The sequence below is a fragment of the Streptomyces hundungensis genome, from assembly GCF_003627815.1.
Classification (GTDB): Bacteria; Actinomycetota; Actinomycetes; order Streptomycetales; family Streptomycetaceae; genus Streptomyces; species Streptomyces hundungensis_A.
Genome location: NZ_CP032698.1, coordinates 4119744 through 4177414, shown reverse-complemented (window position 1 = coordinate 4177414; position 57671 = coordinate 4119744). Strand labels below are relative to the sequence as shown.

Here is a 57671-nt window from a genome sequence, read left to right as displayed (position 1 = left end):
CTCAGGACCCCGCTCGCGGGCGTCCTGTTCCACTCGGCCAACGGCACCCTCGACGTACAGCCGCCGCTCGCCTGGCGCGACGACGCGGCCGTCACCGTGGTCATCGCCTCGCACAACTACCCCGCGACCCCGCGCACCGGCGACCCCATCGAGGGCTTGGCGGACGTCGCGGCGCAGGACGAGCCCACCGCGTACGTCCTGCACGCCGGGACCCGGCGGGACGGCGACGCCGTGGTCAGCGCGGGCGGCCGGGTCCTGTCGGTCACCGCGACCGGCGAGGACCTCGCCCAGGCCCGGGAGCGCGCGTACGCGGCGGTCGGCCGGATCCGGCTCGACGGCTCGCAGCACCGCACCGACATCGCCCGCGAGGCGGCCCGCACGCAGGGCTGACCCGCACCACGCTTCCCGGGGCCCCGGCCGCACGCGCGCCGGGGCCCTCGCGTTCTCCCCGCCCGCCCCGAACGAGCCAAGCCCCCTGCCCGGAACCCGCGAAGCCACCAGCCCCGGCCCGGCGAGGGCACCCGGCCCCCGGCCCGGCGTGCGCGCCGGCCGCCCGACCCCGCGAGCGCACCCGGCCCCCGGCCCCGCGTGCGCACCCGCAACCCGCACCGGAACACCCGCACCTTTGCCCAAAGCCATTCCATCGAGTGACGGCTGGCCCATCCGGATGACTCTCGCCCAAGCCCCAACTAGGGTGCGGCGGAGGCGTTCCGGCACTTGGCCCACCGGCATTGCGATGTCAGTGGCGGGTGCCACAGTGGGGGAGTGAGCAACGCCGCCGCAGGGCAGAGGGGGTGAAGTCCGGCCGTGTCCGGTACCGGAATGGGTGGAGAGGCGGGCGCGCTGCACGCGCGCTCGCGGGCTCTCGCCGTGCTGCGCATCCGTAGCAGGGCGCTGGCCGTGGCTCTGCTGCCGGCGGCTGTCGCCGTCGTGCTGATCGTCGCCGCCGCGCAGGGCCGTATCGAAGGCAGTGCCTGGCACACCGCGCGCTGGTCGGTCACCGCCGCCGCGCTGCTCGTGCTGCTGCTCGCGGCCGCCGTCGCGGCCGTCATCGCCCGGGCCAGACCGGCCCTTTCCCCGACGGTGGACCTCGCCGAGTCGGCCGCCCCCGATCTGTACCGCCTGGTCAGGGACCTGGCGGAGCGGCTCGATGTGCCCCCGCCCTCGGCGATAGCCCTCACTCCCGACTGCGACAGCTGGCTGGAGGACCGTACGCATCCGGCGCACACCGCCGGCCGCGGGGCGCTGCCCGCGCGCTTCATACGCCGCGCGGGCGCGGGGACGGCTCGCGCCCGGCGGGTATCGACCGCTCCGGTCCTGGTCATCGGCTCGCCCTTCATGTGGTGGATGCGCGTCGGAGAGCTGCGCGCGATCCTCGCCCCGGTCGTCGCCGGTACGGGCCCTTCCGCGCACCCGGACATAGCGGCCGCCCGCCGCTTCGTCCGGGGTCTGGACGCGGCGGTCGGCGTGGCCGCACGCCCCGGCCTCGACCCGGTGCGGCGGCTCGCGCTCGGCTTCGTCGGATCGATCGCCCGGCTGCTCCTGCGCGGGTGCCGGGTGCATGCCGCCGAGATGGAGCGCGGGGTCGCGGTCGCCGCGTCCGAGCGCGCCCAGGCGGTGGACTACGGGGTACGCATCGTCGCGCAGGAACAGGTCGGGCTCGCCTACGCGGGCTGGGACCGGCTGCTGACCCGGGTCGCGCTTCCCGCCTGGCGGATGGGGCGCTGGCCCTCCCGGCTGGACGCGGGAGTGGTCTCGGCGCTCACCGAGCTGTCCCGGCGCGACCGGCTGGCCGAGGGGTTCACCACGCGGCTCGGCGAGCGGCCGGCCTGCGACCTCCTGGAGGAGCCCGGGATCGCCGACGAGGCGACGTCGCTGCTCGCCGCCCGGCTGTTCCACGGCGGCCCCGCCGAGCCCGGCCCCGACTGGGCGCCGGTGGACTGGGCCGCGTATCCGGAGGAAGTCGTCGACCGCAAGTGGCGCACCGAGGCGGCCCGGCTGCACCGGGTCCTGGACGCGCTGGAGGAGGGGGGCGGCGCGGAGTCCGCGGCGCCCACCCTGGCCCGGGTCATCGACCACCTCACCGCGTCGGACGGCGAGGCCGCGGAGCGGCTGTCCGCCCGGATCGCGGCGGAGGTGGCCGACGAGGAGGCCGCGTCCGCGCCGCTCCCGCCCGGGCCCGAGTCCTGGGGTGACGGGGTGCCGCTCTTCCCGCTCCAGCCGCCGCGCACCGGCAGGGAACTGCTCGCCGACCATGTGACGGCGATGGTGTGCTGCGCCGCGGTCGACACGGCGGGGGCGCTGCCCGGGCTGGACTGGCTGGACGGCCCCTCGCTGCTCGTCGACGAGGTCCGCCGTTCGGATTTGGCGTCGCCGGTGCTTGCGCTGGTCGAGGACGGGGATGCGGACGGTCTGCGTGGCTGGTTGGCGGCGGTGGGCGTCCGCCCCGAAAAGCCCCTACGCCTGGTCTAACCGGCCCCGCCCCACTCCGACGTGCCGGGCCCCCGGCTCCGGCGTGCCGGGCCCACCCCGCTCCGGCGCGGCCGACCGACCCGCTCCGGCCGAGCCGGCCGACCTTCGTCTGCGGACCGTGCCCGCGTTTTGCGCAGTTCCCCGCGCCCCTAAACCCTCTCGAATCTGCGGGTCGTGGTCGCTTCTCGCGCAGTTCCCCGCGCCCCTGGCAGAACCGGTGCGGCCCCGGACGGGGCAGGTTGCGCAGTTCCCCGCGCCCCCAAAAACCGTTTTCGTCTGCGGGCCGCAGGTGGCTGGTCGCGCAGTTCCCCGCGCCCCTTAGCTACTCGGTGCTGGCCAGCACCTCAGCCTGTCCGGCGATTGAGGACGAGCGCCCTTAAGGCGCGAACGGGGTCTGGGGCGGAGCCCCAGGGGCCTGGGCTGTCCAACCCCCGTCACGGGCGGGTGGGTGGGCAAAGCGGCTCGGGGTCTGGGGCGGAGCCCCAGGGCCGGGGCCATCCAACCCCCTGCACGGGCGGGTGGGTGGGCAAAGGGGCCGGGGCCGCCCCCCGACCCACCCGGAACGGTGAATTCCCGTTAACGTCAATTCGCGACGAACGGTGACGGAGTGCGTGCGTTATGTGATGTGCTGGGGACCGGTCGCGGACAGACCGCGCACCACGGTCGCGTCATCTGTTGTCACGGGGGATCGAGGGAGGGCAGTGACATGGGGGTGGAACGGTCGGAACACATCCGGCGCTGGGAGTCCGGTGCCCTCGCGCACGCCGTCTCGGACCCCTTCGGCCAGGGCCCGCTGCCCTGGCTGCGCGGCAGTGAGCACTACTTCGACGACACCGGCCACGTGGTGCCCTGGTACGTGGACCACGTCCCGGCCCAGCGCGACACCCCCCGCACCACCGCCCGCACCACCGCCCACGTCACCGGCCCGCGCACCGCGGACGACGTGGGTCAGCAGATCAAGGGGTTCGCCTCCAGCGGAGGCGTCGCGCCCGGCGAGGCGATCGACTTCCACATCACCGTGGACCCCCCGCAGCAGTTCACCGTCGACGTCTACCGGATCGGGCACTACGGCGGCGACGGAGCCGCGAAGATCGCCACCAGCCCCCGCCTCTCCGGCATCGTCCAGCCGCCGCCGCTGACCGCCGACCGGACCGTCTCCTGCCACCACTGGTGGCAGTCCTGGCGCTACCAGGTCCCCGCGCACGCCTCGATCGGCGCCCATGTCGCCGTGCTCACCACCGCCGACGGCTACCGTTCGCACATCCCCTTCACGGTCCGCGACGACCATCCGGCCGATCTGCTCCTGCTGCTGCCCGACATCACCTGGCAGGCGTACAACCTCTACCCGGAGGACGGCCGCACCGGCGCGAGCCTCTACCACGCCTGGGACGAGGAGGGCCGGCTGCTCGGCGAGGAGGACGCGGCGATCACCGTCTCCTTCGACCGGCCGTACGCGGGCGCGGGCCTGCCGCTTCATGTGGGCCACGCCTATGACTTCATCCGCTGGGCCGAGCGCTACGGCTACGACCTCGCCTACGCCGACGCCCGCGATCTGCACGCCGGCCGCATCGACCCCACCCGCTACCGGGGCCTGGTCTTCCCCGGTCACGACGAGTACTGGTCGGCCCCCATGCGCCGCGCGGTCGAGCTGGCCCGCGACGGCGGCACCTCGCTGGTCTTCCTGTCCGCCAACTCCCTTTACTGGCAAGTGGAGTTGGGGCCCTCGCCGTCCGGTGTGCCGGACCGCCTGCTGACCTGCCGCAAGCGGCGCGGGCCCGGCCGGCCGGCCCTGTGGCGCGAGGTGGCCCGGCCCGAGCAGCAGCTCCTGGGCATCCAGTACGCGGGCCGCGTCCCCGAGCCGCACCCCCTGGTCGTACGCAACGCGGACCACTGGCTGTGGGAGGCGACCGGGGCCAGTGACGGCGAGGAGATCGAGGGCCTGGTCGCAGGCGAGGCGGACCGCTACTACCCGCGTACCGCCCTGCCCGAGCACCAGGACCGCATCCTGCTCGCCCACTCCCCGTACCGGGACGGCGAGCAGAACCTCCGCCACCAGGAGACGTCCCTGTACCGGGCGCCGTCGGGCGCGCTCGTCTTCGCCTCGGGCACCTTCGCCTGGTCCCCGGCGCTGGACCGGCCCGGCCATGTGGACCCCCGCGTCCAGCGGGCCACGGCCAACCTCCTCGACCGCATCTGCAAACGCGACTGACCCCGCCCCCGCCGACCGGGCCATGCCCGCCCCGCCGCACCCCGTCGGCGCACCGGCAGGCCCCCGCCCGACCCGCGACCGCCGTACCCGGCCGGATGCGAGAGAATCGGAACGCTCCTGGATCAACCTACGCGGAGGAACCGTGTCCGGATTCGTAGAAAAGCCCGAGCCGCTTGAGGTGCCGGGCCTGACCCACCTCCACACGGGCAAGGTGCGTGACCTCTATCAGAACGAGGCCGGCGACCTGGTCATGGTCGCCAGCGACCGGCTGTCCGCGTACGACTGGGTGCTGCCCACCGAGATCCCCGACAAGGGCCGGGTGCTGACCCAGCTCTCCCTGTGGTGGTTCGACCTGCTCGCCGACCTCGTCCCCCATCACGTCATCTCCAGCGAGGTCCCGGCCGGCGCCCCCGCCGACTGGGCGGGCCGCACCCTGGTGTGCAAGTCCCTGGCGATGGTCCCGGTGGAGTGCGTGGCCCGGGGCTACCTCGCGGGCTCCGGCCTCGTCGAGTACAACGCCTCCCGTACGGTGTGCGGCCTCGCGCTGCCCGAGGGGCTCGACAACGGCTCCGAGCTGCCCGCGCCGATCTTCACCCCCGCCACCAAGGCCGCCGTCGGCGACCACGACGAGAACGTCAGCTACGAGGAGGTGGCCCGCCAGGTCGGCGCGGAGACCGCCGCGCTGCTGCGCCAGACCACCCTCGCCGTGTACGGCAGGGCCCGTGACATCGCGCGCGAGCGGGGCATCATCCTCGCGGACACCAAGTTCGAGTTCGGCTTCGCGGGCGAGGAGCTCGTCATCGCCGACGAGGTGCTCACCCCCGACTCGTCGCGCTTCTGGCCGGCCGACAGCTGGGAGCCGGGCCGCGACCAGCCGTCCTACGACAAGCAGTACGTCCGTGACTGGCTGACCTCGCCCGAGTCCGGCTGGGACCGCACGAGCGAGCAGCCCCCGCCGGCGCTGCCGCAGCACGTGGTGGACGCGACCCGGGCCAAGTACGTCGAGGCGTACGAGCAGCTCACCGGCGTCCGCTGGGCCTGAGCCCGCCCTCGCCCCCGTCCGGGGGCCGCGCGTCCCTCACCCGGGCCGCGCGGGCCCCGGCCGCGGTAACGCCCGCCGTGGCCGCGACGACGACACGAAGAAGCCCCCGGCCGATGACCGGGGGCTTCCTCCGTTGAGCGAACGACGAGGTTCGAACTCGCGACATCCACCTTGGCAAGGTGGTGCTCTACCAGCTGAGCTACGTTCGCATGCGCCGTGGCGCGGACACCACTATACCCAACCGCGCTCGCGGGCGAGACGGACCGCCGTGTGACGGTTGCCCGCACCCAGCTTGGCGGCGGCCGACGACAGGTAGTTGCGGACCGTCCCCTGGGACAGCGCGGCCCGCTCGGCGATCTCCGCGACGGGCGCCCCGTCGGCCGCGAACCCGAGCACCTCGGCCTCCCGGGCGGTCAGCGGCGAGTCCCCGGCCGAGATCGCGTCGGCCGCCAACTCCGGGTCCACATAACGGTTTCCGGCGTGTACGGTCCGGATGATCTCGGCGAGCCGCTGGGCGCTCACCGTCTTGGGCACGAAGCCGCGCACCCCCGCCGAGAGCGCCCGTTTGAGGTGGCCGGGGCGGCCGTGCCCGGTCACGATCATGGTCCGGCAGGAGGGCAGTTCGGTCCGCAGGGTTGTGGCCACCGTCACACCGTCCGCGCCCGGCATCTCCAGATCGAGGACCGCCACATCGGGCCGGTGGGCCCGCGCCATGGCGAGCGCCTCGGGGCCGGACGCGGCCTCGGCGACCACCTCCAGGTCGTCCTCCAGACCGAGCAGGGCGGCGAGCGCGCCCCGGATCAGGTGCTCGTCGTCGGCGAGCAGCACCCGTACGCGGTTCACCGGGGCACCTCCGCGGTCAGCCGGAACAGTCCGTCTCCCACCGGGCCGGCCTCCAGGGTCCCGCCGAGCGCGGCCAGCCGCTCGCGCAGGCCCGCGAGGCCGGAGCCGGGGGCGCCGTGGGGCCGCTCCGGTACGCCGTCGTTCTCGACGACCAGGGTCGCGGTGGCCTCGGCGACCGCGAGGGTGATCGCCACACTGCGGGCGTCCCCGTGCCGCAGCACGTTGGTGGTGGCCTCGCGCACCACCCAGCCGAGCGCCGACTGCGCCTCGACGGTGAGCGCGTCGTCCGGGCCCGCGTACCGGCAGCCGATCCCGGCCGCCCGCAACACCCCTCGGGCGCCCTCGATCTCGACGCCGAGGTCCGCCTCGCGATAGCCGCGCACCACGTCCCGTACCTCTTTCTGTGATTCCTGGGCGATGCGCTGCACCTCCACCATCTGGGCCACCGCCTCGGGCCGGCCGCGCTGGGCGAGCTGGACGGCGAGTTCGGCCTTGAGCGCGATGACGGCGAGGTTGCGGCCGAGCACGTCGTGCATGTCCCGTCCGAAGCGCAGCCGTTCCTCGGCGACGGCCAGGCGCGCCTCGGTCTCGCGGGCCCGGTCGGACTCCCACATCACCGACAGCGTCCAGGCGCCGCAGCGCGCCATCAGCAGGATGTACGTGCCGGAGAGGGCGACCACGAGCGCCAGGGCGAGCAGGTGGCCGCCGCGCACCCCGACCGCCGCGAACACGGCCACGGTCGGCAGTGCGAGCAGGGCGAACCGCCACAGGAACGGCCACGGCGGGGTGAGGGTGCTGTACGTCATCCCGAACGGCATCACGACGTAGAGCACGATCAGGACGAGGTCGGTGAGCTTCAGGCCGTGCGCGGCGTACAGCGCGGCGACCAGGGCGAGGGAGGTCAGGCACAGCGCGCAGGACACCAGGAGCGGGCCGCGCGGCGCATCGCCGCGCCCCAAGTACTGGTCCAGCGCGCCCCGGTGCGAGCGGATGCCCTGGAAGGCCTGGGCCGCGCCCGTGGCGAGGGCCGCGACGGCCAGGGCGAGCGGCAGGGGCGCGTGCCGCAACCCCTGCACGACGAACGGCACTTCCCAGCTGAGGAAGAAGAACCACGTCGTGCACTGCCAGATCAACCGGCTCTGCACTTCGACCTTCTCGACCCTGCTGCGGTCCCGCCAGTGGCGTTGATGCCACGCCCGTATCCGGCCCATCACGCCGTCGCCCCCTCGTCTCAGCGCCGCGGCTCCCACCGGAAGCGCTTGCGCACGACCAGCACCGCGATGAGCGTCCAGACAACCATGACGAGCAGCTCGCGCAGCACCTCCCCGGCGCCGGCGCCGCCGGTCCAGCCGTCCCTGATCAGGCCGATGACCGGGGTCAGCGGCAGCAGTTCGCAGACGGAGGCGAGGCGGTCGGGCAGCACGTCGAGCGGGACGACCATGCCCGAGCCGAGGATGGACAGCATCATCAGCGGCAACACCGCGACCTGGGCGGCCTCCGCGGACTTGGTGAGCGCCGCGGTCGCCGCGGCGAGTGCGCCCATCAGGCCCATGCCGAGCAGCAGCCCGACGGCCGCGAGCCACACCGTGCCCGGCACCGGGACGTCCATCAGGACCGAGCAGCCCACCGCGAGCAGCAGGGACTGCCCGAGCCCGATGAGGACCATGGGCAGCGCGGCCCCCGCCAGGATCTCCAGGTCCCGCAGTTCCCCGGTGCGCAGCCGCTTGAGGACGAGTTCCTCACGGCGTACGACGTAGACGGCGCTCAGCGTCGAGTACACCGCGAACAGCAGCACATAGCCGAGCGCGCCGGGCAGCAGCAGCGTTCCGACGGTGAGCCCGGCGTGCTCCAGGTCCATGCCCCGGACGGCGGGGCGCATGGAGCAGGTGAGCATGGTCGGCAGCACGAACATGGTGAACAGGGCGGACTTGTTGCGGCCGAGCAGGGTCAGTTCGGCGCGCGCCAGCGCCTTCATGCGGTCCGCCGAGGAGGTGAGTGCGCGCTCCTTGGCCCGGGCCGGGCCGCGTACGGCGTCCAGTGTGGTGCTCATCGAACCGTCTCCGCTTCCCCGTGCTGCTCCTGCGCGATCTTCAAGAAGGCCTCTTCGAGCGAGGCCGAGCGCACATCGAGCCCCCGCAGCTCGACGTCGCTGTCCCTGGCCCACAACAGCAGCCCGGTGGCGGCGAGTTGGAGCTTGTCGGTCTTCAGCCGTACGGTCCGCCCGGCCGTCTCGTGGCCGACGACGCCGAGCCGGTCGAGCGGCGGCAGGTCGCCCAGGTGGTAGCCGTCGGGCAGATCGAAGGAGATGTGCGAGGGCTGGGCGGCGACGACTTCATCGACACGGCCGCTCGCCGCGATCCGTCCCTCGTGCAGGATCGCGAGCCGTTCGGCGAGCGCCTCGGCCTCCTCCAGGTAGTGGGTGGTCAGCAGGACGGTGGTGCCGCCGTCGCGCAGCGCCCGCACCAACTCCCAGGTGGCGCGCCGCCCTTCGGCGTCCAGGCCGGTGGTCGGCTCGTCGAGGAAGAGCACCTCGGGCCGGGCGAGCAGGGCGAGCGCCAGGTCGAGCCGGCGCTTCTCGCCGCCGGAGAGCTGCTTGACCCGCACCTGGGAACGCCGGGCGAGGTCGACCAGTTCGAGCGCCTCGGCGACCGGGCGGGCCCCGCTGGTGCACCCCGCCCACATCCGGACGGTCTCGGCGACGGTCAGCTCGGCGGGGAAGCCGCCCTCCTGGAGCATCACGCCGGTACGGGGGCGGACGGCGGCCCGTTCGGTGTACGGGTCGTGCCCGAGCACCCGGACGGTGCCGCCGCTGGGCGGGGCGAGACCTTCGAGGAGTTCGACGGTGGAGGTCTTGCCCGCGCCGTTGGTGCCGAGCAGCGCGAAGAGTTCGCCGCGCGCCACGGAGAAGGAGATTCCGGAAACGGCCTCGAAGCCCCCGGCGTAGGTCCGCCGCAGCTCCTCGACCTCGATCACATCTGCTGTTCCTGCCATGACGTCAGCGTTCCGCGGGAACGGCGGCCGGGGCAGTGCGCGCTGTCATCGCCGGCCATGACAAATGTCAGTTGGTCCGGGGCGAGCGGCCGGGCACATGACGAAGGCCCCGGTTCGATGAACCGGGGCCTTCGTGCTTCCTGAGCGGACGACGAGATTCGAACTCGCGACCCTCACCTTGGCAAGGTGATGCTCTACCAACTGAGCCACGTCCGCATGCCTCCGACCAGCTCTCACTGGGCGGCGCGAGCATCACTCTACCTGATCCACAAGAGGGACCGGTAGGCGATGCAGAGCGGGTGACAGGAATTGCACACTGCGCCTCCCCCCTGGAAGGGGGGTGTTCTACTACTGAACTACACCCGCACGCTCCGGTGGACCGGGCCTTTCGGCCTTGCCCCTCGGCGTGCTCCAGACTCTAGCTGATCAGCGGGGGGGTCGTGCAACTCCGGTGTCCGGGGCGGGCGCAGGGCCGCCCCGGACACCGGGTCAGCTCGCCTCGGCGAAGGCCTCGTAGACCTTCTTCGGGATCCGGCCCCTGGCGGGTACGTCCATCTTGTTGGAGCGTGCCCAGGCGCGGACGGCCGCCGGGTCGGGGGCGACGGCGGTGTGCCGGTAGGTCCTGCCGGACTTCGTGTGCTTGCGGCCCGCCGTCACGTAAGGCGCGAGCGCCTTGCGCAGTTTCTTTGCATTGGCGGGATTGAGGTCGATCTCGTAGACCTTTCCGTCCAGGCCGAACGTGACCGTTTCCGCCGCTTCTCCGCCGTCGATGTCATCGGAGAGTGTGACCACTACGCGCTGAGCCACGGATATCGGTTCCTTCCTGAGGTGTCGCCGCCCTCACATGCCTGACGTGCGGCGATACCGGCCTTGCGGCTGTTATGGAGCAATGTTGTTTTCGCTGGGATTCCTTTGTACAGCGGTACCCATTGCAATGTGAAGCCCAGCCAATTGCATCAGCGTGTCTCCACGCAATGACTTCGTCGACTTTTTCTCGGGATTTTTCCCACGTGTTGTCGTCGCCGAAACCGGAACGTGATCAGGCGTTACCGATATCTACCCGCGTAGATTTTTCGGGCGGGTACTCTGAGGGAACCGCCTTCGCACCACACCACACCGGGAGTGCCAGTGGCACGCGTCGTAGTCGACGTCATGCTCAAGCCGGAAATCCTCGACCCGCAGGGACAGGCGGTGCAGCGCGCACTGCCCCGTCTCGGCTTCGAGGGGATCGGCGACGTACGTCAGGGAAAGCGTTTCGAGCTGGAAGTGGACGGGCCGGTCGATGAGGCCGCCCTCGCCCGTATCCACGAGATGGCCGAGACCTTCCTCGCCAACACCGTCATCGAAGACTTCACCGTCAAGGTCGAGGAGCAGTCCAAGTGACTGCCCTCCCGTCTCCCACCGCCGCCCTGCCCGAAGGCCCTTCGGGCCTGCGCAACATCCGAATCGGCGTTGTCACCTTCCCCGGCACGCTCGACGACCGGGACAGTCTGCGGGCCGTGCGCATCGCGGGGGCCGAGCCGGTCTCCCTGTGGCACCGCGACAAGGACCTCCACCAGGTCGACGCGATCGTCCTCGCCGGCGGGTTCTCCTACGGCGACTACCTGCGGGCCGGGGCCATCTCCCGGTTCTCGCCGGTGATGGAGACGGTCATCGAGCAGGCCAGGGCCGGTATGCCGGTCCTCGGGATCTGCAACGGCTTCCAGATCCTCACCGAGTCGCACCTGCTGCCGGGCGCCATGCTCCGCAACAACCACCTGCACTTCATCTGCCGTGAGCAGAGGCTGCGGGTGGAGAACGCGGAGACCGCCTGGACCGCCGACTACGAGACGGGCCAGGAGATCCGGGTCCCGCTCAAGAACATGGACGGCCGTTACGTCGCCGACGAGCGCACGCTGGACGAGCTGGAGGCCGAGGGCCGGGTCGCGTTCCGCTACCTCGACGGCAACCCCAACGGCTCGCTCCGTGACATCGCCGGCATCACCAATGCCGCCGGCAACGTCGTCGGTCTGATGCCGCACCCCGAGCACGCCGTGGAGCCGCTGATCGGTACGGGCCGTACCGACGGCCTCGGATTCTTCACCTCGATCCTGAAGAAGCTGGTCAACGCATGACTCTCGACACTGTTGCGCACGCCGCCGAGACCCCGGACGTCGAGCAGCCCTGGAAGGAGCTCGGCCTCAAGGAGGACGAGTACGCGCGGATCCGGGAGATCCTCGGCCGCCGCCCGACCGGCGCCGAGCTCGCCATGTACTCGGTCATGTGGTCCGAGCACTGCTCGTACAAGAGCAGCAAGGTCCACCTGGCGCAGTTCGGCGAGAAGGCCCCCGAGAACGACGCGATGCTCGTCGGCATCGGCGAGAACGCGGGCGTCGTCGACGTCGGCCAGGGGTACGCGGTCACCTTCAAGGTCGAGTCGCACAACCACCCCAGCTACATCGAGCCCTACCAGGGCGCGGCCACCGGCATCGGCGGCATCGTCCGCGACATCCTCGCCATGGGCGCCCGCCCGGTCGCCGTCGTGGACCCGCTGCGCTTCGGCGCGGCCGACCACCCCGACACCCGGCGCGTCCTGCCGGGCGTCGTCGCGGGCATCGGCGGCTACGGCAACTGCCTCGGGCTGCCCAACATCGGCGGCGAGGTGGTCTTCGACGCCTGCTACCAGGGCAACCCGCTGGTCAACGCCGGCTGCATCGGCGTGATGAAGCACGAGGACATCCACCTCGCCCAGGCCTCGGGCCCGGGCAACAAGGTCATCCTGTACGGCGCCCGCACGGGTGGCGACGGCATCGGCGGTGTTTCGGTGCTGGCCTCGGAGACCTTCGAGTCGACCGGCCCGGCCAAGCGCCCCGCCGTCCAGGTCGGTGACCCGTTCCAGGAGAAGCTCCTCATCGAGTGCACCCTGGAGATCTTCAAGGAGAAGCTCGTCGCGGGCATCCAGGACCTCGGTGGCGCGGGCCTGTCGTGTGCCACCTCCGAGCTGGCCAGTGCCGGTTCGGGCGGCATGCGCGTCGAGCTGGACACCGTGCCGCTGCGCGACTCCTCGCTCTCGCCCGAGGAGATCCTCATGAGCGAGTCGCAGGAACGCATGTGCGCGGTCGTCGAGCCGCAGCACGTCGACCGCTTCCTGGAGATCTGCGAGAAGTGGGACGTCATCGCCACCGTCATCGGTGAGGTGACCGAGGGCTCCCAGCTGGAGATCTTCTGGCACGGCGAGCAGATCGTCGACGTGCCGCCGCGCACCGTCGCCCACGAGGGCCCGGTCTACCACCGCCCGTTCGCCCGCCCCTCCTGGCAGGACGCGCTCCAGGCCGACGACGCGGGCAAGCTGCCGCGTCCGCAGTCCGGCGCCGAGCTCAAGGACCAGGTCCTGAAGCTGGTCGCCTCCCCGAACCAGGCCTCCAAGGCGTGGATCACCGACCAGTACGACCGTTTCGTGCAGGGCAACACGGTGCTCGCGATGCCCGAGGACGCCGGCATGGTCCGGATCGACGAGGAGTCGAACCTGGGCGTGGCCATGGCGACCGACGGCAATGGCCGCTACGCCAAGCTCGACCCCTACACCGGGGCCCAGCTCGCGCTCGCCGAGGCGTACCGCAATGTGGCGGCCTCCGGCGCGAAGCCCCTGGCCATCTCGGACTGCCTGAACTTCGGCTCCCCCGAGGACCCGGACGTGATGTGGCAGTTCGCCGAGGCCACCCGTGGTCTGGCGGACGGCTGCCTCCAGCTCGGCACCCCGGTGACCGGCGGCAACGTCTCGCTCTACAACCAGACCGGCGAGACGGCCATCCACCCGACCCCGGTGGTCGCGGTGCTCGGCGTGATCGACGACGTGAACCGGCGCACCCCGATCGCCTTCGCCGAGCAGGGGCAGCTGCTCTACCTCCTCGGTGACACCCGCGAGGAGTTCGGCGGCTCGGCCTGGTCCGAGGTCATCCACGACCACCTCGGCGGGCTGCCGCCCCGGGTGGACCTGGACCGCGAGAAGCTGCTCGGCGAGATCCTCATCTCGGGTTCGCGCGACGGCATGATCGACGCCGCGCACGACCTGTCCGACGGCGGTCTGATCCAGGCCGTGACCGAGTCCTGCCTCAAGGGCGGCAACGGCGCGCGCCTGGTCGTCCCGGACGGCCTGGATGCCTTCACCTTCCTGTTCAGCGAGTCGGCGGGCCGCGCGGTCGTGTCCGTGCCGCGCTCGGAGGAGCTGCGCTTCACCGACATGTGCGGGGCGCGCGGCCTTCCGGCCACCCGGATCGGTGTCGTGGACGGCGAAGCCATCGAGGTCCAGGGCGAGTTCAGCCTGGGCCTCGCCGAGCTGCGCACGGCCCACGAGGCGACCATCCCCGCACTGCTGGCCCACTGAGGTCCGGCCGTACGCGCCAACTCCTCGGCCCCGTACCCCTGTTGAGGGGGTGCGGGGCCGAAGTGCGTGCAGGCGGCGACGCGTTCGCGGGGAACCCCCCCGCCGCCGTCCCCTTTCACGCTGCGGACCGTGCGTGGCTGGTCGCGCAGTTCCCCGCGCCCCTAAACCCGCTCGATCCTGCGGACCGTGGGTGGCTGGTCGCGCAGTTCCCCGCGCCCCTAAACCCGCTCGATCCTGCGGACCGTGGGTGGCTGGTCGCGCAGTTCCCCGCGCCCCTAGCTACTCGGTGCCGGCCTGCATGGGCATTTTCAGCCCGTCCGGCGTTTGAGGACGAGCGCCCTTAAGGCGCGATACGGGGTCTGGGGCGGCGCCCCGGCCCGGCGTAGGCTCGGTTCATGCCCCCGGCCAAGAAGCGCACCCGCAGGTACGACCCGGCGAAGATCCGGGCCGCCGTCCTCGCCCAGTTCGCCCACGTGCACGAGGCCGTGCGTACGCTGACGCCCGAGCAGCTGGCCCGGCCCACCCGGCTCGGCGACTGGACGGTGCGCGAACTCGTCGCGCACCACACCATGGCGCTCGGCATGCTGGACCGCTACCTCGCCGAGGCGGAGCCGCTCAAGCAGGAGGTCGCGCTGCTCGACTGGCCGTTCCGCACGGCCGCCGTGTCCGGCCAAGTCGACGACCAGACAAGGGAGTTGGCGGCATCGACCCCCGATCTGGACGCGCTCTTCGAGCAGCGGGCCGCCCGCACCGCCGAACTCCTGGCGACCACCGCGGACGACCGCCTCATGCCGACCCGGTTCGGCGCGATGAGCTTCGCCGACGTCCTGGTCACCCGGACCGTCGAACTCACCGTCCACACCGCCGACTTGAACGACGCGCTGCCCGAACTCGCCGTCCCCCACGACCGTGAGGCGCTCGCCGCCTGCACCCGGCTGCTCGCCGACGCGCTCGCCCTCAAGGCGCCGGGCGGCTCGGTCGAGGTGCGGATCCCGCCGTACGCGGTGGTGCAGTGCGTGGCCGGCCCCAAGCACACCCGGGGCACCCCGCCGAACGTCGTGGAGACCGACCCGCTCACCTGGATCCGCCTCGCCACCGGCCGCACGGGCTGGGCCGAGGCGCTCGACGGGGCGAGGGTCGCGGCGAGCGGAGAGCGGGCGGACCTGTCGGCGGTGCTGCCGGTGATGGCGTAGGCGGAGCCCGGGGCCCGTCCTGCGGGGGCCGGAACCGCTTGGCCGCCCGTCCCGTCCCATTCGTATGCGAGAGCCCATCCGTATGCGAAAGCCCAGCGGAGAAGCCGGCCGCAAGCCCGGCCACAAGCCAGGCCGTAAGTTCGGCGGGGTCGCCGTCGTCCTCGTCGCGCTGTTCGCGCTCGCGGCCTGTGGCGCCGACGCCGGGGACGGCAAGGGCGGTGCCGGGTCAGAGGGCGCCGCAGCGGGAGCCCCGGTGACCGCGGCCAAGTGGACCGTGAGCGCGCTGCTCGACCAGGGGAGGGCCGCGCCTCTCCCCGAGGGCACGGCGGGCAGGGCGTATCTGACCTTCGACACCGAGGGGAAGGTGCAGGGCCGGGCGGGGTGCAACGTCTTCCACGGCAGCGCGCGGGTCTCCCCGTCCGCGCGCACCGTCGCCTTCGGGCCGCTCGGCACGACCCGGATGATGTGTACGGATCCGGAGATGCGCCTGGAGCGTGAAGTCCTCGGCGTCCTCCGGGGCACCGTCCACTACCGGGTCGACCACGGCACCCTGACCCTGACCGCCGCATCCGGCGCCAAAGGCCTGTCGGCGACCGCCGGCTGAGCGGCTGAACGCCGCGCGCCGAGCGCCCGGCGCCCTCACGCAGCGCACACGCGCCCCTACCGGCCGCCCTTCCCGACTCCGCCCCCGAAGCGAACTCCGTCACACCTCAGGCGCCCGAACCCGGCTCGCCGTGAGCAGGTGCGAACACGGCCCCCGCCGCAGCCCCACCCCGGCTCACCTGCGAGGACGTAAGCAAGACGTCGTTCGGGAGCCGACCCGGAGGGCCGAGGCGCGAAACCTACAAAAGCGGGCAGGGTCGTCGTCTGTCCGTATCCCCAATTCGGACCAGTGGTCGATCTCGCCTACACTCGGTGGCGTGCCACGTGGTGACGGACGACTCAACCACGACCTGCTCCCCGGTGAGAAGGGCCCCCAGGACGCTTGCGGCGTCTTCGGTGTCTGGGCTCCGGGTGAAGAGGTCGCGAAGCTCACTTACTTCGGGCTCTACGCCCTCCAACATCGGGGCCAGGAATCCGCGGGCATCGCGGTCAGCAACGGCTCCCAGATCCTCGTCTTCAAGGACATGGGACTTGTCTCCCAGGTCTTCGACGAGACCTCTCTCGGTTCCCTCCAAGGTCATATCGCGGTCGGTCACGCCCGCTACTCGACCACGGGTGCCTCCGTGTGGGAGAACGCTCAGCCGACCTTCCGGGCGACCGCCCACGGCTCGATCGCGCTCGGCCACAACGGCAACCTGGTGAACACCGCGCAGCTCGCGGAGATGGTCGCCGAGCTGCCCAAGGAGAACGGCCGGGCCACCCAGCTCGCCGCCACCAACGACACCGACCTGGTCACCGCGCTGCTCGCGGGCCAGACGGACGAGGACGGCAAGCCGCTCACCGTCGAGGAGGCGGCCGCCAGGGTCCTTCCGCAGGTGCAGGGCGCCTTCTCGCTGGTCTTCATGGACGAGCAGACGCTGTACTGCGCCCGTGACCCGCAGGGCATCCGCCCGCTGGTGCTCGGCCGCCTGGAGCGCGGCTGGGTCGTCGCATCCGAGAGCGCCGCTCTCGACATCTGCGGCGCCAGCTATGTGCGGGAGATCGAGCCGGGCGAGCTCGTCGCCATCGACGAGAACGGCCTGCGCACCTCTCGATTCGCAGAAGCGAAGCCCAAGGGCTGTGTCTTCGAGTACGTCTATCTGGCGCGCCCGGACACCGACATCGCGGGCCGCAACGTGTACCTCTCCCGAGTGGAGATGGGACGGAAACTCGCCAAGGAAGCGCCGGTCGAGGCCGACCTGGTGATAGCGACTCCGGAGTCCGGCACCCCCGCCGCGATCGGATACGCGGAAGCCAGCGGCATTCCGTACGGCTCGGGCCTGGTCAAGAACGCCTACGTCGGCCGTACGTTCATCCAGCCCTCGCAGACCATCCGCCAGCTCGGTATCCGGCTCAAGCTGAACCCGCTGAAGGAAGTCATCCGCGGCAAGCGCCTGGTGGTCGTCGACGACTCGATCGTCCGCGGCAACACCCAGCGCGCGCTGGTGAAGATGCTCCGCGAGGCGGGCGCCGCCGAGGTCCACATCCGGATCTCGTCGCCCCCGGTCAAGTGGCCCTGCTTCTTCGGCATCGACTTCGCGACCCGCGCGGAGCTGATCGCCAACGGCATGACGATCGAGGAGATCGGCACGTCCCTGGGCGCCGACTCGCTCTCGTACATCACGACCGACGCGATGATCGAGGCGACGACGATCCCCAAGGACAACCTCTGCCGGGCCTGCTTCGACGGCGTGTACCCGATGGAGCTCCCCGACCCCGAGCTGCTCGGCAAGCAGCTCCTGGAGTCCGAGCTGGCCTCCGGCCCCGCCGCGACCGCGGCCGCCGACGCCCTGCGGCGCCCGTAAGACCCTGTAGTACGACACGAAAGTTCCCCGAGCCATGTCTGCTGAATTTGATCAGCGTGCTCCGCACGCGGGCACTGGTGCCAGCTACGCAGCCGCGGGCGTCGACATCGAGGCGGGCGACCGCGCCGTCGAGCTGATGAAGGAGTGGGTGAAGAAGACGAAGCGGCCCGAGGTCCTGGGCGGCCTCGGCGGCTTCGCCGGACTCTTCGACGCCTCGGCGCTCAAGCGCTACGAGCGCCCGCTGCTCGCCTCCGCCACCGACGGTGTCGGCACGAAGGTCGACCTCGCCCGCAGGATGGGCGTGTACGACACCATCGGGCACGACCTCGTCGGCATGGTCGTCGACGACCTCGTCGTGTGCGGTGCCGAGCCCCTGTTCATGACCGACTACATCTGCGTCGGCAAGGTCCACCCCGAGCGGGTCGCGGCCATCGTGAAGGGCATCGCCGAAGGCTGTGTGCTCGCGGGCTGCGCGCTGGTCGGCGGCGAGACCGCCGAGCACCCGGGCCTGCTCGGGCCGGACGACTTCGACGTGGCCGGCGCCGGTACGGGTGTCGTCGAGTACGACCAGCTGCTCGGCGCGGACCGCATCCGCGAGGGCGACGCGGTCATCGCGATGGCGTCCTCCGGTCTTCACTCGAACGGGTACTCACTCGTCCGTCATGTGGTCTTCGACCGGGCCGGGATGACCCTGGAGAGCCACGTCGAGGAGTTCGGCCGCACGCTCGGCGAGGAGCTCCTGGAGCCGACCAAGATCTACTCGCTCGACTGCCTGGCCCTGACCCGCACCGCCGAGGTGCACGGTTTCAGCCACATCACCGGCGGCGGTCTTGCCAACAACCTGGCCCGGGTGATCCCGGACCACCTGCACGCCACCGTCGACCGCTCGACCTGGACGCCGGGCGCGGTCTTCGACCTCGTCGGCCGGGCGGGCGACGTCGAGCGCCTCGAACTGGAGAAAACGCTGAACATGGGCGTCGGCATGATGGCGATCGTCCCCGAGGTCTCGGTCGACGTCGCGCTCCAGACCCTCGCCGACCGGGGCGTCGACGCCTGGGTCGCGGGCGCCGTCGTCGAGCGCGGCGAGCACCGCGAAGGCGCCGCGCTCACCGGCGACTACGCCAAGTAGCAATCGAGGCCCCCTCGGCCCTGCCCGATCCGGGTGGGGCCGAGACCGGCCGGGCACGGGCGCCCCGAGGCAGCACGAAACCCGGTCGGGGGCCAGGGCCCCGGACCGGGTCGGTGTGCTCAGAGCAGCGACAACGTACGGTGCTGCGAAAGCGGGATCAGCGAAGTCAAGCGCCGCGGCGCTGCGCCGACGAACCGGACTCCTCGTCCTCGTCGTCGTCGTCACTCCCGTACAGCTCCGCATAGCGGGCGTACGGGTCGTCGTCCTCCTCGTCCTCCAGTGGCTCCGCGTTCGGCGGTTGGCTCACTGTCGGGTTCGGAGTAGATGCGCCCAGCTCGTTGGCCAGACGCGACAGGTCAGTCCCGCCGCTGCTGTACTTCAGCTGGCGGGCGACCTTCGTCTGCTTGGCCTTTGCCCGGCCGCGCCCCATGGCTCGACCCCCTCGGTGACGGGGCTCGATGGCCCCAGAGTCTTGACACGCGTTCATGGTCCGGAACGGACTCTCCATGGAGAGACCGCGTCCGTAGGGCTTCAACGGTACCTGCTTCCGCGGCCATACGGTACGCCGCCCGCATGACGCGCCACTTGGCAGAACCAACAAAGCGCCCCGTCCTCGCTGGTCAACCGCGATTTTAACCCCTTCCGGGCGTCCGACCCGCCGACCGGCGTGAGTCATGTCTCTCAGCGCGGCCGACGGGTCCCCGAGGGGCTCAGTGTTGACGTGCCTCCGCCATGCGCTGCTCGGCGATCCGGTCGGCCGCGGCGGCCGGCGGAATGCCGTCTTCCTTCGCACGAGCGAATATGGCCAGCGTGGTGTCGAAGATCTTCGCCGCCTTCGCCTTGCAGCGGTCGAAGTCGAAGCCGTGGAGCTCGTCGGCGACCTGGATCACGCCGCCCGCGTTCACGACGTAGTCGGGGGCGTACAGGATCGCGCGGTCCGCGAGGTCCTTCTCCACACCCGGGTGCGCGAGCTGGTTGTTGGCCGCGCCGCACACCACCTTCGCGGTGAGCACCGGTACGGACTCGTCGTTGAGCGCGCCGCCGAGCGCGCAGGGGGCGTAGATGTCGAGGCCCTCGGTGCGGATCAGCGCCTCGGTGTCGGCGGCGACGGCGACCTCGGGGTGCTGGTCGGTGATGGCGCGTACCGACTCCTCGCGGACATCGGTGATCACGACCTCGGCGCCGTCGGAGAGCAGGTGCTCCACGAGGTGGCGGCCGACCTTGCCGACGCCCGCGACGCCGACCTTGCGGCCGCGCAGCGTCGGGTCGCCCCACAGGTGCTGGGCCGAGGCCCGCATGCCCTGGAAGACACCGAACGCGGTCAGCACGGAGGAGTCGCCCGCGCCGCCGTTCTCGGGGGAGCGGCCGGTGGTCCACTGGCAGGACCGCGCGACGACGTCCATGTCGGCGACGTAGGTGCCGACGTCGCAGGCCGTCACATAGCGCCCGCCGAGCGAGGCCACGAACCGGCCGTAGGCGAGCAGGAGGTCTTCGGTCTTGATCGTCTCGGGGTCACCGATGATCACGGCCTTGCCGCCACCGTGGTCGAGCCCGGCCATGGCGTTCTTGTACGACATGCCGCGCGACAGGTTGAGGGCGTCGGCGACGGCCTCCGCCTCGGTCGCGTACGGGTAGAAGCGGGTGCCGCCCAGGGCCGGGCCCAGGGCGGTGGAGTGGATGGCGATGACGGCCCTGAGCCCGGTGGCTCGGTCCTGGCACAGCACGACCTGCTCGTGTCCGCCCTGGTCGGAGCGGAAGAGGGTGTGCAGTACGTCATCGGCTCCGGTCACATCGGTCACGGTGGTGACTCCCAAGTACGAAGCGGCGGTTGACGGCCCGCCTGTGGGTGGGGCAGGCCCGGTTCGGGAGCAGGTTAAGTCCTACGCGCCCGTAGATCAGGCTCAGTGCTCAGGATCACCCCCCGCGGGGGCCTTCGGGCACCCTCCCGTGGGACGATGCGGGGCATGGCGGTGGTGTCCTCGGTGATCGTTCCGTACGCGTCCTACCTGCGGGTGTACGAGCCCCTTGCCGCCTTCGCCGAGCCCGAGCGCGGCCACTGGGCGCGCTACGCCGAGCGCGGGCGCACCCCGGACGCCCAGGACGAACTCCGGCGCGCGCTGGCCGACTTGGTGCCCACCCCGCCCGTCCCGGTGCCGGTGCACGAGAGCCCCGACGCGTTCGTGGCGGAGATCGACGGGGTCGTGTGCGTCTGCCCCTGGCGGACCCGGCTGCGCGGCTGGCAGGCGCTCGAAGGCCTCGCGGGCCAGTTCCCCGAGCCGGTCCTGGACGCCCTGCTGCCGCCGGTGGTCCGCCGGCAGGCCGAGGCGGACTACGAGCGCTGGCGGGAGCGGAACCCGGACGCCCGGCCGTGGATCCTGACCAGCGTCTGGCACGTTCCTGTGAGCTGGTTCACGGTCTTTTCGGACGAAGAGCGAGAGTATGCACCGGGCGGGGGCGCCGAGGCGCCCGTGCTGCGCTACCGCACTCCGATGGTTCAGGCCCGGCGGCGCCTCGCCAGGGCGCTGCGCACGGTGCGGGACCGCATCGACGAGGGGCCGCTGACCGAGGGCCTGGTGGACCTCGGGCGCTGGCTGGAGGAGTTCCATCCGCGCTCGCTGGTCGAGCTGGACTACGGGGGCCTGGTGCACGCGCTCTCCCCGCAGGCCCTGGTGGCGGACCGCTCGGCGGCCGACGTGGCCGAGGGGATCGCCGCGCTGCGGGCCGGCGACGACGCCGGCGCGCAGGAGGCCTACGGTCGCTTCACGGAGCGCTGGCGGGCCGTCAAGGAACGCCGGATGGCCAACTGAGCCCTCCGGGCCGGTTCTGAGGGGTCTTCGGATGCCTCCGCGGGCGGTGCCCGGGACGTAGGTCCTGATCCGGGCCTATGCCCCAAGGGTGACGGACCGCACTTATCTCACCCTTGCGCCCAGACCCCACCCTCGTGCCAAAATAGGACAAGGGGTCCGGGGAGGACTCCTTCCGCCCAACTAAGGGCGGATTGCTCGGTATTGCTTGCTATGGGGGGTCTGACGACTCCTGATCGCTCTGTGACTGATCGTCACTGTGGCGTGACTGTCCGCTATGGCATGGTCCATCGGCTTCCGTCGCTGATGAACACCTGGGAGGGCAATTCCATCGGTTTGGCCGACGTGGCTGGACGGATGGTGTAGTTGTAGTGCCGAGGACAAGCCGTTCGTCCTATAACCGACTCGGCTCGCGTCCGCCATTTCGGGCAACGCGGGTCAAGGTGCAGAATTTAGAGGAAAGAACCGAGAAGGTTCGGTTCTCCCGAGGAGGCCGCTCATGACCGCTCGCACCCCTGATGCCGAGCCGCTGTTGACCCCGGCTGAGGTTGCCACGATGTTCCGCGTGGACCCGAAGACGGTGACCCGCTGGGCCAAGGCCGGCAAGCTCACGTCCATCCGCACCCTGGGTGGACACCGCCGGTACCGCGAGGCAGAGGTCCGCGCACTGCTGGCGGGTATTCCGCAGCAGCGCAGCGAGGCCTGAACAACACCCCACTGAAACGGGCGTTCCGGGGCCCCCACCCCGGCCGAGCCCGCCTATAGCTCCACATGACACCTGCCCGCCCCAACGGGCTGTGTCATCGATCGCGCTGGACTCCGCCGGGTCCAGCGCGATCTTTTTATGTCCGGCCTTGTCCGGCACGTCCGGCAGCTCCCCGCACCACCCTCCGGCCGTCTCGATGGCCGCTTCCGTGGGGTGCCTTTCCCCGCCTACGGGACACCACCGTCGAGGGTGGTGCAATTGCACATATTAAATCGGGGTGTTGTATGGGGGGTGTAAGTGCACCCGTTCCAGAAACTCGTTCCGTGACTCCCGTCACACCCCCAAGGGTGCCTGCTCTCCGAGCCTTTCACCGCCGAAGCCGCCACCGGCCCGCCATAGGTCACCGGTTGGGGGGTCTTTCGTCCTCGGGCCCGGCCGGCTCGGCGACCTCCATGGCGAGCCGCAGGAGCCGGTGGCAGACCGCGCAGTGCCGGGTGAGGTGCCGGTAGCCCAGAGCGGCCGACAGATGGGCGCGCAGCAGCGCCCGCGTCTCGTGCCTCGCCGTGTCCGCCATGCGCACCTCCCGGGGGCCTCCGCTCTCCCTCCTTGCAGGGGTACCGGCGACACGTACCCCCGTCAAGACGGCGAGAAGGCCCGGATCCTGAGGGACCCGGGCCTTCCTCGACACGGCGGACACCACCGGCGCCGACAAACACCGAAGCCCGCATCCGAATGGGATGCGGGCTTCGATTTGCTGCGGTCCTGACGGGATTTGCTGTGTCCATGCGCGGCTCCGCCGCGGGGCGCGGCCTCCGGGGGTGTGCTCACAAACACCGAAGCCCGCATCCGGTGGGGATGCGGGCCTCGACTTGCTGCGGTCCTGACGGGATTTGAACCCGCGGCCTCCACCTTGACAGGGTGGCGAGCACTCCAAACTGCTCCACAGGACCTTGTTTCGCAGCCCGTTGGTGCTTGGCTGCGAGTGAGACTCTACAGCAGGTCAGCGGGTCAGGTCGAACTCACTCACAGCGATGCCCGCGCTACGGGGCCGCCGCGTCGATCGCCTTCACGATCCGCTTGTCGGAGACCGGGAACGCCGTGCCGAGCGCGTGCGCGAAGTAGCTCACCCGCAGCTCCTCGATCATCCAGCGGATGTCCAGGACCTGCTGCGGCACCGGCCGCCCCCGGGGCAGCTGTTCGAGCAGCCACGCGTACTCGTCCTGCATCTCGTGGACCTTCGCCATGCGCGTGGTGTCGCGCTGGACGGCCGTCGGCATCTGCTGGAGCCGGCGGTCCACCGCGACCAGGTAGCGCATCAGATCGGGCAGCCGCTTGAGGCCGGTGAGCGTGACGAAGCCGGGCGGCACGAGCGCCGCCAGCTGGTCGCGTACGTCCGTGACGTTGGCGACCAGGGTGAGGCTGTTGGTGGCCTTCAGGCGGCGCTCGCAGGCCTGCCAGGCGGCCAGGATCTGCTGGACCTGGTTGACCGTGTGCACGGTCGCGTCCACAAGGTCCGCGCGGACCTTGTCGTACAGCGCGCGGAACGATTTTTCGTCCCAGGCCGGACCTCCGTGGTCCGCGATGAGCTTGTCCGCGGCGGCCGTCGCGCAGTCGTCGAAGAGCGCCTGGATCGAGCCGTGCGGATTGCGCGACAGGGCGAGCTTCTGCTGGTTGGTGAGCTTGTCCGAGGCGAACTTGGCCGGGTTCACCGGGATGCCCAGCAGGATCAACTTCCGGGTGCCGCGCCACATCGCCTGCCGCTGCTCGGCCTCGGTGTCGAAGAGGCGTACCGAGACGGACTCGCCCGCGTCCACGAGCGCGGGGAAGGCCTTCACCGGCTGGCCGGCCCTGCGCGTCTCGAAGACCTTGGTCAGGGTGCCGATCGTCCAGTCGGTGAGCCCCGAGCGCTCGATGGACTCGCCCGAGGGGCCCGCGGTCGCGGCGGCGGCCTGGGAGAGGGCCTTGCGGGCCTTGGGGCGCAGCTGGAGCTTGAGCGCCTCCAGGTCCTTGTCCTCGGCGAGCTTGCGGCGCCGCTCGTCGACGATCCGGAAGGTGATCTTGAGGTGGTCCGGTACGCGGCTGAGGTCGAAGTCGTCGGCCGTGACCGGGACGCCCACCATCCGCTGGAGTTCGCGGGCGAGCGTGACCGGCAGCGGCTCCTGCAAGGGGACCGCGCGGTCGAGGAACTTCGCCGCGTAGTTGGGCGCGGGTACGTAGTGGCGGCGGATGGGCTTGGGCAGGGAGCGGATCAGCTCCGTGACGACCTCCTCGCGCAGGCCCGGGATCTGCCAGTCGAAGCCCTCGTCGGTGACCTGGTTGAGGACCTGGAGCGGCACGTGCACGGTCACGCCGTCCGCGTCCGCGCCCGGCTCGAACTGGTAGGTCACCCGCAGCTTCAGCGGGCCCTGGCGCCACGAGTCCGGGTAGTCGTCCTTGGTGACGGCGCCGGCCTTCTCGTTGATGAGCATCTCGCGCTCGAAGTCGAGGAGTTCGGGCTCCTCGCGCCTCTTCTGCTTCCACCAGGAGTCGAAGTGCGCGCCGGACACGACGTGGTCGGGGACCCGCCGGTCGTAGAAGTCGTACAGCGTCTCGTCGTCGACGAGGATGTCGCGGCGCCGCGCCCGGTGCTCCAACTCCTCGACCTCGGTGAGGAGTTTGCGGTTGTCCGCGAAGAACTTGTGGTGCGTACGCCAGTCGCCCTCGACAAGGGCGTTGCGGATGAACAGCTCGCGCGAGGCCTCGGGGTCGATCCGGCCGTAGTTGACCTTGCGGTTGGCCACGATCGGCACGCCGTACAGCGTGACGCGCTCGTACGCCATCACCGCGGCCTGGTCCTTCTCCCAGTGCGGCTCGCTGTAGGTGCGCTTGACCAGGTGCTGGGCGAGCGGCTCGATCCACTCGGGCTCGACCTTCGCGTTCACCCGGGCCCACAGCCGGGAGGTCTCCACGAGCTCCGCCGACATCACGAGCTTGGGCTGCTTCTTGAACAGCGCCGAACCCGGGAAGATCGCGAACTTGGCGCTGCGGGCGCCCAGATACTCGTTCTTGTCGGTGTCCTTGAGCCCGATGTGCGAGAGCAGACCTGCCAACAGCGAGGTGTGGACGGACTGTTCGGGCGCGTCCTGTTCGTTGAGGTGGATGCCCATGGTCTTGGCGACCGTGCGCAGCTGCGAGTAGATGTCCTGCCACTCGCGGATGCGCAGGAAGTTCAGATACTCCTGCTTGCACATCCGGCGGAAACTGGAGGAGCCGCGCTCCTTCTGCTGCTCGCGGACGTAACGCCACAGGTTGAGGTAGGCCAGGAAGTCGCTGGTCTCGTCCTTGAAGCGGGCGTGCTGCTGGTCGGCCTGCGCCTGCTTGTCGCTGGGGCGCTCGCGCGGGTCCTGGATGGAGAGCGCGGCCGCGATGACCATGACCTCGCGCACACAGCCGTTGCGGTCGGCCTCCAGGACCATGCGGGCCAGGCGCGGGTCCACGGGGAGCTGCGAGAGTTTGCGGCCCTGCTCGGTGAGGCGCTTCTTCGGATCCTTCTCCGAAGGGTCCAACGCGCCCAGTTCCTGGAGGAGTTGGACGCCGTCGCGGATGTTGCGGTGGTCCGGCGGGTCGATGAAGGGGAACTTCTCGATGTCGCCGAGGCCGGCCGCGGTCATCTGGAGGATGACGGACGCCAGGTTGGTGCGGAGGATCTCGGCGTCGGTGAACTCCGGCCGGGTGAGGAAGTCGTCCTCGCTGTACAGCCGGATGCAGATGCCGTCGGACGTACGGCCGCAGCGGCCCTTGCGCTGGTTGGCGCTGGCCTGCGAGACCGGCTCGATCGGCAGCCGCTGCACCTTGGTGCGGTGGCTGTAGCGCGAGATGCGGGCGGTGCCGGGATCGATGACGTACTTGATGCCCGGCACGGTCAGGGACGTCTCGGCGACGTTTGTCGCGAGGACGATCCGGCGGCCGCTGTGCTGCTGGAAGACGCGGTGCTGCTCGGCGTGGCTCAGGCGCGCGTACAGGGGGAGCACCTCCGTCGAGCGGAGGTTCTTCTTGTTGAGCGCGTCCGCCGTGTCGCGGATCTCTCGCTCGCCGGAGAGGAAGACCAGGATGTCGCCGGGACCCTCGGACTGGAGCTCGTCGACGGCGTCGCAGATCGCGGTGATCTGATCGCGGTCGGCATCCTCGCTGTCCTCTTCGAGCAGCGGGCGGTAGCGCACCTCGACCGGGTACGTACGGCCGCTGACCTCGACGATCGGGGCGTTGCCGAAGTGGCGCGAGAACCGCTCGGGGTCGATGGTCGCCGAGGTGATGACGACCTTCAGATCGGGGCGCTTGGGCAGCAGCTGGGCCAGATAGCCGAGCAGGAAGTCGATGTTGAGGGACCGCTCGTGGGCCTCGTCGATGATGATCGTGTCGTAGCCGCGCAGCTCGCGGTCGGTCTGGATCTCGGCGAGCAGGATGCCGTCGGTCATCAGCTTCACGAACGTCGCGTTCGGGTCGACCTGGTCGGTGAAGCGGACCTTCCAGCCGACCGCCTCGCCCAGCGGGGTGTTGAGCTCCTCGGCGATGCGGTCCGCGACCGTGCGGGCCGCGATCCTGCGGGGCTGGGTGTGCCCGATCATGCCGCGCACGCCCCGGCCGAGCTCCAGGCAGATCTTGGGGATCTGGGTGGTCTTGCCCGAGCCGGTCTCGCCCGCGACGATCACGACCTGGTGGTCGCGTATCGCCTGAAGGATCTCGTCCTTCTTCTGGCTGACCGGAAGCTGCTCGGGATAGGTGATCGCGGGCATACGGGCGGACCGCCGGGCGACGCGGTCGGCGGACTTCTGGGCCTCGGCGGCGATCTCGTCGAGCACGGCCTGCCGGGCCTCGGGCTTACGGATGCGGCGGGCGCCTTCGAGACGGCGGCCCAGGCGGTGGGCGTCGCGCAGCGAGGCCCCGTCGAGCAGCGGCTGGAGATCGGCGAAGGAAGTAGACATACCTGATTCAGGATCTCACCCGCCGAGGACGAGTGGCGAACGCATTTCGCCGCAGTTGCGCGCCCACCCCGTACCATTTCGGGCATGCCCCGCTCCCGCACCCCGCGCCGCCGCCTCACCGCGGTGGTGCTGATGGTGCTCGGGGTGCTGGCGGTGGCGCTGTTCGGACCGCTTCCTTCGGCTTCGGCGGCCGAACCGGTCTCGGCGGCGGCTTCGGCCACATCCGCCGTGTCGGTCGCGGCGACCGCGCCCGCCGGGGAAGCCTCGGCGCCCGTCTTCACCAGCGGTGCCTCGACGCCCGGCTGCCGGCGGGGTGGCGCTCACCACGGCTCCGACCCGGCCGCGCCGGTCCGCGCCCGTACCGCCCACGACCAGGCGCCCGTCCTGGAGGACCGGCTCGCCCCGGTCGCGCTGTGCGGCCTGTACGCGGCCCACCGCAACCCGCCCGTGCGGGGCCCGGTGCTCGGCGCGCCCACGCCCGTCGAACTCTCGGTGCTCAGGGTCTAGACGGCACGGTTCCGCCTCCGAAGGCGCCCGCCCGTCCCCCCTTCTCTTCCCGTACGCGTCCGCTGTGAGCGGTCACGCCTACGCGTATGCATATGCGTACGTTGACGCACCAGGAGCCCCCGCATGTCCAGGCCCAAGACCCAGTCCAAGCAGACCGCCCGCAAGCCCGCCAAGTCCAGGAAGCAGCCGTATCTGATCGGTGCGGCCGTGCTGGTCGTGGCCGGAGTGCTCGGGATGGCCTCGTACCAGGTGAGCGCGCCCGATCCGCGGCCGGCGGTCGACGGGTCCGGCGCGGCCGCCGCTTCGGACCCGGCCCCGGCCGACGCCCATCCCGAGCTGACCGGGCTCGCCCGCCGCGACGCCAAGGACCCGCTGGCCCAGGGCCGCGCCGACGCGCCCGTCGTGATGATCGAATACGCCGACTTCAAGTGCTCGTACTGCGGGAAGTTCGCCCGCGACACCGAGCCCGAGCTCGTGAAGAAGTACGTCGACGACGGCACCCTGCGCATCGAGTGGCGCAACTTCCCGATCTTCGGCGCGGAGTCGGAGGCCGCGGCGCGGGGTGCGTGGGCGGCCGGGCAGCAGGGCAGGTTCTGGCAGTTCCACGCGGCGGCGTACGCGCGGGACGCCAAGGAGAAGGGGTTCGGCGGGGACCGTCTGAAGGAGCTCGCGAAGGAGGCGGGCGTGCCGGACGCGGCCCGCTTCGCGGCGGACCTGGACGGGGAGGCGGCGAAGGCGGCGGTGAAGAAGGACCAGGACGAGGCGTACGCCCTCGGCGCCAGCTCCACCCCCTCCTTCCTCATCAACGGCACCCCCCTCGCGGGCGCCCAGCCGATGGACTCGTTCGCGCAGGTCATCGACGCGGCGGCGCGGACGGCGAAGAAGTGACCCCGAACATCGGCTACTTCGCGGCGTTCCTGGGCGGCCTGCTCGCCCTGCTCAGCCCGTGCAGCGCACTGCTCCTGCCCGCGTTCTTCGCGTACTCGATCTCCAGTCGCACCAAACTGCTCGCCCGCACCGGCATCTTCTACGCCGGTCTGGCCACCACGCTGGTGCCGCTGGGCGCGGCGGGCTCGTACGCGGGCCGGCTCTTCTACGGCCACCGCGACGCGCTGGTGCTGTTCGGCGGCTGGCTGATCATCGTGCTCGGCGTCGCGCAGATCGTGGGCATGGGCTTCGCGAGCCGCCGCATGACGGAGCTGTCGGGCCGGATCCGCCCCACGACCGCCCTCTCGGTGTACGCGCTGGGCGCGGTGTACGGCCTCGCGGGGTTCTGCGCGGGACCGATCCTGGGCAGCGTCCTGACGGTGGCGGCGGTCAGCGGCAGCCCGCTCTACGGCGGCCTGCTGCTCGCGGTGTACGCCCTGGGGATGGCGGTCCCGCTGTTCCTCCTGGCCCTGCTCTGGGAACGCTTCGAACTCGGCGGCCGTACGTGGCTGCGGGGCCGGGTGGTGAGGGTGGCGCGCTTCGAACTCCACACGACCTCCCTCCTGTCGGGGCTCTTCTTCATCGCGCTGGGGGCGTTGTTCCTCGCGTACGACGGGGCGACGGGGTTGCCGGGGGTGCTCGACGTCGATGAGTCCTATGCGGTGGAGGAGTGGGCGCGGGGGGTTGGGGGGTGGGTGCCGGACTGGGCGTTGCTGTTGGTCGTTGTCGGGGTGGTGGGCTTGCTCCTCACCACCCGAGCCCGCCGCCCCAAACCCCCACCCCGCTCCTAACCACCCGGGTCGCCCCCGGCCCCCTGGGGGGTCCGCCCACCCACCCGCCCGTAGGCGCAGGGTTGGATGGTGCGGGCCCTCCTGGGGCTCCGCCCCAAACCCCGGCCCGTTTTCCCACCCACCCGCCCGTGCAGCGCGTTGGTCGGTTCCGGCCCCCTGGGGCTCCGCCCCAGACCCCGTTCGCGCCTTAAGGGCGCTCGTCCTCAATCGCCGGACGGGCTGAGGTGGCCAATGCTGGCCGGCGCCGAGTAGTTAGGGGCGCGGGGAACTGCGCGACCAGCCACCCACGACCCGCAGACGACAGGGGGGTTTAGGGGCGCGAGGAACTGCGCGAGAAGCGACCACGGCCCGCAGCTGCCAGGGGGTTCAGGGGCGCGGGGAACTGCGCGAGACGTGGGCTCGGGCCGCGGACGAAGGCGGGTTTTGGGGGCGCGGGGAACTGCGCGAGAAGCATCAACGGTCCGCGGGATCGAGAGGGGTTGGGGGCGCGGGGAACTGCGCAACCGGCCGCGCACGGGGCGAGGGGACACAGCCCCCGCAATGGCGAAAGCCCCGGCCGGATGGGCCAGGGCTTTCGAGGGGTGGCTGGGGCCGGGGTCGAACCGGCGACCTATCGCTTTTCAGGCGATCGCTCGTACCAACTGAGCTACCCAGCCACGTAGCTCACCGAAGTGAACTACAGCGGTCCTGACGGGATTTGAACCCGCGGCCTCCACCTTGACAGGGTGGCGAGCACTCCAAACTGCTCCACAGGACCAAGCTTGCGCGAGAACTAGTCTCGCACAGGATTGTGCGTGCCCCCAACGGGATTCGAACCCGTGCTACCGCCTTGAAAGGGCGGCGTCCTGGGCCACTAGACGATGAGGGCTAATTGGCCCGCCTGGGCGCTTTGCAGCGCGTCGGGGACGTGAGAAGCATATGGGATGCGGGGAGGTATCGCCAAAACGGTTTCCGAGGGGGTCCCGCAGCCCCCACCGGAGACCGGCACCGGACGGACGACGAGCGGCACCGGGGCGACCCGGACGGGGCCGCCCGGACCGGACCGGACCAGGACGGGCCGGACCAGGGCGAGCCGCACCCGCACTCGCCCGAGCCACACCCGCCCGAGCCGCACTCGGCGCCCACCCCCCAGGTGACCCACAATGGCCGGGTGCTGGAGATGACGCGCGAGGAGTTCGAGGAACTGGTCGGCGAGGCGCTCGACCGGATTCCGCCCGAGCTGACACGGCTGATGGACAACGTCGCGGTGTTCGTCGAGGACGAGCCCGCCCCGGACGACCCCGAGCTGCTCGGCCTCTACGAGGGAACCCCGCTCACCGACCGCGGCGAGTGGTACGCCGGCGTGCTCCCGGACCGGATCACCATCTACCGGGGCCCCACCCTGCGGATGTGCGAGACGCGCGAGGAAGTAGTCGCCGAGACGGAGGTGACGGTGGTCCACGAGATCGCCCATCACTTCGGCATCGACGACGAACGCCTCCACGCCCTCGGGTACGGGTGACCTCGGACAAGTACGCAAGTACAGGTGACCCGGCACCGGAAAGCCGGAGGGCGGCGGCTGAATCGGTAAGCCCGCGCCGCGCCCGTGCGTGCGGCTCGGACGGATGTCGGATCGCAAGCCGGGTGTCGCCCGGGCGTGTCCCCCGTGGGGGCGCGGGAGTTGGAACGTACGACCCCAACGCTCCCGTGTTCCGGAGGTGCCCCCGTGCGCCAGTTGACCACCCCTGTCCGCCTGGCCGAGCTGGCCGTGACCGTCCTGGTGCTGACGGCGTCGGCGGGCTGCATGAGCGTGAGCGAGGACGAGGGGAAGCCGAAGCCCTCGGTCTCCGCGGGGCAGCACGGTGGGGCGGCCGCGTCCGACGAGGGCAAGGGCGGGTCCGGCGCGGGCCGGGAGCACGGCGGCAAGCGGGATCCGAAAGCGCCGGGCGGGTCGGCGGGGAAGCCCAGTGCGGGCGGGTCGCCGGGGGCGTCGGGTCCGGCCGCGCCGTCGGCGGGTGCCAACCCGAAGCCCGGCGGTCCCGGTCCGGCCAAGCCGTCGCCGGGCGCCCCCTCTAAGCCGGCCCCGTCGCCGACCCGCTCGGTTCCGGCCCCGCCGCCCGTCTCGCCGCCCGCGCCCCCCTCGTCGTCGCCGCCTCCGGCCGCCTCCCCGTCGACGACCCCGGGGGCCGATACGCACAACACCGCGCTCCATCGCAATCAGCCTCCGATCGATCCGGAGCCGACCGCATCACCGCAGGTCGGACCGGTTTAGGAGGACTCGGTTTGCCTTAGGGGGGTGAGGGTGCGTATGGTAGTAGATCGTTTGATCCCATTGCCCGGCGCCGACACAGAAGAGCGCCGCGTGGCGCGTATTCCCTAGCCGTGGCTGACCGCATTGAGGCGGTCGAATTGCGAATTCACGGAGTTGACGGGCGCGTGCCGAGACTCCGGAAGGTTTCGCATTTCGCATGTCCATTTCCAGCACTGATCACTCCGTCCTGCCCGAGAACGAGAACAACGACTCCATCGAGGCCGTCCAGGTCGTCGAGGCCCGTGAGAACGACGTCGTCGAGGCCGTAGCGGCTTCCGACGTCATCGAGGTCGTGGAGATCGTCGAGTCCGAGGCGGACGAGAACGACGAGAACGCCGAGCCCACCGTCACCTTCGCGGCCCTCGGTCTGCCCGAGGGCGTCGTGCGCAAGCTCGCGCAGAACGGTGTGACCTCCCCCTTCCCGATCCAGGCCGCGACCATCCCGGACGCCCTGGCCGGCAAGGACATCCTCGGCCGTGGCCGCACCGGCTCCGGCAAGACCCTCTCCTTCGGTCTGCCGACCCTGGCCCAGCTGGCCGGCGGGCACACCGAGAAGAAGAAGCCCCGCGCGATCATCCTCACGCCGACGCGTGAGCTCGCGATGCAGGTCGCGGACGCCCTCCAGCCGTACGGCGACGTGCTCGGCCTGAAGATGAAGGTCGTCTGCGGCGGTACGTCGATGAGCAACCAGATCTACGCCCTGGAGCGCGGCGTCGACGTCCTCGTCGCCACCCCGGGCCGTCTGCGCGACCTCATCAACCGTGGCGCCTGCTCGCTCGCCAACGTCCAGGTCGCCGTCCTCGACGAGGCCGACCAGATGTCCGACCTGGGCTTCCTGCCCGAGGTCACCGAGCTGCTCGACCAGATCCCCGGCGGCGGCCAGCGCATGCTCTTCTCCGCCACCATGGAGAACGAGATCAGCACGCTGGTCAAGCGCTACCTGACCAACCCCGTCACGCACGAGGTGGACAGCGCGCAGGGCAACGTCTCGACGATGACCCACCACGTCCTGGTCGTGAAGCCGAAGGACAAGGCGCCGGTCACGGCCGCCATCGCCGCCCGCAAGGGCCGCACGATCATCTTCGTCCGCACCCAGCTCGGCGCGGACCGCATCGCCGAGCAGCTCTGCGAGTCGGGCGTCAAGGCCGACGCTCTGCACGGCGGCATGACCCAGGGCGCCCGCACCCGCGTCCTGGAGGACTTCAAGAAGGGCTACGTCAACGCCCTGGTCGCCACCGACGTCGCCGCCCGCGGCATCCACGTCGACGGCATCGACCTGGTCCTCAACGTGGACCCGGCCGGTGACCACAAGGACTACCTGCACCGCTCGGGCCGTACCGCCCGCGCCGGCAAGTCCGGTGTCGTCGTGTCGCTTTCGCTGCCGCACCAGCGTCGCCAGATCTTCCGGCTGATGGAGGACGCGGGCGTCGACGCCTCGCGCCACATCATCCAGAGCGCCGGCGCGTTCGACCCGGAGGTCGCCGAGATCACCGGCGCCCGTTCGCTGACCGAGGTCCAGGCCGACTCGGCGAACAACTCGGCCAAGCAGGCCGAGCGCGAGGTCGCCGACCTCACCAAGCAGCTGGAGCGCCTGACCCGTCGGGCCGGCGAGCTGCGCGAGGAGGCCGACCGTCTGGTGGCCCGCGCCGCCCGTGAGCGCGGCGAGGACCCGGAGGCCGCGGTGGCCGAGGTCGCCGCCGAGGCCGAGGCCGAGGTCGCGGCTGCTGCCGCCGCCGCTGCCGTGCCGGTCCAGCAGGAGTCCCGCGAGGAGCGCGGTGGCTTCCAGCGCCGTGACGACCGGGGCAACTTCGAGCGTCGCGACAACCGCGGTGGCGACCGTGGCGAGCGTGGCGGCTTCAACCGTGACCGTCGTGACGAGCGTCCCTCGGGCGGCTTCAACCGCGGTGGCGGCGACCGTCCGTTCAACCGTGACCGTCGTGACGAGCGCCCGGCCGGCGGCGGCTTCCGCCGTGACGACCGTCCCTCGGGCGGTTTCCGTCGCGACGACCGCCCCTCGGGTGGCTCCAACCGTGACGACCGCGGTGGCGACCGTGGCGGCTTCCGCCGTGACGACCGTCCCTCCGGTGGTTTCCGTCGTGACGAGCGTCCCTCGGGTGGCTTCAACCGTGACGACCGCGGTGGCGACCGTGGCGGCTTCCGCCGTGACGACCGTCCCTCGGGCGGTTTCAACCGTGACGACCGCGGTGGCGAGCGTGGCGGCTTCAACCGTGACCGTCGTGACGAGCGTCCCTCGGGCGGCTTCAACCGCGGTGGCGGCGACCGTCCGTTCAACCGTGACCGTCGTGACGAGCGTCCCGCCGGTGGCGGCTTCCGCACCGGTGGCCACGACCGCCCGCAGGGCCGTCGTGACGACCACCGCGGCACCGGCACCGGCACCGCGACCGGTTCCTTCGGCCGCCGCGACGACAAGCCCCGCTGGAAGCGCAACGGCTGATCCCGCTGCCTGACGGCTCATCAGGGCCCGTACCCCACCTGCTCGGTGTGGTGCGGGCCCTTTTGCATGGGCCCCCGCCACATGTCCGACACGGACGTATGAGGCGTAAGCCCATGAGCCGGGGCCCGCGCATCCGACGCTCCGTCAGATTCCGGCCACGGCACGGCGCATGGTCGGCCCCCGGGGAGGGAATCGCTGGGGGCATGACAAACGACGCCAGCACCAACTCCCCGGAGAAACAAGGATCCGCCGGCGCGGAAGGATCCGCCGGCGTGGCGACGACCGACGAGGAACGCCTGGCGCAGCTCGGCTACAAGCAGGTCCTGGCCCGCCGTATGTCGGCGTTCTCCAACTACGCCGTCTCGTTCACGATCATCTCGGTGCTGTCCGGCTGCCTGACCATGTACGCGTACGGCATGAAGACCGGCGGCCCCGCCCTCATCACCTGGGGCTGGGTGGCGGTGGGCCTCATGACGCTGGTCGTCGGTCTCGCGATGGCCGAGATCTGCTCCGCCTACCCCACCTCGGCCGGCCTCTACTTCTGGGCCCACCGGCTGGCCCCGCCGCGCAGCGCGGCGGCCTGGGCGTGGTTCACGGGCTGGTTCAACGTGCTGGGCCAGATCGCGGTGACGGCGGGCGTGGACTTCGGTGCGGCGTCGTTCCTCGGGGCGTATCTGAACCTCCAGTTCGGCTTCGAGGTGACCCCGGCCCGCACCATCCTGCTCTTCGCGGCGATCCTGCTGCTGCACGGCCTCCTGAACACGTTCGGCGTGCGGATCGTGGCGCTGCTCAACAGCGTGAGCGTGTGGTGGCACGTGCTCGGGGTCGTGGCCATCGTGGCCGCGCTCCTGTTCGTACCGGACACGCACCAGTCGACGTCGTTCGTCTTCACGCGCTTCGTGAACGAGACGGGCTTCACCAACGGCGTGTACGTGGTCCTGATCGGCCTGCTGATGGCGCAGTACACCTTCACCGGGTACGACGCCTCCGCGCACATGACGGAGGAGACGCACGACGCGTCCACGGCCGGCCCGCGCGGCATCGTCCGCTCCATCTGGACCTCCTGGATAGCGGGCTTCGTCCTGCTGCTCGGCTTCACGTACGCGATCGGCTCGTACGACACCCAGCTCGACTCGGCCACGGGCGCGCCGCCCGCCCAGATCCTCCTGGACTCCCTCGGCGAGACCGGCGGGAAGCTGCTCCTGCTCGTGGTGATCGGCGCCCAGCTCTTCTGCGGCATGGCCTCGGTGACGGCCAACTCCCGCATGATCTACGCCTTTTCGCGCGACGGGGCCCTGCCGTTCTCCCGCCTGTGGCACACGGTGAGCCCGCGCACCCGCACCCCGGTCGCGGCGGTCTGGCTGGCCGCGGGGGCCGCGCTCGTCCTCGGTCTGCCGTACCTCATCAATGTGACGGCGTACGCGGCCGTGACGTCGATCGCGGTGATCGGCCTGTACATCGCGTACGTCATCCCGACCCTGCTGCGCCTGTTCCGCGGCGACGCCTTCACCCCGGGCCCCTGGCACCTGGGCCGCTGGTCGCGCCCGGTCGGCATCGTCGCGGTGGCCTGGGTGACGGTCATCACGGTCCTGTTCATGCTGCCCCAGGTCTCCCCGGTGACCTGGGAAACCTTCAACTACGCCCCCCTGGCCGTCCTGGCGGTCCTCGGCTTCGCCACGGCGTGGTGGCTGGCGTCGGCCCGCCACTGGTTCTTGCGGGGCGTGCGGGGGGAGTAGGGGGCGTTGCCGGCGGGAGCCAACTCGGGGTGGCCCCGGCCCGCGGAAGTGTCACCCCGTTATGTCCGCATCGGGCAGCGCGCGGTGGCCTCCCACCCGACCCGCGACGGGCCCGACACCCGATACCCGATCGGCTGCCGGGCGCCGTCCGGCTATGCTCGGGGGTGACTCGCCAAGGGCCATTAGCTCAATTGGCAGAGCAGCGGACTTTTAATCCGTTGGTTGTCGGTTCGAGTCCGACATGGCCTACCGCTTGTCGCAGCGTCAGATCTGCTCTGACCTGCAACTTCTTCGGTCCGACTGGGAACGCCCAGTCGGACCGAAGTCGTTTCGACCGCTTTGCGGCCCATGTGCGTGCTCGAAGAGTGCCCCAACCGCCGGCGCGCGTACTGGGTGCGCTGCGGCGACCGAGGCGCGAACTTGGTGACGTTGCGGACGCGGCGCCGGCCGAGCTGGACGCACCTCGTGTTCCTCGGGCTTCGTGCGCAGGATCCACCCTGGGTAGGCGGGGGCGCCGGGGCCGCAAGGCTCCGGGCGGTGGGCGACCCAGGGTGGGGTGGGTGGGGTGGATATTGTGCGGGGGACAGGGGGCCGGTCGGGGTTTTCGGAGGCGTTTGTGGTGGAGGGAGTCACGTGATCGAGGCCGGCCGGACATGGCGGCACCTGTTGGCCGTACTGCTGCGTGGCGAGGATCTCGGTGCGGATGACGCCCGGTGGGCCATGCGCCAGGTGATGGACGACGCGGCCGATCCGGCGCAGCTCGCCGGGTTCCTGGTCGCGCTGCGGGCCAAGGGCGAGAGCGCCGAGGAGATCCACGGGCTGCTCGACGCCCTGATGGAGCGGGTCGTTCCGCTCCCCGTGGACGGCGCCGACGTCGTCGACATCGTGGGTACCGGCGGCGACGGCGCGCACACCGTGAACGTGTCCACGATGGCCGCCGTCGTGGTGGCCGGAGCCGGCGTCCCGGTCGTCAAGCACGGCGGTCGCTCGGTCTCCAGCAAGGCCGGCGCCGCCGACGTACTGGAGGCCCTCGGGCTCCCCCTCGACCTCACCCCGGACGCCGTCGCCCGCTGCGTACGCGAGACCGGCATCGGCTTCACCTTCGCGCCCCGCTTCCACCACGGGCTGCGGCACGCGGGCCCGGTCCGCAAATCGCTCGGCGTGCCCACCGTCATCAACTACCTGGCCCCGCTGACCAACCCCGCCCGTCCCCGTACCGCCGTGGTCGGCTGCTCCAACACCGCGCTCGCGCCCGTCCTCGCGGACGTGCTCGCGGCGCGCGGGGCGAGTGCGCTGGTGGTGCGCGGCGACGACGGGCTCGACGAGATCACCACGGCCGCGCCGACCCGGGCGTGGGTCGCCGCGGCCGGGCGGGTGCGTCAAGTGGGCCTGGACACAGCCGAGTTCGGCCTCCCTCGCTGTGCGCCCGACGCCCTGCGCGGCGGCGACGCCGCCTATAACGCGCGCGCCGTCCACCGGGTGATGGACGGCGAGACCGGGCCGGTGCGCGACGCCGTGCTCGCCAACGCGGCGGGCGCGCTGGCCGCGTACCGGGGGTTCGGTGACCGCGACCTGCCCGACGCGTTCGCCGCCGCCCTGGACGAGGCCCGCCACGCCCTCGACTCCGGCGCCGCCGCCCGAACCCTGAAGACCTGGCTGGACCTCGCCCGCTCGCTCCGGGGGCCCGCGCGGTAAATGGTTCGGAGCACCCCTGCGAGTGGCGTACAGTTGTGTTTACCGACGCGGGGTGGAGCAGCTCGGTAGCTCGCTGGGCTCATAACCCAGAGGTCGCAGGTTCAAATCCTGTCCCCGCTACTGAACGAAGAGGCCCGGCACTTGAAAAAGTGCCGGGTCTTTTTGTTGCTTGTGAGTGAGTACGCTGAGTTGTCGTGCGTGCGCGGGGAGTGAGTGGCCGCGGAGTGAGTGCGGCCGTACGGCTGGGCATGCGGGTCGGCGCGTGCGCGTACGTAAGTGTCGGTGCGAGGTGGTGGTGGGGATGCGGCGGAGGGTGCTGGCCGGTGTGCTGCTGGTCGTCGGGCTCGGGGCCGGGCTGAGCGGGTGCCAGGAGGCGGGGGGTCCCGTGCCCGTCGTGGTGCGGGGGCCCGCCGTCGGGGTCACGGTGCCTGCTCACGGCTGTCGTCTCAACCGGGACGGCTGGGCCGAGCTGCCCTGTGTGCCCGAGCGGGCGGCCAATCATCGCCACACCCGGGGGAGCTGTGTGCGGGGGCGCCCCGGCCCGCACCGCTGCCGCCGCCACTGACGCCGTCTCCCCGCATGGGTGCGTCGAGTGGCCGCCGAGGCCGAAAAGCGGCAGGCTGGTCGAGTGCGGCAGCGAGCAGAGGGCGACAGGCGCCTGGTACGGGCGCTACCCGTACTTCTCATCGTGGTCGGCTTCGTCTTCGACGCCTCCACCCCGCCCGATCTGACGGCCGCCGCTCTCTTCGCGGGTGCACCGGTGGCCGCCGCCCCGTTCTACTCCGACCGCGGCACCGCCGCCGTCGGCGCCGGTTCGGTGGCCGCCGTCGTGGCCCTCTGGTTCATACACGACCTCCCCAACCTCGGCGAAGGCGCCAGCGAGCTGTTCACCGTGCTCACGGTGAGCGCCCTCGCCCTCGTCATCAATCGCATCCTGCGCCACAGCGGCGAGCAGCTGGCCTCCGCCCGCGTCATCGCCGAGACCGCGCAGCGCGCCGTACTGCCCACCCCCGCGGCCCGCATCGGCGGTCTTCATGTCGCCGCGCGGTACGAGGCTGCGCAGGCGGACGCCTTCATCGGCGGGGACCTCTTCGCCGTGCAGGACACCCCGTACGGGGTCCGGCTCATCGTCGGTGACGTACGCGGCAAGGGGCTCCAGGCGGTGGAGGCCGTCGCCGTGGTGATCGGTGCGTTCCGTGAGGCGGCCGAGCAGGAGTCGTCCCTGGAGGCGGTGACGCAGCGGCTGGAACGGGCGCTGGCCCGCGAGGGGACCCGGCGCGACCGGCTCGACGCGGTCGAGGGGTTCACCACGGCGCTGCTCGCCGAGATCCCGCGCGGCGAGAGCACCGTACGCCTGGTGAACCGGGGCCACCCCGAGCCCTTCCTGCTGCACGCGGACGGGTCGCTCGACGCGCTGGTGCCGAGCGAGCCCGCGCTTCCGCTCGGCATGTCCGACCTCGGGGTGTGGCCGGACCGCGCGGACGCGCGCCCCTTCCCCGCCGGCTCGATGCTGCTGCTCTACACGGACGGCCTGTCCGAGGCCCGTGACAAGGCGGGCGTCTTCTACCAGCCCGGCGCCCGGCTGAGCGGTGCGATCTTCCCGGGCCCTGAGGAGGTCCTGGACGCGCTCGTCGACGACGTACGCCGCTACACGGGTGGCGGCTCCAGCGACGACATGGCGCTGCTGGCGGTGGCCCGGCCGGCCGAGGGGCAGCCGGAGCGGCGCCGCACGGTCCAGATCGTGAAGTAGGGGCCTCGCGGAAGGGGGTTTCGCGGGGGACGGGGTCGTCACCGAGGGTGCCCGACAGTGTCCCTGCGCATAACAATTGACACACCATCAGAAAGCGCCGGTGATGAAGGTGACGCTGAGAAGTCGTCAACTCGCCCGGAATGCCCCGGCAATGGGCACTAAGTCCGGGCCAGAACCGTTAACGATCAGTGGGAACGGCTTGGAATCCTCCCCCCGTGTCTATTAACGTTCGATAACGCAGCGCGGCCGTCCCAGCCGCCGCCACGGCGGCACCGCGCGCCTGCGCCGAATCCCGTCAGGGAACCGGGGAACCACCGACTTGGGGTGAATCGGACGTCCGTCATGGGCGCTCGTAGGAGACCTTCCTGCTCCGAACCCTCCCCTTGGCCTCAGGGTCAGGGGGACCCCCACCGCCAACCGGTAGGCGAGAAGGAAGGAAAGGAGCGCGCCCCCGTGGCCGCCAACGAGCCTGCCCTCGGCACCCCCCTCCCCGCGTTCCCCTCCACGACGCTCGACCCGGCGAGACCCCAGCCGCTGTACGGGGACGCGCCCGGCGAGACGGAGACCTGGGAGGAGTGGGACCCGACCGAGGAGTCCGTACGCCCCGTCCGCGGCCGGCACCGGGTGGCCAAGCAGCGCGGTGGCGGGCTCGCCCGGAGCTCCACGGTTCTCGGCGTCGGTGTCATCGCGGCGGTCGGCGCGGGCGGCATGGCCAGCGCGCAGAGCAAGCCGCCGGTCTCCATATCGCTGCCCGACTCCCTCAGCGCGAGCCTGCCCGACCTCGGATCGCTGCCCGGCGTCGGCGAACTGGTCCCGCACCACGCTCCGGACAGCCTCACGTCCGGCGCCGCCCAGGCAGACCAGAAGATCGCCGCGGCGCCGCTGACCATGACGGGCCTGTCCACCGGCGAAGCCGAGCGGGGCGCCACCGACGCGGGCGAGGCGCTGCGCGCCCGCATCCTCCAGCAGGCCGCACAGCAGAAGGCCGGTGCCGCCGCCGAGGCGAAGGCGGCCGCGCAGCAGGCCGCGGCCCAGAAGGCGGCGCGGGAGGCGGCGGCCCAGCAGGACGCGGCGCGGGCGAAGGCCGCGGCGGAGAAGAAGGCGCAGGAGGAGGCGGCGGAGAAGAAGGCGGAGGAGGAGCGGCTGGCCAAGCTGGCGGCGAGCTACTCGCTGCCGGTCGGCTCGAACACGCTCACCTCGACGTTCGGCGAGGCCGGCTCGATGTGGTCCTCCGGCCACCACACCGGCCTCGACTTCGCGGCGCCCACGGGTACGCCGCTCAAGGCGATCCACTCCGGCACGATCGTGTCGGCGGGGTGGGCGGGGGCGTACGGGTACCGGACGGTCGTCAAGCTCGACGACGGCAGTGAGCTCTGGTACTGCCATCAGTCGTCGATCGCGGTCAGTGCGGGGCAGCGGGTGGCGACGGGGGAGGTTGTTGGGCGGGTGGGGGCGACGGGGAATGTTACGGGGCCGCACTTGCACCTGGAGGTGCATACGCCGTCCGGCACGGGCATCGACCCCATGACCTGGCTCCAATCCAAGGGGCTCGCCCCTTGACCCTGGGTTCGGGGCTTGCCCCTTGACCCCGGGGGTCCGGCGCGGCTGAACTCGCCGTTGGGCAGGGCCGGCGGCTTTTTGCGCAGTTCCCCGCGCCCCTTAACTCTCTCGACCCTGCGGACCGTGCGTGGCTGGTCGCGCAGTTCCTCGCGCCCCTTACCCCCGTTTTCGACCGCGGGTCGTGGTCGCTTCTCGCGCCGTTCCCCGCGCCCCTGAAAACCCGTTTTCGGCTGCGGACCGTGGGTGGCTGGTCGCGCAGTTCCCCGCGCCCCTAGCTACTCGGTGCTGGCCCGCGTCGGCCACCTCAGCCCGTCCGGCGATTGAGGACGAGCGCCCTTTAGGCGCGAACGGGGTCTGGGGCGGAGCCCCAGGGCCGGAACCAACCAACCCGCTGCACGGGCGGGCGGGTGGGCGAGGTGCCTGGGGACTGGGGCGGAGCCCCAGGGGCTCAGATGGGCCAACCCCCGTCACGGGTGCGGGCCCGGGGGTTAGGTCAGGTAGGGGTTGTAGGTGGGTGGGGGCGTGGGGGGCCAGTAGGGGTAGGGGGACGGCGGGCCGGGGTGCGGGGGCGGCCAGGCCCGGCCCGTGGCCCCCGCCGCGTACAGCAGCGCCGGCCCCGCAACCGGCTTGCGCTCCCACAGATGGTGGAGCAACTCCTGCTCGCGGGCCGCGAAATCGGGCCCGGGCCCGGTGGCCCCCGCACTGCGATACGCCCGGTGCCGCAGAAACGCGAGCGCGGTCGCGAACGCCTCGTACTCGGCGACCGCCCGCGCCGCCGACTTCCCCCCGAGACGGTGCTGCGCGAACTCGCGCGCCGTGGCGCGGGCCCGCATCGAGGAGAGCGCGAACGGCTCGGCAAGCCCGAGCCACCCCGCCGCGGCGTACGCGGGCAGCTCGGCGGCGACCGTACGCAGCTCCCGCTGGCGGCTCCAGATCGCGAGCCAGGTGACAAGCCCGAACGCCGGCACCATGAACCCCCCGTACACGATGAGGAAGCCGTACGCCCCGAACAGCGTCGAGCTGTTCCACAGGGCGTGCATGCCCATCGCGCACACCAGGCCGAGCAGCGGGAACACCACCCGGCGCAGCCTCCTGCCGGACGGCGCGAGCGCGGCCACCCCGAACCCGATGCCCGTCATCACCGTGAACAGCGGGTGGGCGAACGGCGACATGACGACCCGTACGAAGAAGGTCGCGGCGGTCGTCGAGGCGAGGCCGCCGCTGTGGCTGGCCTGGTCCTCGCCGAACGCGTTGCCCAGGTACAGGATGTTCTCGGTGAAGGCGAAGCCGGTCGCGGTGAAGCCGGCGAAGACGACGCCGTCGACGAGACTCTTGAAGTCGCGTCTGCGGAACAGGAACAGCAGCAGGACGGCCGCCGCCTTAGCGCTCTCCTCGACTATGGGCGCTATCACGCCGGCGCCCAGATGGTCGGCCGAGGAGGGGTCGGCGGTGGCCGTGGCTATCCAGCGCGTCGCGAACGAGTTGGCGATGATCGCCACCAGGGCGGCGGCGCAGGCGCCCCACGCCAGGGCGAAGAAGAGGTTGCGCCAGGGGCCCGGGTCCACCCGGTCCAGCCAGCGGAACGCGGCGGCCAGCAGCGGCACCGGAAGGACGGCGAGCCCGAGCCCGACCAGGAACCCCTCGGTGCCCGTCTCGTCCCGTACGAGCGCGAAGATGACCAGGCCGCACAGGGCGAGCAGGGTGATCAGCGCGCCCGCGCGGACCGCCTTGGAACGCCAGAAGTCGCGGCGCGGCCGGTAGCGCCACTTCGCACGGTCCGGGGGGACCGCGTCGAAGCGGGGCTCGTCCGCGCACGCCGGAACCGGCTGGGCCGAAAAGGCCGACCCGGCCTGCTGGGGCGCCTGCCCGGGGTGCGGGCGATGCGGAAGCGACTCGAAGGACACCTGACGACCCTAACGAGGGTCACTGACAATGCGCGACGGTGCCCTCACCATCGGCGCCACGCGCACGATCCGCGCTATCCGCCGTGCCCGACGCGTCGGAACAGCAGATCGTGGACGACGTGTCCCTTGTCGAGGCCCTGGCCCTCGAACCGGGTCAGCGGCCGGAACGCGGGGCGCGGCGCGTAGCCGCCGCCGTCCACGGTGTTCTCGAAGTCGGGGTGCGCGTCGAGGACTTCCAGCATCTGCTCGGCGTAGTCCTCCCAGTCCGTCGCGCAGTGCAGGACGGCGCCGGGCTTCATGCGGGTCGCGGCGAGGGAGAGGAACTCGGGCTGGATCAGGCGGCGTTTGTGGTGCCGCTTCTTGGGCCACGGGTCGGGGAAGTACACGCGCAGGCCGTCCAGGGCGTCCGGCCGCAGCATTTCGCGCAGCAGGATGATGGCGTCGCCGTTGGCCACGCGGACGTTGTTCAGGCCGCCGCGTTCGGCGAGCCCGAGGAGATTGCCCTGGCCGGGGGTGTGGACGTCGACGGCGAGGATGCCCGTGCCGGGGTCGTCGGCGGCCATCTGCGCGGTGGCCTCGCCCATGCCGAAGCCGATCTCCAGGACGACGGGCAGCCCCTCGAACATCTCGACCAGGTCGATCTCGCGCAGCCCGTCGATGTCGAAGCCCCACACCGGCCACAGGCGTTCCAGGTACTCGCCCTGGCCGGTGGTGACGCGGCTGCGGCGGGGTTGGAAGCTGCGGATGCGGCGCTCGTGGTGCGAGCCGGCCGGGTCGGCGGCGGGGCCGCCCGGGAAGCGGGGTGCCTTGTCCCGGGGCAGGACCTTTTCGGTCCGGGGGGCGGGGGGTTCGGGGGTTTGGGGCTGCTCAGACACAATGTTGTGATTCTACGGGGCGGAGTGCGGCGGGATGCCTGTACCGAAGCCCCCTCCCTCCCCGCACCGCCGCGGGCCCCCTCTCACCCCGGGGGCCCGCCCCCATCCCGGCCCCGCCCCCACACGGCCCTGATCGCGCAGTTCCCCGCGCCCCCAAAGAACCTGTTTTCGTCTGCGGCCCGCAGGTGGCTGGTCGCGCAGTTCCCCGCGCCCCTAACCCCTCTCGATCCTGCGGACCGTGCCCGCGTCTCGCGCAGTTCCTCGCGCCCCTTAAGTGCTCGGTGCTGGCCCGCATCGGCCACCTCAGCCCGTCCGGCGATTGAGGACGAGCGCCCTCAAGGCGCGATACGGGGTCTGGGGCGGAGCCCCAGGGGCCTGCTTTCGCCTGCGGACCGTGCGTGGCTGGGCGCGCAGTTCCCCGCGCCCCTAACTACTCGGTGCTGGCCAGCACCTCAGCCCGTCCGGCGATTGAGGACGAGCGCCCTTAAGGCGCGAACGGGGTCTGGGGCGGAGCCCCAGGGGGCCGGGGCCATCCAACCCCCTGCACGGGCGGGTGGGTGGGGAGACGCCCAGGGGGTTGGGTCAGGGGCGGGGTAGGGCTGCCAAGGCCCTTCTCGCTACCTCTCTTCCGATCGGCAGGGACGCCGTCGCCGCAGGGCTCGGCGCGTTCAGGACGTGGATCGTCCGGGGCGCCGAGCGGATGAGGAAGTCGTCCACGAGCGTGCCGTCCCGCAGGACCGCCTGGGCCCGAACCCCCGCCGGGGCAGGGCGGAGGTCGGCCTCGCGTACCGAGGGGAGCAGGCGCCGGACCGCGTCCGTGAAGGCCCGCTTCGACCAGGACCGGTGCAGCTCGCCCGCGCCGTAGCGCCAGTGGCGGCGGGCTATCCGCCAGGAGCCGGGCCAGGCGAGGGTGCCGGCCAGCTCGCGCGGCCGCACCGTGCGCCAGTCGTAGCCCTCGCGGGCCGCGGCCGGCACCGCGTTGGGGCCGACGTGGACCGTGCCGTCGACGCCCCGGGTGAGGTGGACGCCGAGGAAGGGGAACGCGGGGTCGGGCACCGGGTAGACCAGGCCCTTGACCAGCCCGGGCCGGGCCAGCTCGTAGTACTCGCCGCGGAACGGCACGATCCGTACCCCGGGGTCGTCGCCCGCGAGCCGGGCCACCCGGTCGCAGTGCAGGCCGGCGCAGTTGACCAGGGCCCGGGCGCGCAGCACCGTACCGTCGGCCAGGCGTACGGCGACGCCGAGGGAGGGGCGCCGGTCGATGTGGACGACTTCCGCGCCGTAGCGCACCTCGGCGCCGGACAGCTCGGCGAGGCGCGCCGCGACCGCCCCGTAGTCGCACACCCCCGTCGTGCCGACGTGGATCGCCGCGAGCCCGCGCACCTCCGGCTCGTACGCCGCTATCTGCGGGGGGCCGAGCTCGCGCACCGGGATGCCGTTCTCCCGGCCGCGCTGCACCAGGGCGTGCAGCCGTGGCAGCTCGGCGCGCTCGGTGGCCACGATCAGCTTGCCGGTGACCTCGTGCGGGATGCCGTGCCGTGCGCAGAACTCGACCATCTCGGCCGCGCCGCGCACCGCGAAGCGCGCCTTGAGGGAGCCGGGCTTGTAGTAGATGCCGCTGTGGATGACCCCGCTGTTGCGCCCGGTCTGATGTCGGGCGGGGCCGTTCTCCTTCTCCAGGACCGTCACGCGCGTCCCGGGTGCCTCCCGCGTCAGGGCGTACGCCGTCGACAGGCCCACGATCCCGCCGCCGACCACCAGCACATCGCAGTCGTACGTCGTCACCCAGGCACCTCCCACCCCGGTCGTGTCTTCCCGGAGGACGGCCCCGGACCCCCTCATCACATACTGCACTGACCCACTGACACTCCCGGTAAACGTCCGGTGGAGGCCGCTACGCCGGCGTCACCAGAAGGGGCCTGGCGCGTTCGCGCAGCTCGGCGACGCGGGGCTCGTCCCCGTAGGGCTCCAGGCGGTGCAGCAGATCGCGTACGTACTCGGTGGTGCGGGCCGAGGAGATGCGGCCCGCGACCTCGACAGCCCGGGTGCCGGCCGCGCACGCCGCGTCCAGGTTGCCCGACTCCAGCTCGGCCACCGCGCTCACCACCAGGCGCAGCCCGTGCGAGCGGACGAACTCCTCGGTGGGCCGCGACAGGGCCTGCTCGGTGAAGCGGCGCACCTGCCGGGGCGCCTTCAGGTCGCGGTAGCACTCGGCGGCGTCCGCGGCGAAGCGGTCGTAGGAGTAGAAGCCGAGCCAGGAGGGGTCGCAGTCGCCGTCGCGCGAGCGCTCGAGCCAGGCCTCGGCGGCCTTGAGGGCGGCCTCGGCGGGGTGCCCGTCGCCGGCCTTGGCGTGGGCGCGCGCCTCCACGAGGCGGAAGAAGGACATGGTGCGGGCGGTGGCGAGCCCGCGGTTGCGCTCGACGGCGGCCTGCGCGAGGTCGACGCCCTCGTCGGCGAAGCCCCGGTAGGTGGCCTGGAGGGACATCGAGGCCAGGACGTATCCGCCCAGCGGCACGTCGGCCGCGGCGCGCGCCAGCCGCAGGGCCTGGATGTAGTAGCGCTGGGCGGCCTCCTGCTGGCCGGTGTCGAAGGCCATCCAGCCGGCGAGCCGGGTCAGCTCGGCGGTCGCGCCGAACAGGGCGCGCCCCACCTCGTCGCTGTAGGAGCCGAGCAGCAGCGGGGCCGCGTCGACCCGTAAGCACTCGGGGACCATCGAGGAACGCCAGTCGCCGCCGCCGTACTTGGAGTCCCACCGGCGGGCGTCCTCGGCCGCCTCGCGCAGCTTGGCGACATCGCTGTGGCCGACCTTCAGCGGCGGCAGGTCGGTCAGTTCGACGCTGCGGGCCACCGAGGAGTCGGCGGGGGTGATGAGCCAGCGGGAGGCCGGTGTGGCGTACGCGCTGACGGCGAAGGAGCCCGCGAGGGACTGCCAGATGCCGCCGCCGGCCCGCCGTCCGGCCAGATCCAGCCGGTACAGGTCGGTCGCCGAGCGCACCGCCTCCGACACGTCGCGCGGGAAGGCGAGCCCGACCTCGGGGGCCGGGTCGGCGTCCGCGAGGCCGATTTCGTGCAGCGGGACGGGCCGGCCGAGCTTGGCGCCGATCGCCGCCGCTATGAGATGGGGCGCGGCGCCCTGCGGCACCATGCCCTTGGAGACCCACCGGGCCACGGAGGTCTTGTCGTAGCGAAGGGTCAGGCCTCGTTGCGCGCCGAGGTCGTTGACCCGTCGCGCCAGGCCGGCATTGCTGATTCCCGCGAGGGCGAGAACGGTGCCGAGCTTCTCGTTCGGCCCGCGTTGCTCCCTGGACATGCGCCACCCCTCGACACAGACGGCGTTCCCCCGAGTGGCCTGGTGTCCGATTCGTCGGCCGCACAAGCACGTGGCCGAGCCCTCGGGTATATGCCAGCCGTGAGAAACAGCAGTAAACACAGCGTAGTTCGCCGCATCCCGACCGTTAAGAGGCGGTCTTCCGTATGGCGAGATTGTTTTCCGTACGGCCGGTTGCGGACACCGGGGGGCGCGGGCCGGCCGCGGAGCGGTTGCGCCGGGGGGCGGCGGGACCGGTCGCCGCCGCGCTCCCGACGTGTGGCCGTGCGCCCGGCCGTGCGCTCTCGCCGGTCCCCCAGGGGAGCGCTTCCATGTGTGGTGCGTGGGTCGGCCCGCTGCGTGGATCCAGTGGGCTGGGGGACACCGCCGCCTCAATCCCCGCGGGCGGCGGACCGGTCCGGGAGGCGAACAGCGCCTCCCGGACCGTGTGTTGAGGGTCCCCCGGGGCGGGTGTGACGACCGCTCGACCGACGGAGAATGGCCGGATATCGCCCCTCGTCGGAGGGTTCCGGCGAGTGGCACGGGTCTCTCGCGACCCGTCCCGTACGTCCCGGGACCGACGCCAATCGGCCATCGTCCGGGGCCAATTCACTGCGTGTGCCCGCTTCCCGTAGCCCCTCCGGGGCGCCGTTGTCGTGGCAGCATGGGGCCCGGCCTCCTTCGGGCCGTGCGGAGCGTACTGACGGGAAGCCGTCACGACGTATTCTGACGGTGCGTCACATCGAGGGCGGTACGGGGATGTCCACGAGTTGTCCACAGCCTGTGGAGGCGCGATGCGGTGGTTGGTGGGGTGGAGCAGCGTCGCCGCAAGCTTCCGCGCGGGCGCCCAGGGGGCCGGCGGATACGGCACGGCGGGCGCCGTCGGCGAGCCCGACGAGGGCCGCACCGTCCACCCCGTCGGAGCCCAACTCCTGTGGGGCGACCCGGATCCGCTGTGGGCGGTCGGCGACTGGCGGCCCGACGAGATCCGCATCGTCAGCGTCGGAGCCGACACCCGCCTCGCCGTACTGGGCTGCTGCGCCGCCACCGACGAGGAACTGCGCGTCGGACTCTTCGCCGCGCGCGGGGGCGCACTGCGCCACCTCACCGCCTGGCCCGGCAGCTACACGGCCGTCGCCCAGGTCGCCCGCCGGGTGACGGTCGTCGGCGACCTGGCCGGCGCGCGGCCCGTCTTCTACACCCCCTGGGCGGGCGGAACGGCCTACGGCACGGCGGCACTTCCGCTGGCCGACCTCATCGAGGCCCAGCTCGACATCGGCCACCTCGCCGCCCTCCTCGCCTGCCCCGACGTGCCCGAGGCGCTCGGCGACTCCACCCCCTACGCGGGCGTACGGCGCATCCCGCCCGGCCATGCGCTGGTCCTGCGCGAGGGCTCGCGGGAGATCACCGGGTACGAGCCGGTCGCCTCGCTCGCGGTGGCCGCGCCCCAACTGGCGCCCGTGGCCGCGGTGGACGGCGTCCGCGACGCGCTGGTGGCCGCGGTACGGGCCCGGCTCACCGCGCCCCGGCACGCCCCCGAGACCCTGCCGCCCGACCCGGGCCCGGTCCCCGGCATGGGCCCGGCCGAGCGGCGCGCGGCCCGCGGCGGCCCGGCGCCCGGCATAGGGGCCGACCTCTCAGGAGGCCCCGCCTCCGCCACCCTGGCCCTGCTCGCGGCCGGTCTTCCCGGCGTGCCCGGCACCGTATTGGGCCACGGCACCGGCGCGGGCGAGCGGCTGCTCGCCGTCACCTTCAACGACCTCACCGTGCCCGGCGCCGGCCGCCAGGCCGAGCTGGAGCGGGCCGGCGCGATGGCCGCCAACCCGCGCCTGCACCACGTGGTGGTGACCGGCGGCGAGGAGTTCCTGCCCTACGCGGACCTGGAGGGCCCCCTCACCGACGAGCCGGGGCCGTCCCTGATCGCCGCCCCCCGGCACCGCAGGCGCCTGCTCTCGGGCAGCGCGGACCACTTCACCGGAAGCGGCGCACGCCAGGTCCTGGACGCCCATCCGGCGCGCCTGGCCGACCTACTGATGGACCGTCAGCGACGCCATCTGCTGCGGCCCGCGACGGCCCTGGCGAAGGCTGGCGGCCCCTCGGCGAACTCCCTCTTCGTCCCGCTCACCGTCTACCGCGCGGCCCGCCGCCTGGCCCGCACCCCCTACCGCGCCGGCATCGAGTCGGCGGCCGACGCCCTGCGCGAGCCCAGCTTCGACGACGCGACCAGTCCGCTCTCCATCTCCCTGGCCGCCCTGTCGTGGACCCGCCCAGGACCGGCCGCGCGCTGGCTGACCGGCGAGGCACTCGCCGAGGTCTCGGCCCGCCTGATGGCCTCGGCGACCCGCCCGGCCCCCTCGCAGCGCCCCGGCCAGGCCCGCGCCTCGGCGGCGCTGGCCCGGTACGCGGCCGACCACCGCGTCCTGGAACAGGCCGCCGAGGTACGCAGCCAGCGCCTGCACGCCCCGTTCCTGGACAACCAGGTCGTCCGGGCCTGCCGCGCGCTGCCCGAATCCCTGCGGGTCCAGCCCGGCGCCCGGGCCACGATCCTGCGGACGGTCCTGTCGGCGTCCGGGGTCCGCGACCTGCCCCCCGGCTGGGGCGCCCCCTCGCACGGCCCCACGGCGACCGCCCGGGCCGGCCTGCGCCACTTCGCAGACCCGCTGATCTCCCTCTTCGAGGCCCCGCTGCTCGCGGACGCGGGCCTGATAGAGGCCCGCACCGTACGCAAGGCCGTACGCGCGGCGGCCGCGGGCGAGCCCCTCCCGCTGGACGGCCTGGCCGACCTGATCTCCACCGAACTGTGGCTGCGCCGCCTGCTGTCCCGCAGAGGCACCTGCTGGACCGGCACGGCCGCGCCACGCCAACGCGCGGTGGCGGGCGGCGTGACCCCGCCGCGCCGCCCGACCCTGAGGTCCTGAGGACCCGGGGACCCGTGGACCCGAGGCCATGAGGGACCAGGGCGTGAGGCCACCCGCAGGGGGCGGGGGCTCAGCGGGAGGGCGCTTCGGGGGAGGGCCCGCATTCGCCGCCGGGCCGCCCCCGCCCCGGCCCCCCGCATAATGAACCCGTGCGGTACCTGATCCTGGGCGCCACCGAGGCGCACGAGCCCGATGGCACGTCCATACCCCTGGGCGGTCGCAGGGTGCGCGCCCTCCTGACCGCGCTGGCACTGCGGGTGCCCCGGGCCGTCCCGGTGGCGACCCTCATCGACGACGTATGGGCGGACGATCCGCCCCAGGACGCCCCGGCCGCCCTCCAGGCGCTCGTGGGTCGGCTGCGGCGGGCGCTGGGCAAGGACGCCGTGGAGTCCGGCCCGGCCGGATACCGGCTGACCGCACCGCGCCACGCCGTCGACCTGTTCGTGTTCGAGGAGCGCGCCGCACAGGGCGCGGCCCAACTCGCCGCGGGCGAGCCCGAACGCGCCGCCACCACCCTGCGCGCCGCCCTCGCGCTGTGGCGCGGACCCGCCCTCTGCGACCTCCCGGAACCCGACGGCGCCGTACGCGCCGAAGCCCAGCGCCTGAGCGCCCGGCGCAACCGCATCGAGGCGGATCTGCGGCGCGGCGCCACCCACGGGCTGCTTCCCGAGCTGACGGAGCTGCTCGCCTCGTACCCGTACGACGAGACGCTGCACTCCCAGATGATCCGCACCCTGGTCGCCGAGGGCCGCAGGGCCGACGCGCTGGCCGCCTACGAGCAGGCCCGCCGCACCCTGGCCGACGCCCTCGGCACCGACCCCGGCCCCGAACTGGCCGCCCTGCACGCCGAGTTGCTGGCGGGCGGCCCCGCCGTCGAGCGGCCCGCCCCGGCCCCTTCCCCTCGCCCCGAGGGCAACCTGCGGCCCCGGCTGACCTCGTTCGTCGGCCGTGAGCCCGAACTCGCCTCGATCCAGGGCGACTTGGCGACGTACCGGCTGGTCACCCTCACCGGGCCCGGCGGCACCGGCAAGACCCGCCTCGCGGAACAGGCCGCATCGGCGGCACGCGTCGACGCCTGGCTCGTCGAACTCGCCCCGCTGGACGACCCCGGTGCCGTGCCCGGCGCCGTGGTCTCCGCGCTCGGCCTGCGCGAGACGACCCTGCTGGCGCGCGAGGGGCAGCCCGGCCACGACGACCCCACCGCCCGCCTCGCCGACGATCTCTCCCGCCGCCCCGACACGCTGCTCGTCCTCGACAACTGCGAGCACGTCATCGACGCCGCGGCCCGCCTCGCCGAGACCCTCCTGACCCGCTGCCCGCGCCTGCGCATCCTCGCCACCAGCCGGGAGCCGCTCGGTGTGCCCGGCGAGACGGTCCGCCCGGTCGAACCGCTGCCGCCCGCCCCGGCCCACCGCCTGTTCGCCGAGCGCGCCCGCGCCGTACGCCCCGACTTCGACCCCGGTGCCGACCCCGAGGCGGTGGCGGAGATCTGCCGTCGCCTGGACGGGCTGCCGCTCGCCATCGAACTCGCCGCCGCCCGGCTGCGGTTGCTCACCCCCCGCCAGATCGCCGACCGGCTCGACGACCGCTTCCGCCTGCTGACCGGCGGCAGCCGTACCGTACTGCCCCGGCAGCAGACCCTGCGGGCCGTCGTCGACTGGTCCTGGGACCTGCTCGAAGAGCCCGAGCGCACCGTGCTGCGCCGCGCCTCCGTCTTCGCCGGCGGCTGGGACCTCGCCGCCGCCCAGGCGGTGTGCGCGGCCACCGACGACCTCGCCGCCCTCGTCGAGAAGTCCCTGGTCATCGCGGTCCCCGCGCCCGACGGCAGCGGAATGCGCTACCGGATGCTGGAGACCATCCACGAGTACGCCACCGAGCGGGCCGCCGAGACCCCGCAGGTGCTGCGCGAGGCGGCCGACGCCCACACCGCGTACTACCGCGCACTGGTCGCCGAGGCGGAACCCCTCATCCGCTCCGCCGAACAACTCCCCTGGATCCGTTGCCTGGAGACGGAGCTCGACAACATCCGGGCCGCGCTGCGCCGCACCACGACCGGACGCACCGCCGACGAGGAGGCCGCCACCGAACTCGTCCTGAACATGGGCTGGTTCTGGTGGCTGCGCAACTACCGTACGGAAGGCGCCGGTTGGGGCCGGGCTGCCGCCGAGCTCGCGCCGCTCCCCGACGACGAGTGCGACCCGCGGTACTGGCCGCGGCTCCACCTCGACCTGCTCCGCTACTTCCTGCTCTCCGACGTCGAACGCGGCCACGGGCTCGAAGACAACGGGGTCCAGGACCGGCTCGCCGAACTCCGCAAGGCCTTCGAGGGCGGCGGCCCGCAGGCGGCCCGTTTCCCGGGGCTGCTGTGGCCGTTCGCGACCTTCCACACCGACCCGCCGGGCCTGGTGCGCGACTCGATCAACGGGGTCGTCGCCAACTGCCGTCGCTACGGCGACGACTGGGCGACCGCGGTGAGCCTGATGTTCCGCACCCACATGTCCATCGACATGCCCGGGGGCCTGGAGGGCGTCGACGAGGACCTCGCCGAGCTGCGCGAGCTGGGCCGCCGCGTGGGCGACCGCTGGATGCGCGCCCAGGTGGCCGGCGCCGCCGCCGAAGCCGCGATGACGCGCGGCCTGTCCGAAGTGGCCCGCCCCGCCTACGAGGAGGCGCTGCAACTGGCCCGCGAGGTCGGAGCCCACCAGGAGACGCCGTTCCTCACCGCCCGCGTCGGCGAACTCGCCTACCGGCAGGGCGACTTGGACGCCGCCGAGAAGTCACTGACCGAGGCCGCGGCGGACGCGCTCCGCTACCGGGTGGCCGAGGCCCTGCCGTACGTGCACTCGCTGCTCGCCACCATCGCCCTCGACCGGGGTGACACCGTCACCGCTCTCGCCCTGCGCGACCAGGCCCTGGACTTCGCCGAGAAGGGGCCGCCGGGCGCGCCCCCGCACTTCGTGGCGCTGCTCGACGCCCTGGACGCCCGGACCACCGCCATCGAGTCGGGCCCCCTGGCGGGGCTGCGGGGCATGGCGAACGCGCTGCGCACGGCGGCCGGCGGCCGGTGCACCGAGCACGTCCTGGCCCATCTCGCCGAGCGCGCCGCCCAGTTCCTCGGCGACCTCGGCGAGCACGGCCGCGCGCTGCGCCTCCTGGCGGCCGCGAGCACCTGGCGCGCCGACATCCCGCGCTCCGTACCGGAGCGGGCGATCGAGGAGTCCATCCGGCTCCGGGCCCGCGAGGCGCTCACCCCCGAACGGTACGAGGCCGAGTACGCCGCCGGATCACCGCTGACCCCGACCGAGATCCCGCCGATCCTGGACGAGGTCACGGAAGCCTGACCCGGCCCGGCCCCCCGGGGGGGCGTACCGCTAAGCGCAGCCGATCCGCGACTGCGCCCAGTCCGCGAGCGCCGCCCCGCCGAACGGGCCGGCCGGTTCCACCACCAGCCGGATCGTCCTGCGGCCCGCGATGTCGGCGTGCACCGGCACCGCCGGATCACCGGCGTGCACCACCGGCGACTGCCACAGCCTGGTCGCGTCCCCGTACAGCGAGAACCGCACCGCCCCGAGCCCCGCCATCAGATCGTCCACCCCCGCGTACGCGTCGTAGGTACGGCACTGGCGGTTGAGGTCGATGGTCACCGAGGACCGGCCGTGCACGGTCACCCCGTGCGGATAGCGGTGGCCGTCGATGCTCATGCCGGAGCGCTGCCACAGCCAACTGGAGCCGCCGAGCCGCACTTCGGGCTTGGTGCCGTCGCCGAGGAGGCCGTATTCCAGGCGGTTCACCTGGAACACGCTCGGCGCGGGCGGCGGTGGCGGCTTCGCAGGCGTGGGCTTCGGCGGGGTCGGCTTCGGGGGCGTCGGCCGGGGCGGGGTGGGTGCGGGACGCGTGGGCGTCGGCGGAAGGGGCCGCGCGGCCGGCTTCTTGGGGGCGGGCCGGGGCGGCGGGGTGGGCGCGGCCGCGGGAGCGGCGGGAGGCTCGGGCGCCGGCGGGGGCTTGTGGGGGACGGCGGGCACGACCGCGGGCGGCTTCGCGTCGGGCTTGGGCGCCGGCGCGTCGTTGCCGGTCAGCGCGAACACGATCCCCGCCGCGACGGCGACGGCGACCGCCGCGGCGATGCCCGCCTTGGCCGGGGCGCCGAGCCCTTCGGAGACCGCGGCACCCCCCGCCGCCCCGCTTGACGCGCCGCTGCCCGTCGCGGCGGCCGCGGCACCCGCGCCCGCCGCTCCGGCGGCGCCACCCGCCACGACTCCGGCCGCCTTGAGAGAGAACCCGGCGGCGAACCAGCCGATGACCGCGACCGGAAGCAGCGCGGGAATCCCGGCGTTGACGTCCTTGAGCTCGATGACCGCGACCCGGCACTTGGCGCACTCCTCCAAGTGCTTGCTGAGCCCGCGCTCGGCCCGCATCCGCAAGCCACCGCGTGCGTACGCGCCGAGCCGGTCGGCGTAGCGCGCGCAGTCCCCGCCGGAGGTCAGCGCGGTGGAGACATGGGCCTGGAGGTAGGCCTGCTTGAGGCCCTCGCGGGCCCGGCTCGCGAGCACCGCCGTGGCGTTGGCGGTCAGCCCGAACAGCGGCGCGATCTCGCTGGGCGACTCCTCCTCGACGGTGGTGTGCCAAAGCACCGCCTGCCAGCGCTCGGGGAGCGAGCGGAAGGCCTGCATGGCGAGCGTCTGCTCGGCCTCGTGCATGGCCCGCACCTCGGCGCCGAGGTCGATGGTGTCGTCGTCGAAGGCCTCCGTGGAGCGCGCGGACTGCTGGGCGAAGACCGCGAAGTCGTCGACCAGGTGCTCCCGCTTGGCGGTCCGCGTCCAGGTGGCCGCGACCCGGCGCACGGTGGTCATCAGATAGGCGCGCACGGCGTGTTCGGGCCCGGCTCCGCCGCGTACCGCCTGGAGGGTGCGCGCGAAGACCTCCGCCGTCAGGTCGTCGGCGGTGTGCGCGTCCCGGCAGCAGGTGCGGGCGTAACGCCGCACCGCCTCGGAGTGGCGGCGGAACAGTTCCTCGTACGCGCTGTCGTCGCCGGCCCGCATCGCGTGGATGAGGTCGGCGTCGGACTGGCCCACCTCGGGGAGGTCGAGCGTCACGCCGTCGCGCAGGCCGCCCTCGCGCTGCGTGGGCACGCTCGAGCCGGGGTCGCCGATGCCGTCCATGGGGCCCCAGGGCCCGGGCAGTACGGTCCCGCCGAGGCCGGCGCCGCCCGCCAGGCCGAAATCACCCGCATGCTCGTAACCGGAACCCTTGGCGGCCTGCCCCGGGACCGGCGCGGGGCCGCTCGGAGCGCCCGGGCCGAAGCCGCCCTGACTCGGCACCTGCCGCGGTGGACGCCCCCCGTCAGGGCCGCCCGATTCCGGTCCACCGCCGCCTGAGAGCGACTCGTCCCGCTCTTCAACGCCCATAGCGGAAGCTCCCGTAAGCACGCTCAGACCCGACCACCGGGCAAGCGTGCCACAGAGCGCAGGCGGAGCCGAGCCTCAGGCCCGGCAACCACTCATCCGGGGAGACTTACCGCACCCGAGCACTAGCCGTCACTCGTTCGGGGAAGGCTCGACGGCTGGAGACGGACCGGACTGAACTCCAACTCGCCCATTTTGTAAGCGAGTTGAGAGTCAGGACGGGCGCGAACGCAGTCCTTCGAGGAGGATGTCGAGCAGTCGCGACGAGGCCGCGGCCTGCTGGTTGGCGTCGGGCAGCGACGGCGCCGCCGTGGCTATCACCAGGAGCACATCGGCGACGGTCACATCAACGCGCAGCTCGCCCGCCGCACGCGCCCGGTCCACCAACTGCCCCACCACGTCGAGCAGCTCGGCCGCTCCCGGGTCGTCCAGCTCCTGCTCCGGCGCGGTCCGCTGCGCGATGACCCGGCCCCAGGCCGCACCCTGCTCGGCGGAGCCGACCTGGCGCTGCTGCGGCACCCGCGCCTCGTCGAACCCGTCCCGGACGCCGTCGGGCCGCGATGTCTCGTCCCGGGGCGCCTCGGGACGTACGCCCTCGGTCTCCTCGGCGTCCACGCCGACCCGCAGCACCTGCGGCGGAAGCAGCCGGCCCGCGCCCGACGCCACCGACGTGCGCAGGAAGCGGGAGAGCGCGGACCAGGGCTCGTTCTCCTGGCCGAGCGCCGTGCGCGCCTGGTCGGTCAGGCGCGAGGTCTCCTCCTCGGCTATCCGGCGCACCAGCACGTCCTTGCTGGGGAAGCGGCGGTAGACGGTGCCCACCCCGACCCGCGCCCGGCGCGCCACGTCCTCCATCGGCGCCCCGTAACCGAGTTCGCCGAACACCTCGCGCGCCGCGCGCAGCACATGTTCGAGGTTGCGCTGGGCGTCCACCCGCAGCGGCGCGGAACGCGATCCGCCCGCGCCCGGAGCCGTACCCACGCGGCCATGGCCGTCGGACGACGCGACGGCGGTCTGCCAATGAGAGTCCTGAATGTGCATTTATCCCCCGGTTATAACGTCTCCCCCCGGAGACTCCCCGCCCTGACAGTCGAGGACCGGTCCCTGATCCGACACCCGACGGGATACGAACATAGTTGAGCCCGGCTCAATTCAGAAGAGGTTCTTCCGCACAGCGTGCCGCCCGATCGGACCAAGGACCGAAACCCAACCGAATCGGACCTTGTCGATCACGTGTCACTCACCCGTTGACCTGCGGAAATCACCTCATGGCCGAAAGGGTGCGCCGTCCGCGGCGTCGGCTTTCCCCAGTCACACAATTTGTCGAGCCTGTGGACAAAGCCCGAGGCCCGTTGCGTCATGGGGAGGTGACAGAACCTGTACGCATTCTCGTGGTCGGCGGCGGATACGTCGGGATGTACACGGCGCTGCGCCTGCAACGCAAGCTCAAGACCGAGCTGCGCGCCGGGACGGCCGAGATCACCGTGGTGGCGCCGGACCCGTATATGACGTACCAGCCGTTCCTGCCCGAAGCGGCGGCCGGGAACATCTCGCCGCGCCACGTCGTGGTGCCGCTGCGCCGCGTCCTGGACAAGTGCCGGATCGTCATCGGCGAGGCCGACCGCATCGACCACGCGCACCGCACCGCCACCGTCACCACGCTCGCCTCGCCCGAGGACGGCACCGGCGCCATCCGCCTGACGTACGACGAACTCGTCATCGCACCCGGGTCCATCTCGCGCACCCTGCCGGTGCCCGGCCTCGCCGACTACGCGATCGGCTTCAAGACGGTCGAGGAGGCCATCGGCCTGCGCAACCACGTCATCGAGCAGATGGACATCGCCTCCTCGACGCGCGACCCCGCGGTCCGCGACGCCGCCCTCACCTTCGTCGTCGTCGGCGGTGGCTACGCGGGCGTCGAGGCGCTCGCCGAGCTGGAGGACATGGCGCGCTACACCGCCCGCTACTACCACAACATCCGGCCCGAGGACCTGAAGTGGATCCTCGTCGAGGCAAGTGACCGCATCCTGCCCGAGGTCGGCGAGGAGATGGGCCGGTACGCCATCCGCGAGCTGCGCTCCCGCAACATCGACGTCCGCCTGGAGACCCGGCTCGACAGCTGCGAGAACCGGATCGCCGTCCTCAGCGACGGCGCCCGCTTCCCCACCCGTACCGTCGTGTGGACGGCCGGCGTCAAGCCCGCGCCGCTCCTCGCCGCCACCGATCTGCCCCTGAACGAGCGCGGCCGCATCGAGTGCACGGCCCAGCTCCGCGTCGCCGGCACCGACCATGCGTGGGCGGGCGGCGACGCGGCCGCCGTCCCCGACCTGACCTCGCGGGAGAAGGGCAAGGAGTGCGCGCCCAACGCGCAGCACGCCGTGCGCCAGGCCAAGGTCC

General features: G+C 72.3%; 42 protein-coding genes, 9 tRNA genes and 1 riboswitch (2 of these 52 cut by a window edge). Of the genes, 29 read left to right on the top strand and 22 right to left on the bottom strand.

Annotated elements, in window-relative coordinates; genetic code table 11:
* From purD to DWB77_RS18600, 4 genes are all read left to right on the top strand, one after another.
* Window positions 1-390, top strand: partial view of a phosphoribosylamine--glycine ligase gene (purD, locus tag DWB77_RS18615; RefSeq protein WP_120722316.1) — the end only. It extends 867 nt beyond the left edge of the window; only the last 390 of its 1257 coding nucleotides appear in the window; the start codon falls outside the window, past its left edge; the stop codon is at window positions 388-390.
* Window positions 391-807: 417 nt separating this feature from the next.
* Window positions 808-2472 carry a hypothetical protein gene (locus DWB77_RS18610; RefSeq protein WP_120722315.1) on the top strand — a complete coding sequence of 555 codons (1665 nt, stop codon included), beginning with the start codon at window positions 808-810 and terminating at the stop codon, window positions 2470-2472.
* Window positions 2473-3178: 706 nt separating this feature from the next.
* Window positions 3179-4681 (top strand): N,N-dimethylformamidase beta subunit family domain-containing protein, encoded by a 1503-nt coding sequence (locus tag DWB77_RS18605; RefSeq protein ID WP_120722314.1) that lies wholly within the window; start codon window positions 3179-3181, stop codon window positions 4679-4681.
* 142 nt (window positions 4682-4823) lie between these two features.
* The gene (locus DWB77_RS18600; protein WP_120722313.1) at window positions 4824-5723 is read left to right on the top strand and encodes a phosphoribosylaminoimidazolesuccinocarboxamide synthase; all 900 of its coding nucleotides are present in this window, start codon (window positions 4824-4826) and stop codon (window positions 5721-5723) included.
* Window positions 5724-5859: 136 nt separating this feature from the next.
* On the opposite strand, the gene DWB77_RS18595 is transcribed toward DWB77_RS18600, so the two are convergent.
* The 8 genes from DWB77_RS18595 to DWB77_RS18560 form a co-directional block, all read right to left on the bottom strand.
* Window positions 5860-5932: transfer RNA gene (locus DWB77_RS18595), tRNA-Gly, on the bottom strand.
* Window positions 5933-5954: 22 nt separating this feature from the next.
* Window positions 5955-6566, bottom strand: coding sequence for a response regulator transcription factor (locus DWB77_RS18590; protein WP_120722312.1), 612 nt, complete (start codon window positions 6564-6566; stop codon window positions 5955-5957).
* The gene (locus tag DWB77_RS18585) at window positions 6563-7777 is read right to left on the bottom strand and encodes a sensor histidine kinase (protein ID WP_120722311.1); all 1215 of its coding nucleotides are present in this window, start codon (window positions 7775-7777) and stop codon (window positions 6563-6565) included. Before DWB77_RS18585 ends, DWB77_RS18590 begins: the two co-directional genes overlap by 4 nt.
* A gap of 20 nt (window positions 7778-7797) precedes the next feature.
* On the bottom strand, window positions 7798-8616 hold the full coding sequence (locus DWB77_RS18580) for an ABC transporter permease (protein WP_120722310.1): 819 nt from the start codon (window positions 8614-8616) through the stop codon (window positions 7798-7800).
* Window positions 8613-9557 carry an ABC transporter ATP-binding protein gene (locus DWB77_RS18575; protein WP_120722309.1) on the bottom strand — a complete coding sequence of 315 codons (945 nt, stop codon included), beginning with the start codon at window positions 9555-9557 and terminating at the stop codon, window positions 8613-8615. Before DWB77_RS18575 ends, DWB77_RS18580 begins: the two co-directional genes overlap by 4 nt.
* 143 nt (window positions 9558-9700) lie before the next feature.
* Window positions 9701-9773: transfer RNA gene (locus DWB77_RS18570), tRNA-Gly, on the bottom strand.
* Between the two features lie 78 nt (window positions 9774-9851).
* Window positions 9852-9923: transfer RNA gene (locus DWB77_RS18565), tRNA-Gly, on the bottom strand.
* Window positions 9924-10046: 123 nt separating this feature from the next.
* Window positions 10047-10364, bottom strand: a complete 318-nt coding sequence (locus tag DWB77_RS18560) for a histone-like nucleoid-structuring protein Lsr2 (RefSeq protein WP_120722308.1) — start codon at window positions 10362-10364, stop codon at window positions 10047-10049.
* 321 nt (window positions 10365-10685) lie between these two features.
* Between DWB77_RS18560 and purS the strand changes: the two genes are divergently transcribed.
* The 7 genes from purS to purM all read left to right on the top strand — a co-directional run bounded on the left by purS (window position 10686) and on the right by purM (window position 18689).
* Window positions 10686-10940: a phosphoribosylformylglycinamidine synthase subunit PurS gene (purS, locus tag DWB77_RS18555; RefSeq protein ID WP_120722307.1), complete on the top strand. Its 255-nt coding sequence runs from the start codon at window positions 10686-10688 to the stop codon at window positions 10938-10940.
* Between the two features lie 56 nt (window positions 10941-10996).
* On the top strand, window positions 10997-11671 hold the full coding sequence (gene purQ, locus DWB77_RS18550) for a phosphoribosylformylglycinamidine synthase subunit PurQ (protein ID WP_120727950.1): 675 nt from the start codon (window positions 10997-10999) through the stop codon (window positions 11669-11671).
* Window positions 11668-13920: a phosphoribosylformylglycinamidine synthase subunit PurL gene (gene purL / locus DWB77_RS18545; RefSeq protein ID WP_120722306.1), complete on the top strand. Its 2253-nt coding sequence runs from the start codon at window positions 11668-11670 to the stop codon at window positions 13918-13920. Before purQ ends, purL begins: the two co-directional genes overlap by 4 nt.
* 395 nt (window positions 13921-14315) lie before the next feature.
* Window positions 14316-15113, top strand: a complete 798-nt coding sequence (locus DWB77_RS18540) for a maleylpyruvate isomerase family mycothiol-dependent enzyme (RefSeq protein WP_120722305.1) — start codon at window positions 14316-14318, stop codon at window positions 15111-15113.
* An 82-nt stretch (window positions 15114-15195) separates the two neighbouring features.
* Window positions 15196-15717, top strand: coding sequence for an META domain-containing protein (locus tag DWB77_RS18535; protein ID WP_162952555.1), 522 nt, complete (start codon window positions 15196-15198; stop codon window positions 15715-15717).
* Window positions 15718-16033: 316 nt separating this feature from the next.
* Window positions 16034-17560 (top strand): amidophosphoribosyltransferase, encoded by a 1527-nt coding sequence (purF, locus tag DWB77_RS18530; protein WP_120722303.1) that lies wholly within the window; start codon window positions 16034-16036, stop codon window positions 17558-17560.
* Between the two features lie 34 nt (window positions 17561-17594).
* Window positions 17595-18689 carry a phosphoribosylformylglycinamidine cyclo-ligase gene (gene purM / locus DWB77_RS18525; protein ID WP_120722302.1) on the top strand — a complete coding sequence of 365 codons (1095 nt, stop codon included), beginning with the start codon at window positions 17595-17597 and terminating at the stop codon, window positions 18687-18689.
* A 166-nt stretch (window positions 18690-18855) separates the two neighbouring features.
* Here purM and DWB77_RS18520 read toward each other — a convergent pair whose 3' ends face one another.
* On the bottom strand, window positions 18856-19119 hold the full coding sequence (locus tag DWB77_RS18520) for a DUF3073 domain-containing protein (protein WP_120722301.1): 264 nt from the start codon (window positions 19117-19119) through the stop codon (window positions 18856-18858).
* 280 nt (window positions 19120-19399) lie between these two features.
* The gene (locus tag DWB77_RS18515) at window positions 19400-20488 is read right to left on the bottom strand and encodes a Leu/Phe/Val dehydrogenase (RefSeq protein WP_120722300.1); all 1089 of its coding nucleotides are present in this window, start codon (window positions 20486-20488) and stop codon (window positions 19400-19402) included.
* A gap of 165 nt (window positions 20489-20653) precedes the next feature.
* Here DWB77_RS18515 and DWB77_RS18510 point away from each other — a divergent pair, with 165 nt between their 5' ends.
* On the top strand, window positions 20654-21496 hold the full coding sequence (locus tag DWB77_RS18510) for a hypothetical protein (RefSeq protein ID WP_120722299.1): 843 nt from the start codon (window positions 20654-20656) through the stop codon (window positions 21494-21496).
* Window positions 21497-21992: 496 nt separating this feature from the next.
* The gene (bldC, locus tag DWB77_RS18505) at window positions 21993-22199 is read left to right on the top strand and encodes a developmental transcriptional regulator BldC (RefSeq protein ID WP_003949541.1); all 207 of its coding nucleotides are present in this window, start codon (window positions 21993-21995) and stop codon (window positions 22197-22199) included.
* A gap of 400 nt (window positions 22200-22599) precedes the next feature.
* Here bldC and DWB77_RS37850 read toward each other — a convergent pair whose 3' ends face one another.
* The 3 genes from DWB77_RS37850 to hrpA form a co-directional block, all read right to left on the bottom strand.
* Window positions 22600-22773, bottom strand: a complete 174-nt coding sequence (locus DWB77_RS37850) for a DUF6274 family protein (RefSeq protein ID WP_162952554.1) — start codon at window positions 22771-22773, stop codon at window positions 22600-22602.
* 301 nt (window positions 22774-23074) lie between these two features.
* Window positions 23075-23149: transfer RNA gene (locus tag DWB77_RS18500), tRNA-Asp, on the bottom strand.
* 90 nt (window positions 23150-23239) lie between these two features.
* Window positions 23240-27160 carry an ATP-dependent RNA helicase HrpA gene (gene hrpA / locus DWB77_RS18495; RefSeq protein ID WP_120722298.1) on the bottom strand — a complete coding sequence of 1307 codons (3921 nt, stop codon included), beginning with the start codon at window positions 27158-27160 and terminating at the stop codon, window positions 23240-23242.
* An 84-nt stretch (window positions 27161-27244) separates the two neighbouring features.
* Between hrpA and DWB77_RS18490 the strand changes: the two genes are divergently transcribed.
* The 3 genes from DWB77_RS18490 to DWB77_RS18480 all read left to right on the top strand — a co-directional run bounded on the left by DWB77_RS18490 (window position 27245) and on the right by DWB77_RS18480 (window position 29385).
* Window positions 27245-27667, top strand: coding sequence for a hypothetical protein (locus tag DWB77_RS18490; protein WP_120722297.1), 423 nt, complete (start codon window positions 27245-27247; stop codon window positions 27665-27667).
* Between the two features lie 123 nt (window positions 27668-27790).
* Window positions 27791-28555, top strand: a complete 765-nt coding sequence (locus tag DWB77_RS18485; protein WP_120722296.1) for a DsbA family protein — start codon at window positions 27791-27793, stop codon at window positions 28553-28555.
* Complete coding sequence (locus DWB77_RS18480) at window positions 28552-29385, top strand: cytochrome c biogenesis CcdA family protein (RefSeq protein ID WP_120722295.1); 834 nt, start codon at window positions 28552-28554, stop codon at window positions 29383-29385. The genes DWB77_RS18485 and DWB77_RS18480 overlap by 4 nt, the downstream gene beginning before the upstream one ends.
* Before the next feature lie 582 nt (window positions 29386-29967).
* Here DWB77_RS18480 and DWB77_RS18475 read toward each other — a convergent pair.
* From DWB77_RS18475 to DWB77_RS18465, 3 genes are all read right to left on the bottom strand, one after another.
* A tRNA-Phe gene (locus DWB77_RS18475) sits at window positions 29968-30041 on the bottom strand.
* 26 nt (window positions 30042-30067) lie between these two features.
* Window positions 30068-30142 (bottom strand) — tRNA-Asp (locus DWB77_RS18470).
* 38 nt (window positions 30143-30180) lie between these two features.
* Window positions 30181-30253, bottom strand: a tRNA-Glu gene (locus DWB77_RS18465).
* 282 nt (window positions 30254-30535) lie between these two features.
* Here DWB77_RS18465 and DWB77_RS18460 point away from each other — a divergent pair.
* The 10 genes from DWB77_RS18460 to DWB77_RS18425 all read left to right on the top strand — a co-directional run bounded on the left by DWB77_RS18460 (window position 30536) and on the right by DWB77_RS18425 (window position 40871).
* Window positions 30536-30886, top strand: coding sequence for a metallopeptidase family protein (locus DWB77_RS18460; protein ID WP_199846692.1), 351 nt, complete (start codon window positions 30536-30538; stop codon window positions 30884-30886).
* Window positions 30887-31090: 204 nt separating this feature from the next.
* On the top strand, window positions 31091-31636 hold the full coding sequence (locus DWB77_RS37845) for a hypothetical protein (RefSeq protein ID WP_162952553.1): 546 nt from the start codon (window positions 31091-31093) through the stop codon (window positions 31634-31636).
* A gap of 196 nt (window positions 31637-31832) precedes the next feature.
* A complete protein-coding gene (locus DWB77_RS18455; RefSeq protein WP_174248575.1) occupies window positions 31833-34130 on the top strand; it encodes a DEAD/DEAH box helicase in 2298 nt (765 codons plus the stop codon).
* A gap of 203 nt (window positions 34131-34333) precedes the next feature.
* Entirely contained in the window at window positions 34334-35866 is a 1533-nt protein-coding gene (locus DWB77_RS18450) for an amino acid permease (protein WP_120722294.1), read from the top strand.
* 176 nt (window positions 35867-36042) lie between these two features.
* Window positions 36043-36115: transfer RNA gene (locus DWB77_RS18445), tRNA-Lys, on the top strand.
* A 384-nt stretch (window positions 36116-36499) separates the two neighbouring features.
* Window positions 36500-37561 (top strand): anthranilate phosphoribosyltransferase, encoded by a 1062-nt coding sequence (trpD, locus tag DWB77_RS18440; protein WP_246033565.1) that lies wholly within the window; start codon window positions 36500-36502, stop codon window positions 37559-37561.
* Window positions 37562-37607: 46 nt separating this feature from the next.
* A tRNA-Met gene (locus DWB77_RS18435) sits at window positions 37608-37681 on the top strand.
* Window positions 37682-37862: 181 nt separating this feature from the next.
* Window positions 37863-38126 carry a hypothetical protein gene (locus DWB77_RS37840; protein ID WP_162952552.1) on the top strand — a complete coding sequence of 88 codons (264 nt, stop codon included), beginning with the start codon at window positions 37863-37865 and terminating at the stop codon, window positions 38124-38126.
* Between the two features lie 63 nt (window positions 38127-38189).
* Window positions 38190-39311 (top strand): PP2C family protein-serine/threonine phosphatase, encoded by a 1122-nt coding sequence (locus DWB77_RS18430; RefSeq protein ID WP_120722292.1) that lies wholly within the window; start codon window positions 38190-38192, stop codon window positions 39309-39311.
* Window positions 39312-39584: 273 nt separating this feature from the next.
* A riboswitch (cyclic di-AMP (ydaO/yuaA leader) is annotated at window positions 39585-39752 on the top strand.
* 12 nt (window positions 39753-39764) lie between these two features.
* On the top strand, window positions 39765-40871 hold the full coding sequence (locus tag DWB77_RS18425; RefSeq protein ID WP_428985130.1) for a M23 family metallopeptidase: 1107 nt from the start codon (window positions 39765-39767) through the stop codon (window positions 40869-40871).
* A 488-nt stretch (window positions 40872-41359) separates the two neighbouring features.
* On the opposite strand, the gene DWB77_RS18420 is transcribed toward DWB77_RS18425, so the two are convergent.
* The 4 genes from DWB77_RS18420 to DWB77_RS18405 form a co-directional block, all read right to left on the bottom strand.
* A complete protein-coding gene (locus DWB77_RS18420; protein ID WP_120722290.1) occupies window positions 41360-42775 on the bottom strand; it encodes a PrsW family intramembrane metalloprotease in 1416 nt (471 codons plus the stop codon).
* A gap of 74 nt (window positions 42776-42849) precedes the next feature.
* Window positions 42850-43596, bottom strand: coding sequence for a tRNA (guanosine(46)-N7)-methyltransferase TrmB (trmB, locus tag DWB77_RS18415; protein ID WP_246033881.1), 747 nt, complete (start codon window positions 43594-43596; stop codon window positions 42850-42852).
* A gap of 636 nt (window positions 43597-44232) precedes the next feature.
* Window positions 44233-45492 carry an L-2-hydroxyglutarate oxidase gene (lhgO, locus tag DWB77_RS18410; protein WP_120722288.1) on the bottom strand — a complete coding sequence of 420 codons (1260 nt, stop codon included), beginning with the start codon at window positions 45490-45492 and terminating at the stop codon, window positions 44233-44235.
* A 52-nt stretch (window positions 45493-45544) separates the two neighbouring features.
* Window positions 45545-46960, bottom strand: coding sequence for an MFS transporter (locus tag DWB77_RS18405; protein WP_120722287.1), 1416 nt, complete (start codon window positions 46958-46960; stop codon window positions 45545-45547).
* Between the two features lie 791 nt (window positions 46961-47751).
* Between DWB77_RS18405 and DWB77_RS18400 the strand changes: the two genes are divergently transcribed.
* Together DWB77_RS18400 and DWB77_RS18395 are read left to right on the top strand one after the other, a co-directional pair.
* Window positions 47752-49875 carry an asparagine synthase-related protein gene (locus DWB77_RS18400; RefSeq protein WP_120722286.1) on the top strand — a complete coding sequence of 708 codons (2124 nt, stop codon included), beginning with the start codon at window positions 47752-47754 and terminating at the stop codon, window positions 49873-49875.
* A gap of 149 nt (window positions 49876-50024) precedes the next feature.
* Window positions 50025-53216: an AfsR/SARP family transcriptional regulator gene (locus DWB77_RS18395; RefSeq protein WP_120722285.1), complete on the top strand. Its 3192-nt coding sequence runs from the start codon at window positions 50025-50027 to the stop codon at window positions 53214-53216.
* A gap of 30 nt (window positions 53217-53246) precedes the next feature.
* On the opposite strand, the gene DWB77_RS18390 is transcribed toward DWB77_RS18395, so the two are convergent.
* A complete protein-coding gene (locus DWB77_RS18390; RefSeq protein WP_120722284.1) occupies window positions 53247-55280 on the bottom strand; it encodes a sigma-70 family RNA polymerase sigma factor in 2034 nt (677 codons plus the stop codon).
* Window positions 55281-55490: 210 nt separating this feature from the next.
* Window positions 55491-56315 carry a TetR/AcrR family transcriptional regulator gene (locus tag DWB77_RS18385; protein WP_120722283.1) on the bottom strand — a complete coding sequence of 275 codons (825 nt, stop codon included), beginning with the start codon at window positions 56313-56315 and terminating at the stop codon, window positions 55491-55493.
* A gap of 326 nt (window positions 56316-56641) precedes the next feature.
* Here DWB77_RS18385 and DWB77_RS18380 point away from each other — a divergent pair, with 326 nt between their 5' ends.
* A protein-coding gene (locus tag DWB77_RS18380; RefSeq protein WP_120722282.1) for an FAD-dependent oxidoreductase crosses the window boundary here: on the top strand, window positions 56642-57671 show its 5' portion. The gene runs 341 nt beyond the window's last position; 1030 of the gene's 1371 nt are visible here — the first part of the coding sequence; the start codon lies at window positions 56642-56644; its stop codon lies beyond the right edge, outside the window.

Bases quoted from the DNA above. Each gene is read 5' to 3' on its own strand.
- DWB77_RS18605 (WP_120722314.1), top strand. From the start codon at position 3,179: ATGGGGGTGGAACGGTCGGAACACATCCGGCGCTGGGAGTCCGGTGCC.
- DWB77_RS18585 (WP_120722311.1), bottom strand. From the start codon at position 7,777: ATGGGCCGGATACGGGCGTGGCATCAACGCCACTGGCGGGACCGCAGC.
- DWB77_RS18580 (WP_120722310.1), bottom strand. From the start codon at position 8,616: ATGAGCACCACACTGGACGCCGTACGCGGCCCGGCCCGGGCCAAGGAG.
- DWB77_RS18575 (WP_120722309.1), bottom strand. From the start codon at position 9,557: ATGGCAGGAACAGCAGATGTGATCGAGGTCGAGGAGCTGCGGCGGACC.
- purL (WP_120722306.1), top strand. From the start codon at position 11,668: ATGACTCTCGACACTGTTGCGCACGCCGCCGAGACCCCGGACGTCGAG.
- DWB77_RS18540 (WP_120722305.1), top strand. From the start codon at position 14,316: ATGCCCCCGGCCAAGAAGCGCACCCGCAGGTACGACCCGGCGAAGATC.
- DWB77_RS18535 (WP_162952555.1), top strand. From the start codon at position 15,196: ATGCGAAAGCCCAGCGGAGAAGCCGGCCGCAAGCCCGGCCACAAGCCA.
- purM (WP_120722302.1), top strand. From the start codon at position 17,595: ATGTCTGCTGAATTTGATCAGCGTGCTCCGCACGCGGGCACTGGTGCC.
- DWB77_RS18520 (WP_120722301.1), bottom strand. From the start codon at position 19,119: ATGGGGCGCGGCCGGGCAAAGGCCAAGCAGACGAAGGTCGCCCGCCAG.
- DWB77_RS18510 (WP_120722299.1), top strand. From the start codon at position 20,654: ATGGCGGTGGTGTCCTCGGTGATCGTTCCGTACGCGTCCTACCTGCGG.
- bldC (WP_003949541.1), top strand. From the start codon at position 21,993: ATGACCGCTCGCACCCCTGATGCCGAGCCGCTGTTGACCCCGGCTGAG.
- DWB77_RS37850 (WP_162952554.1), bottom strand. From the start codon at position 22,773: ATGGCGGACACGGCGAGGCACGAGACGCGGGCGCTGCTGCGCGCCCAT.
- hrpA (WP_120722298.1), bottom strand. From the start codon at position 27,160: ATGTCTACTTCCTTCGCCGATCTCCAGCCGCTGCTCGACGGGGCCTCG.
- DWB77_RS18490 (WP_120722297.1), top strand. From the start codon at position 27,245: ATGCCCCGCTCCCGCACCCCGCGCCGCCGCCTCACCGCGGTGGTGCTG.
- DWB77_RS18485 (WP_120722296.1), top strand. From the start codon at position 27,791: ATGTCCAGGCCCAAGACCCAGTCCAAGCAGACCGCCCGCAAGCCCGCC.
- DWB77_RS18455 (WP_174248575.1), top strand. From the start codon at position 31,833: ATGTCCATTTCCAGCACTGATCACTCCGTCCTGCCCGAGAACGAGAAC.
- DWB77_RS18450 (WP_120722294.1), top strand. From the start codon at position 34,334: ATGACAAACGACGCCAGCACCAACTCCCCGGAGAAACAAGGATCCGCC.
- DWB77_RS37840 (WP_162952552.1), top strand. From the start codon at position 37,863: ATGCGGCGGAGGGTGCTGGCCGGTGTGCTGCTGGTCGTCGGGCTCGGG.
- lhgO (WP_120722288.1), bottom strand. From the start codon at position 45,492: ATGAGGGGGTCCGGGGCCGTCCTCCGGGAAGACACGACCGGGGTGGGA.
- DWB77_RS18405 (WP_120722287.1), bottom strand. From the start codon at position 46,960: ATGTCCAGGGAGCAACGCGGGCCGAACGAGAAGCTCGGCACCGTTCTC.
- DWB77_RS18400 (WP_120722286.1), top strand. From the start codon at position 47,752: ATGCGGTGGTTGGTGGGGTGGAGCAGCGTCGCCGCAAGCTTCCGCGCG.
- DWB77_RS18390 (WP_120722284.1), bottom strand. From the start codon at position 55,280: ATGGGCGTTGAAGAGCGGGACGAGTCGCTCTCAGGCGGCGGTGGACCG.
- DWB77_RS18385 (WP_120722283.1), bottom strand. From the start codon at position 56,315: ATGCACATTCAGGACTCTCATTGGCAGACCGCCGTCGCGTCGTCCGAC.